At 46.7% G+C, this 55,733-nt stretch carries 68 protein-coding genes, 2 tRNA genes and 1 riboswitch (1 of these 71 running past the window's edge); of the genes, 63 read left to right on the top strand and 7 right to left on the bottom strand.

The genetic code is table 11. The features are described from left to right. The 6 genes from xylB to ACLTD4_RS10170 all read left to right on the top strand — a co-directional run. A protein-coding gene (xylB, locus tag ACLTD4_RS10195) for a xylulokinase (protein ID WP_055655462.1) crosses the window boundary here: on the top strand, positions 1-1,017 show its 3' portion. The gene continues 507 nt to the left of window position 1, outside the view; 1,017 of the gene's 1,524 nt are visible here — the last part of the coding sequence; its start codon lies beyond the left edge, outside the window; the stop codon is at positions 1,015-1,017. A gap of 21 nt (positions 1,018-1,038) precedes the next feature. Further along, entirely contained in the window at positions 1,039-1,674 is a 636-nt protein-coding gene (locus ACLTD4_RS10190) for a DUF4867 family protein (protein WP_055655460.1), read from the top strand. A gap of 47 nt (positions 1,675-1,721) precedes the next feature. Further along, a complete protein-coding gene (locus ACLTD4_RS10185; RefSeq protein ID WP_025530515.1) occupies positions 1,722-3,200 on the top strand; it encodes an L-fucose/L-arabinose isomerase family protein in 1,479 nt (492 codons plus the stop codon). Between the two features lie 337 nt (positions 3,201-3,537). Next, positions 3,538-4,446, top strand: coding sequence for an aldose 1-epimerase (locus tag ACLTD4_RS10180; protein WP_117623336.1), 909 nt, complete (start codon positions 3,538-3,540; stop codon positions 4,444-4,446). A 94-nt stretch (positions 4,447-4,540) separates the two neighbouring features. Then, positions 4,541-5,536 carry a DUF4846 domain-containing protein gene (locus ACLTD4_RS10175; protein WP_243008378.1) on the top strand — a complete coding sequence of 332 codons (996 nt, stop codon included), beginning with the start codon at positions 4,541-4,543 and terminating at the stop codon, positions 5,534-5,536. A 97-nt stretch (positions 5,537-5,633) separates the two neighbouring features. Next, positions 5,634-7,034 (top strand): immunoglobulin-like domain-containing protein, encoded by a 1,401-nt coding sequence (locus tag ACLTD4_RS10170; protein WP_055655456.1) that lies wholly within the window; start codon positions 5,634-5,636, stop codon positions 7,032-7,034. A 94-nt stretch (positions 7,035-7,128) separates the two neighbouring features. On the opposite strand, the gene ACLTD4_RS10165 is transcribed toward ACLTD4_RS10170, so the two are convergent. Beyond that, the gene (locus tag ACLTD4_RS10165) at positions 7,129-7,761 is read right to left on the bottom strand and encodes an ECF transporter S component (RefSeq protein ID WP_117623337.1); all 633 of its coding nucleotides are present in this window, start codon (positions 7,759-7,761) and stop codon (positions 7,129-7,131) included. A gap of 187 nt (positions 7,762-7,948) precedes the next feature. Then, a riboswitch (FMN riboswitch) is annotated at positions 7,949-8,069 on the bottom strand. 166 nt (positions 8,070-8,235) lie between these two features. Between ACLTD4_RS10165 and ACLTD4_RS10160 the strand changes: the two genes are divergently transcribed. The 8 genes from ACLTD4_RS10160 to ACLTD4_RS10125 all read left to right on the top strand — a co-directional run bounded on the left by ACLTD4_RS10160 (position 8,236) and on the right by ACLTD4_RS10125 (position 17,272). Continuing rightward, a complete protein-coding gene (locus tag ACLTD4_RS10160; protein ID WP_117623374.1) occupies positions 8,236-9,084 on the top strand; it encodes an RNA polymerase sigma factor in 849 nt (282 codons plus the stop codon). Positions 9,085-9,095: 11 nt separating this feature from the next. After that, positions 9,096-9,494, top strand: coding sequence for a DUF2461 family protein (locus ACLTD4_RS10155; RefSeq protein WP_117623338.1), 399 nt, complete (start codon positions 9,096-9,098; stop codon positions 9,492-9,494). A 69-nt stretch (positions 9,495-9,563) separates the two neighbouring features. Further along, positions 9,564-9,845 carry a zinc ribbon domain-containing protein gene (locus ACLTD4_RS10150; protein WP_117623339.1) on the top strand — a complete coding sequence of 94 codons (282 nt, stop codon included), beginning with the start codon at positions 9,564-9,566 and terminating at the stop codon, positions 9,843-9,845. A gap of 88 nt (positions 9,846-9,933) precedes the next feature. After that, on the top strand, positions 9,934-14,178 hold the full coding sequence (locus ACLTD4_RS10145; protein WP_117623340.1) for a DEAD/DEAH box helicase: 4,245 nt from the start codon (positions 9,934-9,936) through the stop codon (positions 14,176-14,178). A gap of 205 nt (positions 14,179-14,383) precedes the next feature. Then, positions 14,384-15,223, top strand: coding sequence for an SIR2 family NAD-dependent protein deacylase (locus tag ACLTD4_RS10140; protein ID WP_117623341.1), 840 nt, complete (start codon positions 14,384-14,386; stop codon positions 15,221-15,223). Position 15,224: 1 nt separating this feature from the next. Continuing rightward, positions 15,225-16,031 carry a protein-ADP-ribose hydrolase gene (locus tag ACLTD4_RS10135; RefSeq protein WP_081034229.1) on the top strand — a complete coding sequence of 269 codons (807 nt, stop codon included), beginning with the start codon at positions 15,225-15,227 and terminating at the stop codon, positions 16,029-16,031. An 81-nt stretch (positions 16,032-16,112) separates the two neighbouring features. Next, positions 16,113-16,694, top strand: a complete 582-nt coding sequence (locus ACLTD4_RS10130) for a hypothetical protein (RefSeq protein WP_117623342.1) — start codon at positions 16,113-16,115, stop codon at positions 16,692-16,694. 23 nt (positions 16,695-16,717) lie between these two features. Next, positions 16,718-17,272 carry a hypothetical protein gene (locus tag ACLTD4_RS10125; RefSeq protein WP_117623343.1) on the top strand — a complete coding sequence of 185 codons (555 nt, stop codon included), beginning with the start codon at positions 16,718-16,720 and terminating at the stop codon, positions 17,270-17,272. Between the two features lie 23 nt (positions 17,273-17,295). Here the strand turns inward: ACLTD4_RS10125 and ACLTD4_RS10120 are convergent, their stop codons facing one another. From ACLTD4_RS10120 to ACLTD4_RS10105, 4 genes are all read right to left on the bottom strand, one after another. After that, on the bottom strand, positions 17,296-17,526 hold the full coding sequence (locus ACLTD4_RS10120) for a hypothetical protein (protein WP_412331292.1): 231 nt from the start codon (positions 17,524-17,526) through the stop codon (positions 17,296-17,298). 114 nt (positions 17,527-17,640) lie between these two features. After that, positions 17,641-17,713, bottom strand: a tRNA-Ala gene (locus ACLTD4_RS10115). A gap of 187 nt (positions 17,714-17,900) precedes the next feature. Next, a tRNA-Pro gene (locus ACLTD4_RS10110) sits at positions 17,901-17,974 on the bottom strand. Positions 17,975-18,121: 147 nt separating this feature from the next. Further along, complete coding sequence (locus tag ACLTD4_RS10105; protein WP_117623345.1) at positions 18,122-18,772, bottom strand: DUF3298 and DUF4163 domain-containing protein; 651 nt, start codon at positions 18,770-18,772, stop codon at positions 18,122-18,124. A gap of 155 nt (positions 18,773-18,927) precedes the next feature. On the opposite strand from ACLTD4_RS10105, the gene ACLTD4_RS10100 reads away from it, so the two are divergent. The 16 genes from ACLTD4_RS10100 (at position 18,928) to ACLTD4_RS10025 (ending at position 32,013) form a co-directional block, all read left to right on the top strand. Continuing rightward, complete coding sequence (locus ACLTD4_RS10100; RefSeq protein WP_117623346.1) at positions 18,928-19,341, top strand: hypothetical protein; 414 nt, start codon at positions 18,928-18,930, stop codon at positions 19,339-19,341. 79 nt (positions 19,342-19,420) lie between these two features. Continuing rightward, on the top strand, positions 19,421-19,816 hold the full coding sequence (locus tag ACLTD4_RS10095; RefSeq protein WP_117623347.1) for a chemotaxis protein CheW: 396 nt from the start codon (positions 19,421-19,423) through the stop codon (positions 19,814-19,816). Between the two features lie 7 nt (positions 19,817-19,823). After that, complete coding sequence (locus ACLTD4_RS10090; protein ID WP_117623348.1) at positions 19,824-22,154, top strand: EAL domain-containing protein; 2,331 nt, start codon at positions 19,824-19,826, stop codon at positions 22,152-22,154. Between the two features lie 18 nt (positions 22,155-22,172). Next, positions 22,173-22,529 carry a hypothetical protein gene (locus tag ACLTD4_RS10085; RefSeq protein ID WP_055655428.1) on the top strand — a complete coding sequence of 119 codons (357 nt, stop codon included), beginning with the start codon at positions 22,173-22,175 and terminating at the stop codon, positions 22,527-22,529. Continuing rightward, a complete protein-coding gene (locus ACLTD4_RS10080) occupies positions 22,510-23,319 on the top strand; it encodes a CheR family methyltransferase (RefSeq protein WP_025530527.1) in 810 nt (269 codons plus the stop codon). The genes ACLTD4_RS10085 and ACLTD4_RS10080 overlap by 20 nt, the downstream gene beginning before the upstream one ends. 39 nt (positions 23,320-23,358) lie before the next feature. After that, positions 23,359-23,973 carry a CheB methylesterase domain-containing protein gene (locus ACLTD4_RS10075; RefSeq protein ID WP_117623349.1) on the top strand — a complete coding sequence of 205 codons (615 nt, stop codon included), beginning with the start codon at positions 23,359-23,361 and terminating at the stop codon, positions 23,971-23,973. Between the two features lie 3 nt (positions 23,974-23,976). Further along, entirely contained in the window at positions 23,977-24,339 is a 363-nt protein-coding gene (locus ACLTD4_RS10070) for a response regulator (protein ID WP_002600345.1), read from the top strand. A 9-nt stretch (positions 24,340-24,348) separates the two neighbouring features. Then, a complete protein-coding gene (locus tag ACLTD4_RS10065) occupies positions 24,349-24,966 on the top strand; it encodes a chemotaxis protein CheC (RefSeq protein WP_002600344.1) in 618 nt (205 codons plus the stop codon). After that, positions 24,963-25,445: a chemotaxis protein CheD gene (locus ACLTD4_RS10060; protein ID WP_117623350.1), complete on the top strand. Its 483-nt coding sequence runs from the start codon at positions 24,963-24,965 to the stop codon at positions 25,443-25,445. The genes ACLTD4_RS10065 and ACLTD4_RS10060 overlap by 4 nt, the downstream gene beginning before the upstream one ends. A 43-nt stretch (positions 25,446-25,488) precedes the next feature. Next, positions 25,489-27,144, top strand: coding sequence for a methyl-accepting chemotaxis protein (locus ACLTD4_RS10055; RefSeq protein WP_182453926.1), 1,656 nt, complete (start codon positions 25,489-25,491; stop codon positions 27,142-27,144). Next, a complete protein-coding gene (locus tag ACLTD4_RS10050; protein WP_002600341.1) occupies positions 27,141-27,521 on the top strand; it encodes a response regulator in 381 nt (126 codons plus the stop codon). The genes ACLTD4_RS10055 and ACLTD4_RS10050 overlap by 4 nt, the downstream gene beginning before the upstream one ends. Before the next feature lies 1 nt (position 27,522). Continuing rightward, entirely contained in the window at positions 27,523-28,146 is a 624-nt protein-coding gene (locus ACLTD4_RS10045; RefSeq protein WP_055655418.1) for a chemotaxis protein CheC, read from the top strand. Then, on the top strand, positions 28,136-28,618 hold the full coding sequence (locus ACLTD4_RS10040; protein ID WP_055655416.1) for a chemotaxis protein CheD: 483 nt from the start codon (positions 28,136-28,138) through the stop codon (positions 28,616-28,618). Before ACLTD4_RS10045 ends, ACLTD4_RS10040 begins: the two co-directional genes overlap by 11 nt. 32 nt (positions 28,619-28,650) lie before the next feature. Beyond that, complete coding sequence (locus tag ACLTD4_RS10035; protein ID WP_055655414.1) at positions 28,651-29,589, top strand: diguanylate cyclase domain-containing protein; 939 nt, start codon at positions 28,651-28,653, stop codon at positions 29,587-29,589. Positions 29,590-29,594: 5 nt separating this feature from the next. Beyond that, positions 29,595-31,541: a chemotaxis protein CheA gene (locus tag ACLTD4_RS10030; protein WP_117623352.1), complete on the top strand. Its 1,947-nt coding sequence runs from the start codon at positions 29,595-29,597 to the stop codon at positions 31,539-31,541. Beyond that, entirely contained in the window at positions 31,534-32,013 is a 480-nt protein-coding gene (locus ACLTD4_RS10025; RefSeq protein WP_117623353.1) for a chemotaxis protein CheW, read from the top strand. Before ACLTD4_RS10030 ends, ACLTD4_RS10025 begins: the two co-directional genes overlap by 8 nt. Before the next feature lie 142 nt (positions 32,014-32,155). Here ACLTD4_RS10025 and ACLTD4_RS10020 read toward each other — a convergent pair whose 3' ends face one another. Continuing rightward, on the bottom strand, positions 32,156-33,151 hold the full coding sequence (locus ACLTD4_RS10020; RefSeq protein WP_412331291.1) for an ABC transporter substrate-binding protein: 996 nt from the start codon (positions 33,149-33,151) through the stop codon (positions 32,156-32,158). Between the two features lie 156 nt (positions 33,152-33,307). On the opposite strand from ACLTD4_RS10020, the gene ACLTD4_RS10015 reads away from it, so the two are divergent. Together ACLTD4_RS10015 and ACLTD4_RS10010 are read left to right on the top strand one after the other, a co-directional pair. Further along, the gene (locus ACLTD4_RS10015; RefSeq protein WP_117623354.1) at positions 33,308-34,117 is read left to right on the top strand and encodes a Cof-type HAD-IIB family hydrolase; all 810 of its coding nucleotides are present in this window, start codon (positions 33,308-33,310) and stop codon (positions 34,115-34,117) included. A gap of 88 nt (positions 34,118-34,205) precedes the next feature. Further along, positions 34,206-34,505, top strand: a complete 300-nt coding sequence (locus ACLTD4_RS10010) for a YerC/YecD family TrpR-related protein (RefSeq protein WP_002600333.1) — start codon at positions 34,206-34,208, stop codon at positions 34,503-34,505. 127 nt (positions 34,506-34,632) lie between these two features. On the opposite strand, the gene ACLTD4_RS10005 is transcribed toward ACLTD4_RS10010, so the two are convergent. Then, entirely contained in the window at positions 34,633-35,247 is a 615-nt protein-coding gene (locus ACLTD4_RS10005; RefSeq protein ID WP_117623355.1) for a DUF1836 domain-containing protein, read from the bottom strand. A 177-nt stretch (positions 35,248-35,424) separates the two neighbouring features. Between ACLTD4_RS10005 and ACLTD4_RS10000 the strand changes: the two genes are divergently transcribed. From ACLTD4_RS10000 to ACLTD4_RS09850, 31 genes are all read left to right on the top strand, one after another. Next, on the top strand, positions 35,425-35,808 hold the full coding sequence (locus ACLTD4_RS10000) for a RidA family protein (protein ID WP_002600331.1): 384 nt from the start codon (positions 35,425-35,427) through the stop codon (positions 35,806-35,808). A gap of 277 nt (positions 35,809-36,085) precedes the next feature. Continuing rightward, a complete protein-coding gene (locus ACLTD4_RS09995; protein ID WP_117623356.1) occupies positions 36,086-37,408 on the top strand; it encodes a bifunctional folylpolyglutamate synthase/dihydrofolate synthase in 1,323 nt (440 codons plus the stop codon). Further along, positions 37,401-37,541, top strand: coding sequence for a hypothetical protein (locus tag ACLTD4_RS09990; protein ID WP_002600329.1), 141 nt, complete (start codon positions 37,401-37,403; stop codon positions 37,539-37,541). The genes ACLTD4_RS09995 and ACLTD4_RS09990 overlap by 8 nt, the downstream gene beginning before the upstream one ends. 11 nt (positions 37,542-37,552) lie before the next feature. Further along, on the top strand, positions 37,553-38,854 hold the full coding sequence (locus tag ACLTD4_RS09985) for a hypothetical protein (protein WP_412331290.1): 1,302 nt from the start codon (positions 37,553-37,555) through the stop codon (positions 38,852-38,854). Positions 38,855-39,043: 189 nt separating this feature from the next. After that, positions 39,044-39,385 (top strand): anti-sigma factor antagonist, encoded by a 342-nt coding sequence (locus tag ACLTD4_RS09980; protein WP_002600327.1) that lies wholly within the window; start codon positions 39,044-39,046, stop codon positions 39,383-39,385. 10 nt (positions 39,386-39,395) lie between these two features. Beyond that, positions 39,396-39,830 (top strand): anti-sigma F factor, encoded by a 435-nt coding sequence (spoIIAB, locus tag ACLTD4_RS09975; protein WP_117623357.1) that lies wholly within the window; start codon positions 39,396-39,398, stop codon positions 39,828-39,830. A 5-nt stretch (positions 39,831-39,835) separates the two neighbouring features. Continuing rightward, entirely contained in the window at positions 39,836-40,549 is a 714-nt protein-coding gene (gene sigF / locus ACLTD4_RS09970) for an RNA polymerase sporulation sigma factor SigF (RefSeq protein WP_025530535.1), read from the top strand. Between the two features lie 63 nt (positions 40,550-40,612). Next, the gene (locus ACLTD4_RS09965; protein ID WP_002600324.1) at positions 40,613-40,774 is read left to right on the top strand and encodes a hypothetical protein; all 162 of its coding nucleotides are present in this window, start codon (positions 40,613-40,615) and stop codon (positions 40,772-40,774) included. Further along, positions 40,771-41,397: a stage V sporulation protein AA gene (locus tag ACLTD4_RS09960; protein WP_002600323.1), complete on the top strand. Its 627-nt coding sequence runs from the start codon at positions 40,771-40,773 to the stop codon at positions 41,395-41,397. Before ACLTD4_RS09965 ends, ACLTD4_RS09960 begins: the two co-directional genes overlap by 4 nt. Continuing rightward, positions 41,387-41,812, top strand: coding sequence for a stage V sporulation protein AB (locus tag ACLTD4_RS09955; RefSeq protein WP_055655393.1), 426 nt, complete (start codon positions 41,387-41,389; stop codon positions 41,810-41,812). The genes ACLTD4_RS09960 and ACLTD4_RS09955 overlap by 11 nt, the downstream gene beginning before the upstream one ends. Positions 41,813-41,835: 23 nt before the next feature. Further along, a complete protein-coding gene (locus ACLTD4_RS09950) occupies positions 41,836-42,288 on the top strand; it encodes a SpoVA/SpoVAEb family sporulation membrane protein (RefSeq protein ID WP_002600321.1) in 453 nt (150 codons plus the stop codon). A gap of 332 nt (positions 42,289-42,620) precedes the next feature. Further along, the gene (spoVAD, locus tag ACLTD4_RS09945) at positions 42,621-43,634 is read left to right on the top strand and encodes a stage V sporulation protein AD (protein WP_055655688.1); all 1,014 of its coding nucleotides are present in this window, start codon (positions 42,621-42,623) and stop codon (positions 43,632-43,634) included. A gap of 34 nt (positions 43,635-43,668) precedes the next feature. Continuing rightward, the gene (gene spoVAE / locus ACLTD4_RS09940) at positions 43,669-44,022 is read left to right on the top strand and encodes a stage V sporulation protein AE (RefSeq protein WP_002600319.1); all 354 of its coding nucleotides are present in this window, start codon (positions 43,669-43,671) and stop codon (positions 44,020-44,022) included. A 3-nt stretch (positions 44,023-44,025) separates the two neighbouring features. Beyond that, the gene (locus tag ACLTD4_RS09935; RefSeq protein ID WP_412331289.1) at positions 44,026-44,217 is read left to right on the top strand and encodes a hypothetical protein; all 192 of its coding nucleotides are present in this window, start codon (positions 44,026-44,028) and stop codon (positions 44,215-44,217) included. After that, on the top strand, positions 44,168-44,482 hold the full coding sequence (locus ACLTD4_RS09930) for a hypothetical protein (RefSeq protein ID WP_412331169.1): 315 nt from the start codon (positions 44,168-44,170) through the stop codon (positions 44,480-44,482). Before ACLTD4_RS09935 ends, ACLTD4_RS09930 begins: the two co-directional genes overlap by 50 nt. 32 nt (positions 44,483-44,514) lie before the next feature. Further along, positions 44,515-44,697, top strand: coding sequence for a hypothetical protein (locus ACLTD4_RS09925; RefSeq protein ID WP_412331288.1), 183 nt, complete (start codon positions 44,515-44,517; stop codon positions 44,695-44,697). Positions 44,698-45,037: 340 nt separating this feature from the next. Further along, complete coding sequence (locus tag ACLTD4_RS09920; protein WP_303193497.1) at positions 45,038-45,703, top strand: hypothetical protein; 666 nt, start codon at positions 45,038-45,040, stop codon at positions 45,701-45,703. A gap of 332 nt (positions 45,704-46,035) precedes the next feature. Further along, complete coding sequence (locus ACLTD4_RS09915) at positions 46,036-46,293, top strand: hypothetical protein (protein ID WP_302819076.1); 258 nt, start codon at positions 46,036-46,038, stop codon at positions 46,291-46,293. After that, entirely contained in the window at positions 46,290-46,508 is a 219-nt protein-coding gene (locus tag ACLTD4_RS09910; protein WP_302819077.1) for a hypothetical protein, read from the top strand. Before ACLTD4_RS09915 ends, ACLTD4_RS09910 begins: the two co-directional genes overlap by 4 nt. A 274-nt stretch (positions 46,509-46,782) precedes the next feature. After that, positions 46,783-47,097 (top strand): hypothetical protein, encoded by a 315-nt coding sequence (locus ACLTD4_RS09905; RefSeq protein WP_412331169.1) that lies wholly within the window; start codon positions 46,783-46,785, stop codon positions 47,095-47,097. 32 nt (positions 47,098-47,129) lie between these two features. After that, the gene (locus tag ACLTD4_RS09900) at positions 47,130-47,312 is read left to right on the top strand and encodes a hypothetical protein (protein ID WP_412331170.1); all 183 of its coding nucleotides are present in this window, start codon (positions 47,130-47,132) and stop codon (positions 47,310-47,312) included. Between the two features lie 45 nt (positions 47,313-47,357). Beyond that, positions 47,358-47,558 carry a hypothetical protein gene (locus tag ACLTD4_RS09895; RefSeq protein ID WP_191230586.1) on the top strand — a complete coding sequence of 67 codons (201 nt, stop codon included), beginning with the start codon at positions 47,358-47,360 and terminating at the stop codon, positions 47,556-47,558. 35 nt (positions 47,559-47,593) lie between these two features. Then, positions 47,594-47,929: a hypothetical protein gene (locus ACLTD4_RS09890; protein ID WP_412331171.1), complete on the top strand. Its 336-nt coding sequence runs from the start codon at positions 47,594-47,596 to the stop codon at positions 47,927-47,929. A 188-nt stretch (positions 47,930-48,117) separates the two neighbouring features. Next, positions 48,118-48,336 (top strand): hypothetical protein, encoded by a 219-nt coding sequence (locus tag ACLTD4_RS09885; protein ID WP_191230585.1) that lies wholly within the window; start codon positions 48,118-48,120, stop codon positions 48,334-48,336. A 398-nt stretch (positions 48,337-48,734) separates the two neighbouring features. Next, a complete protein-coding gene (locus tag ACLTD4_RS09880; protein ID WP_412331287.1) occupies positions 48,735-49,124 on the top strand; it encodes a hypothetical protein in 390 nt (129 codons plus the stop codon). Between the two features lies 1 nt (position 49,125). After that, entirely contained in the window at positions 49,126-50,919 is a 1,794-nt protein-coding gene (locus ACLTD4_RS09875; RefSeq protein WP_412331286.1) for a Mu transposase C-terminal domain-containing protein, read from the top strand. After that, entirely contained in the window at positions 50,916-52,262 is a 1,347-nt protein-coding gene (locus ACLTD4_RS09870; protein ID WP_412331285.1) for an AAA family ATPase, read from the top strand. The genes ACLTD4_RS09875 and ACLTD4_RS09870 overlap by 4 nt, the downstream gene beginning before the upstream one ends. After that, positions 52,262-53,467 carry a TniQ family protein gene (locus ACLTD4_RS09865; RefSeq protein WP_412331284.1) on the top strand — a complete coding sequence of 402 codons (1,206 nt, stop codon included), beginning with the start codon at positions 52,262-52,264 and terminating at the stop codon, positions 53,465-53,467. The genes ACLTD4_RS09870 and ACLTD4_RS09865 overlap by 1 nt, the downstream gene beginning before the upstream one ends. A 71-nt stretch (positions 53,468-53,538) precedes the next feature. After that, positions 53,539-54,315 (top strand): radical SAM protein, encoded by a 777-nt coding sequence (locus ACLTD4_RS09860; protein WP_412331283.1) that lies wholly within the window; start codon positions 53,539-53,541, stop codon positions 54,313-54,315. Further along, complete coding sequence (locus ACLTD4_RS09855) at positions 54,290-54,697, top strand: ribonuclease Z (protein WP_412331282.1); 408 nt, start codon at positions 54,290-54,292, stop codon at positions 54,695-54,697. Before ACLTD4_RS09860 ends, ACLTD4_RS09855 begins: the two co-directional genes overlap by 26 nt. Beyond that, positions 54,694-55,647, top strand: a complete 954-nt coding sequence (locus ACLTD4_RS09850; RefSeq protein WP_412331281.1) for a DNA/RNA non-specific endonuclease — start codon at positions 54,694-54,696, stop codon at positions 55,645-55,647. Before ACLTD4_RS09855 ends, ACLTD4_RS09850 begins: the two co-directional genes overlap by 4 nt. The last annotated feature ends 86 nt before the right edge of the window (positions 55,648-55,733 follow it).

Here is a 55,733-nt window from a genome sequence, read left to right as displayed (position 1 = left end):
TTTGCGACTGAAGTGTCGGATGCCAGTGGGATGCAGCTTCTCGATGTGCCAAACCGCTGCTGGTCGGATGAGGTGCTGGAGAAATTGAACATTGATAAGGCTCTTCTCGGCAAAGTCTATGAGTCCTGCGAGGTTACGGGAACGATTCTGCCGGATATTGCGGACAAGACGGGACTTTCCACAGAGACAAAGGTGGTGGGCGGCGCCGGTGACAATGCGGCTGCGGCAGTCGGTACCGGAGTCGTAAAGGACGGAACGGCATTTACGACGATCGGAACCTCCGGGGTCGTGTTTGCACACAGCAGCCAGGTAACGATCGACCCAAAGGGACGCGTGCATACGTGCTGCGCGGCAGTGCCAGGAACGTGGCATGTCATGGGCGTGACGCAGGCGGCCGGACTTTCTTTAAAATGGTTTAAGGATAATTTCTGTCAGGACTATGTGGAAGAGGCTGCGAGACAGGACGTGGACGTCTATGACCTGATCAATCGTGATATTGCAAATATCCCGGCTGGCAGTGATAAGCTGATTTATCTTCCCTATTTGATGGGGGAGAGAACGCCCCATCTGGATCCGGACTGCCGCGGCGTGTTTTTTGGACTTTCTGCGATTCATACGAAGGCTCATATGCTGCGTGCTGTCATGGAAGGTGTTTCCTACTCTCTCTCTGACTGCAATGACATATTAAAGGAGATGGGCATCGATGTTGACAGTATGATGGCCTGCGGCGGAGGCGGCAAGAGCCCTGTGTGGAGACAGATGCTGGCAGATTTATATGACTGCAGTGTGAATACGGTAAGACAGACGGAAGGTCCGGCACTCGGCGTGGCGATTCTGGCCGGAGTCGGATGCGGTATCTACGAAAGCGTGGAGGAGGCCTGCGACGAACTGATTTCTGAGGCACAGAGCACCGGAGCGGATTCGAGTGTGGTTGGCAAATATAAGGCGTACCATGAACTCTATAAAGAGCTTTATGGGAATTTGAAAAACAGCTATAAGAAGCTTGCTGCTTTATAGGAGAAGAGGAGGAATACTTAAATGGGAATGCAGATCAAAGACATTTCAGACAAAGCGTTTTCTGCCTATGGAAAGGTGATTACCGGTCTTGATGTAACCGGTATATTAAAAGAGATGGAACATACACCTCTCCCGGACGATGTTATCTACGTACCATCCGTTCCGGAGCTGGAGGCGCTGCCTGAGGCTTTAGTCATTCAGAATAATGTGTACGGGGAGCTTCCGATTCAGATCGGCTACTGCAACGGTCACAATACGAAGTTAAACGCGGTAGAATACCACAGAAACTCTGAGATCAACATTGCGGTGACGGATCTCGTCCTGATCATCGGAAAACAGCAGGATATCGGGGCAGATTACACGTACGACACATCTCTGATGGAGGCCTTCCTGGTACCGGCGGGAACGGTAATCGAAGTCTACGGCACCACGCTTCACTACGCGCCCTGCCACGTAGAAGACGGAGGCTTCCGGTGTGTGGTTGTCCTTCCAAAGGGAACCAACACGGATATGGAGCCGCTGGAGATTAAGAATAAAGAGGACGAATTACTCTTTGCAAGAAACAAATGGCTGATCGGCCACGAGGAGGGCGGCCTTCCGGGAAATGCCTTTATTGGCTTAAAGGGTGAAAACCTGCACGTAGGCAATGAGCAGTGAAGCAGCAGGCAGAACAATAAATAGAAAGAATCAGGAGGAAAATACATATGAACAACATACCAGAAGTAAAAGTAGGAATTGTGGCGGTCAGCAGAGACTGTTTCCCGGAATCATTATCTGTCAACAGAAGAAAGGCTCTTGTGGAGGCGTATGCTGCCAAATATGATGCAAAGAACATCTATGAATGTCCGGTCTGCATCGTAGAGAGTGAGATTCACATGGTACAGGCGCTGGAGGATGTGAAGGCGGCAGGATGTAATGCACTGGTCGTTTATCTTGGCAACTTCGGACCGGAGATCTCCGAGACACTGCTCGCAAAACATTTCGACGGACCGAGCATGTTTATCGCGGCGGCAGAGGAGAGCGGCGACAACTTAACCCAGGGACGCGGTGACGCTTACTGCGGCATGTTAAACGCCAGCTATAACTTAAGACTGCGCAATATCAAGGCATACATTCCGGAATATCCGGTAGGAACCGCTTCAGAATGTGCGGACATGATCGAGGAATTCCTTCCGATCGCCAGAACGCTGGTTGGATTATCCAGCTTAAAGATTATAAGCTTTGGACCGCGTCCGTTAAATTTCCTGGCCTGCAATGCGCCGATTAAGCAGCTTTATAACCTGGGCGTGGAGATTGAAGAGAACTCCGAGCTGGATTTATTTGAAGCGTATAACAAGCATGCGGATGATCCGAGAATCGCCGATGTGATGAAAGATATGGAGAAAGAACTGGGCGAGGGCAACCTAAAGCCGGAGATTTTACCGAAACTGGCACAGTATGAGCTTACGCTGCTTGACTGGATCGAAGAGCACAGAGGCTACCGCAAATACGTTGCCATTGCAGGCAAATGCTGGCCGGCATTCCAGACACAGTTTGGTTTCGTTCCCTGCTATGTCAACAGCCGTCTGACTGGTATGGGTATCCCGGTATCCTGCGAAGTAGATATTTACGGCGCGCTGAGCGAGTTTATCGGAACCTGCGTGAGCCAGGATGCGGTAACACTTCTGGATATCAACAATACGGTGCCGGATGACATGTACGACGGCGATATCAAGGGCAAATACGACTATACACACAGGGATACCTTTATGGGATTCCATTGCGGCAATACATGTTCCAGAAAGCTTTCCGCATGTTCCATGAAGTATCAGATGATCATGGCAAGAGCGCTTCCTGAGGAAGTAACACAGGGTACTCTGGAGGGAGATATTCTTCCAGGCGACATCACATTCTTCCGTTTACAGAGTACGGCAGATTGTCAGCTTCGCGCCTACGTTGCACAGGGCGAGGTTCTTCCGGTTGCGACACGTTCCTTCGGTTCCATCGGAATCTTCGCAATCCCGGAGATGGGCAGATTCTACCGTCACGTTTTGATCGAGAAGAACTATCCACACCACGGAGCAGTCGCGTTCGGCCATTTCGGAAAGGCATTATTTGAAGTATTCAAATATCTGGGCGTGGAAGATATCGGATTCAACCAGCCGAAGGGGATGCTCTATCCGTCTGAAAATCCATTTGCATAAGACGGGGATCGCTGCATAAGCGTGTTATGATTTGAACGGCAGCCTGGCCTGGGCATTCTGCGTTTTCCGGCCTCAGAAAATAAGGTTATAATAAAGTGAAAAGCACATAGAGAGTAAATGATGACAGCAGGAGGATTACGCGGTGATTACCGCGTGATCTGTCCGGCTGTTTTTTGTGTAATAGAGGTGCAATGAGATTTGGTAAGGCGGGATCTGCGGATTCTGGAAAGCCAGGGATTTTCTGAGAAAAGAAATGACCAGAAAGGACGTGTGCGGTGGAAAAAAAGGACGGTTTGTGTTATACTAAAAAAAGCTGATTTGACTGGAGGAAGAGAAGATGAAAGTTGAGAAATCCGTTTGGAATGGAAAAGAAGGGTACCTTCTTCAGAATGAATCCATGGAAGTATTCGTGAATCCGGAGGATGGCATGAATATCTATCAGATGGATTGGGAAGGCCGCCAGATGATTGCCTGGGAAGAGGAACGCTATCAGAGAAAGGCGACGTACGGAGTACCGGTCCTCTATCCGACGCCTAACCGCTCGGAGGGTTTAAAGATTCAGGCCTTTGGAAGGCAGTATGATGCCAGGATGCATGGTCTGGTGAAGAATCTGCCCTTCGAGGTGAAGGCGGCGGAGGCAGATGGACAGACAGCCCTGGTGACTGGTGTTCTGTTGTGGAATGAGGCGCAGCCGGATTACCCGATGTTTCCATTCCCAAGTACATTAAGGATAACGGTCAAGGCGCTGCCTGACGAGGTGGTCTGGAGCTATGAGGTGGAAAACTGCGGAGAGAGAGAAATGTCCTATGGCATCGCGGTCCATCCGTATTTCAATAAGAGAGAACAGGAAGTGAAGATCACCGTTCCAGCCGCTTCTGTTATGGAAATGACGGAGGAGAAGATTCCTACCGGGAAGCTGATTCCGGCAGGAGAGACGGTACCGGATTTACGCACACCCGCGTTGGTGGACAGCCTTTCCCTGGATCACGTATATACGGACTGCCAGGCGGGAGCGCATGCGGAAATCTTCTATAACGACTGCAAGGTAAAACTGGAAGCCACAGAGGAATTTGGTCATATTGTCGTGTTTACTCCGAAGGCGCCGTTCTTCTGCATCGAAAACCAGTCCTGTTCGACCGATTGTTTTAACCTTTTTGCAAAAGGATTCGTCCGTGAATCCGGGCTTCAGACCGTGAAGGCAGGGGAGAAGAAGTCCGGTGCGATCCGGTTTGTATTCGAGAAATAGCGGCATGGCCCCTGACAATTTTCCGTGTAGTAATCGCGGGAGACTTATGCTACAATAAAAAAGAAGCGAAAGTCCCTGCCGGAGCGGGCAGTTCATGGTGCAGATGGAAAGGAAAAGTATGAGGGGAACCATCAGATATACGGTGATATGCGGCAGTTTAATATTGGCGGTTCTGTCGGCGGGATGCAAAACCGGGGGCCAGAGCGTTACCTATGCCGGTGAGCAGGTTCCTGCTGCGTCTGCACCGCAGAAAGAGGAGGAGATCATCTATCTGATCGGCGATGATGATGTGACGGATCAGGAGAAGTCATCGGAAAAGCGGGATTCTCTGATTAATCCGGAAGGAAAGACTCTGGAGGAACGCTTCTTTACACCGGAAGGCTATACGAGAATTCCCAAGGAAATGGGAAGCTTTCAGGGATATTTAAGGCGATATGCGATGAAACCGGATCAGAGCCCTGTCCTTCTCTACGACGGAAGTGAGAAACAAAATCAGAGCGCCCATGCGGCGGTATTTTCCATGCCAGTGTTTGATGGTGATCTGCAGCAGTGCGCCGACAGTATTATCCGCATCTACTCGGAGTATTTCTGGAAGATGGGGGACTACGATAAAATTGCGTTTCATTTAACCAATGGATTTTTAATGGATTATCCGGCCTGGAAATCAGGAAAGAGACTGGTGGTAGATGGAAATAAAACTTCCTGGGTTTCAAAATCCGGTTCCGACGATTCATATGAGACGTTTTTAAAATACTTAAGAACAGTGATGATCTACGCTGGTACACTCTCCTTAAACGAGGAGGCGGTTCCTGTAAATGTGAGCGATATCCAGGCGGGAGACATGTTTATAAAGGGCGGGAGTCCGGGACACTGCGTCATGGTGGCTGATGTGGCGCAGAACAGAGACGGCAGCCGCTGTTTTCTGCTGGCTCAGGGCTATATGCCGGCCCAGGAATTTCAGATCATAAAAAATCCCCTTCACGGGGACGATCCGTGGTACTATGCTGCGGAACTGAACTATCCTCTTGTGACGCCGGAATACGTATTTAACGAGGGGAGTCTGAAGCGCTGGTATGGATTTGGATATTAAAGAAATCGTCAGGTTATCGCAAAGAAATTCCTGTTCTCTTATGGTATGATAAAGAGAGAATGGGGAAATCAGATTGCGGCAGGCAGGGGGAATACGGATGGCAGGATATTTCCGAATGATTTTTACAATGCTGGTTCTGGCCGTTACTTTGGCTGGATGTACGAAGGAAACCGCCGAAAGGCCCACGGAACAGCCGGTGGAAGAACGGGAAGTGACGGTGGTATCCAACGGTATCAGTTACGTGCCTTTGGAGAACTGGACGAATAATTTGACAACAGAGACAGATAAAGATGGAAAGGAGCAGGAGGCGGCGTCCTGCGGCCTCTGGCTTACTCCGGAGAAGATCGTAAAGGAGACGGACGGAGAGTACCATATGCCGGAGGTTTTCTATGCGGATGACTTTAAGATAAAGGTCAAGGGGAATGGGGACAATCCCATTCATTACATCATTTACAGTATGGGGTTTGATACGGTGGACAGCGGAAAGGTGATGAACCCATCCGATATTCTCATCCCGGTAAATGGAAAAGACTATTACGTGCAGCTGGAATTTTCACAGGGAGATGAGAAGAATTACTCCCATTACCAGTACTTTTTCAAGGTGGTAAAGGGTGATCCGCTTCCACAGATCAGAGTGACTCAGGAGAGGAAGAGCAGGGAGATTCCCAGCGCATCCGGTGTGATCCTGTGGAATGAACCGGGAGATGACGGCGATACGGTCAGTACGGCGGCCTGCGGACCGGAGCCATTTACCGTGCTTGCAAAAGAGGAACGGGAGATTCCGTATCTGCCGCTGGGGCGGTGGATTACCATAGAACTGACCGGAGATAAGCAGCCGGACGAGGCGATCCTCTCCGATTATATCCTGAAAGAAGACGGGAGCCCCCGTTACGATGAAAAGTCAATCATAACAACGGAACTGGAGTATGACAACCACGAGATGAGGTTCTGTCTCACGCCCAATGTGAATGCGATGCTGAGCTCGGACATGTCTGCATATATGACAGGCGGCATACTGCGAGGGTTCAAGCTGGAGCTTGTCTGGGATGACGGAAGCCGGGCGGAATATGGCTTTCTTATTTCTACAGACGCCTCCTTTGTCGGAGAAGATCCTGCGGCTATGGAGGCGGACCGGCCGTTTAAGCCGGAAGCTGATTTGTTTCTGGATTTGAAACGGTCGGAGGAGGAGGCATTTGAAAAAAAGCTGGTTCTGGAGATAAATAACCAGTCCAGATCGCCGGTCCTGTTTGGAGATGAGATGAGGCTCATGAGAATTGACGGCATGGAGATGTCGGAAGTACCGGTGAATCCTGACGTGATCTGGAACAGCATTACCTATCAGGTGAGCTCCGGCTCCTATAAGGCGCTTACGGTGGACCTGGAACGCCTGTATGGAGAACTGGAGTCCGGCAGATATCGGATCATCAAGGGCGTGCGGCCGGTCGGCGGCAGCAGGAGAGAACTGTATGCGGATTTTATCGTGGGTCCCAGAGAATAAAGAGGTATCAGAGTGAAGAAAGCGCAGCATCCGATTATAGATGCTGCGCTTTCTTAAACAATCTTTTAGAATAGGATTCCTTTTACTGATGAAATTACGTGCGTGCCTGTGATCGCCTCTCAGATCTTCCGGCACTGTGGATAATGACGCTGATTCTCTTATATACGAGTGATGTAATCAGGGACACGGTAATTCCTTTAATAATATTGAACGGTCCGACACAGATGAGGGCGAAAGTCCATACATTGCTGATTGCCGGATTAATGGCGGCGCCTGCCTGGATAATCGTATCCAGCGGCATCAAATTCGAATAGAAAGGGATCAGGATATACACGTTTATGACAACACCGACTACAGCCATCATGACAGCGCCTGCGGCCATGCCAAGTACCGCGCTTTTCTTTGTCTTATGGAAGCGGTAGATAATGCCTGCCGGCAGAATCAGGGAACATCCGATCATCAGATTGGCAAATTCGCCTACAAATCCGGTGCTGGTTGGCTTTAAAACTAATTTAACCAGGATCTTGACAAGTTCCATTACGACGCCGGCAATCGGTCCTAGCGCAAACGTACCTACCAGAATCGGCACCTCGCTTAAATCGAGACCGTAGAAGCTGGGTGCGATAAATGGCAGCGGTATCTCGAAGATCATCAGAACACCGGCGAGCGCGCCGAACATGCCCATTAATACCACATTTTTTGTTGACAGCAGTTTGTTTTCTTTCATTGTTGTATCCTCCTGAAATTTGGTTTTGTAAGTTCATCTCTAAGAGGAATCATGCGGCTTCCTGCAGTTCTGATGATCGGCTGACAGAACAGAGAGTCCGGCTTGCGGAACTCAAAAAAACCCTGGATAATTGATCCAGGGCGTCATAATTCATATCAAACCGTGTCAGGCACTGCTGCCTGTCACACAATTTCTTCTCTCATCCAGACTATACTGTCGGTTCCGGAATTACACCAGATCAACCACTGTTACAGTGGGTCGCGGACTATACCGCCGGTGGGGAATCACACCCCGCCCCGAAGAACTTATATTTATTTGTAACTGTATAATATCACAGAAAACCAGCGCTTTCAAGAACTTTCTGTTTTATTTGAAGTTTTATGTCACAAATCTGATATTAAATTGTCTAATTGGATGCAGGAATAAGATATGCAGGAACCGTTATATGCAAAAAGCGAAAGAGAGGAAAAAGACATGAACGAAAAGGAACAAATGGAAACACAAAAGCTGGTAAGACTGGCAGCAGAGGGGGACAAAGGAGCTCTGGAGCAGCTTCTCACAGGGGTGCAGGATCTGGTTTTTAATCTCTCCCTGCGTATGTTGGGGACCATTCATGACGCGGAGGATGCGTCGCAGGAAATACTGATCCGGGTAATGACCAATCTGGCCTCCTTCCGTGGGGAGAGCGCTTTTACCACCTGGGTATTCCGCATTGCGGTCAATCATCTGAAAAACTATAGAAAGAGTATGTTTGCACAGCATCCGCTGAGCTTCGAATACTACGGCGAAGATATTGTGAGCGGAAAAGAAAAGGATATACCGGACTTAACGATGGGGGTGGACCGTAACCTGCTGGAGCAGGAATTAAAGCTCTCCTGTACGAACGTGATGCTTCAGTGCCTGGATACGGACAGCCGTTGTATTTACATACTCGGAACCATGTTTCATGTGGACAGCCGTCTGGCAGCCGAGATACTGGAGATTTCTCCGGAGGCCTACAGGCAGAGACTGTCCAGAATTAAGAAAAAGATGGCTGGTTTTCTGGATGAATACTGCGGCTTAAGCGGTAAAGGGGTCTGTTCCTGCAGTAAACGGATTTCCTATGCGATCGCGACTCACAGGGTGAATCCGGAGAAGCCGGAGTATACCAGTCTGGAGGAAAATACAGAGTTCCTTCAGGAGTGCAAGACGGCGATGGAAGAGATCGATGACCGGTCTCTGGTCTTTTCTTCCCTGCCAGCCTATCGGACGACAAGGGCAGCGCGACAGTATCTGGATGAATTTCTGAAATCGGACTGCTATTCTATGATTTCCAACGCATAGGAGGCGGTGTGATGAGAGAAAACTGTATCATGGACTTTTTAAAAGAACTTGAGCGGAACAATGACTTAAAATGGATGGCAGACCACAAGGCATTTAAGGAACAGGCGGCGGCAGAGTTTGAAGAGCTGCTTCAGATGGTGATGGAACGCCTGGCGGAAAAAGATCCGTCGGTGATTGGACTGGCACCAAAGAATCTTATATACCGTCTGAACCGGGATACGAGATTCAGGCGCGACAAATCCCCTTATCATGCAGCCCCGTTTAAGGACGCTGTGACAACGATCCGTGATTATATCTACGCCCATCCAATGATTACTTTAATGAAGCGGTCAGGGATTTCCATTACCCGGTTCGGGAAAATTGATACTAAAAATAAACGGAAATCCCGGATAATCATGACATACAGTTGACGTGTTTGTCGTGATAGGATTAAGATCCAGACAAAGGAGTCTGAGATAAAAGAACTGTGAGGAAGAAAAATGGAAGAAAAGTATTGTCAAAGCTGTGGTATGCCGATGGGAGATACGGATGAACTGTATGGAACGAACGAAGACGGAAGCAGGAGTGAAGATTACTGTAATTACTGCTATCATGATGGGGCGTTCACGATGGACTGTACCATGGAAGAGATGATTGAAGGCTGTGTCCCTATGATGGCGGGAGTGAACAGCGGCATGAGTGAGGAAGAGGCGCGGAATATGATGAAACAGTTTTTCCCAGAGTTAAAACGCTGGAAAAAGGCACCTGTTAATCCAGAGTAAAGTATGGTATGATTAGAAAAATCATTTGCATGGAATGATATAAAACAGGAACCGGCCGGTCTGACGGTGGTTTTGCATGGAGGTTACGATGGCGGACGATATTCTTAAGATTTTTTCAGAGCCCACAGCCGGCTGGTTTGCGGAGACATTCGGGAAAGCGACAAAGGTACAGGAGGAGGCGTGGCCGGCGATTGCAGCAGGAAAGCCGGTGTTGGTCAGCGCTCCTACGGGTACCGGCAAGACGCTGTCCGCATTTCTCGTTTTCATTGACCGGTTAAGTACGCTGGCCAGGGAGGAAAGGCTGGAGGAAAAGCTCTATCTGATCTACGTTTCGCCGCTGAAATCACTGGCTGGCGATATACGGGAAAACTTGAGACGGCCGCTTGATGGTATCGAAAGGGAAGAAGGGCAGCAGGAGATCACTGTAGCGATCCGAACTGGGGATACGCCCCAGAAGGACCGCCAGAGAATGGTGAAGCATCCGCCCCATATTCTGATTATCACGCCGGAATCGCTTTACCTGATGCTGACCTCACGGTCGGGCCAGGGGATCGTGAAGACAGCTGAGGCGGTGATCATCGATGAGCTTCACGCTCTGATCGATACGAAGCGGGGAGCTCATCTGATGCTTTCCATCGCAAGGCTGGACCGGCTCTGCGGCCGTAATCTCCAGCGCATCGGCCTGTCGGCCACGATAGAGCCGTTGGAGCTGTCTGCGGAATACTTATCCCCCGAGCCAGTAGTTATCTGCGCTCCGGCCATGGAGAAGAAGGTCTTAATTGAGGTGGTGGGAACGACTCCGGCCAACGGGAGAAGGAAGGATCCGGTCTGGGAAGAACTGGGGATGGCGGTTTATCAGAAGTGTCTGGACTGCAGAAGCGTGATTGCATTTTCGGAAGGACGCCGGTATGCGGAAAAGCTGGCCTATTACGTCAACCTGCTGGGCGGTGACGGGTTTGCCAGAGTTCATCACGGAAGTCTTTCGAAGGAACAGCGGGCGGAGGTAGAGCAGGACTTAAGAGAAGGACGGCTCCGGCTTCTGTGCGCCACCTCCTCCATGGAACTGGGTATCGATGTAGGCGAGATAGACCAGGTCCTGCAGATCGGCTGTCCGCGCACAGTTTCCAGTACGATGCAGCGGCTGGGCCGGGCGGGCCATAATCCGGGGTCGGTCAGCGTGATGTATATGTATCCCAGGACAGCCCCGGAGAGCGTCTACTGCGGCATGACTGCCGAGATCGCCAGACTGGGCGGAGTCGAGCATACGAAGCCGCCGAGGCTCTGTCTCGATGTGCTTGCCCAGCATCTGGTGTCCATGGCGGCAGGCGACGGGTACAGCGTGGACGATGTGATGGATATTCTGTGCAGGGCTTATTCCTTTCGCGATGTGACGAGAGAGGACGTAAAAGGCGTGCTGCGGATGCTGGCTGGTGATTACGAACACGGAAGAGAGATTCCGGTGCGTCCGCGGGTGCTCTATGACCGGATTCATGAGCGGGTGACCGGAGACGCCTACAGCCGTATGCTGGCTGTCGCGGCAGGTGGTACCATCCCGGATAAGGGGCTCTACGCGGCGAAGACGGAGGATGGAGTGAAGCTGGGAGAACTGGATGAGGAGTTCGTGTATGAATCCCAGATTGGAGATAAGTTTGTGCTTGGATCTTTTGCGTGGAAAATCGTCAGCCAGGACCGGGATACTGTGGTAGTGACGCAGGTTCCGGCGGAGGGAGCCAGGCTGCCGTTCTGGAAGGGGGAGACGAGAGGCAGGACGCTTCGCACCAGTCTGGCGTTCGGAAGGCTGTTCCGGGAGCTGGGAAAGGCGGCGGAGGCCGGGGAAGATCAAACAGGCGATAGTCAAGCATCTGAAAATGGTCAACCGGTGAGTGGCTCAGACGCATTGACAGGCACGCTTACCCGGCTTGGTCTCGACGGCGCAGCGGCCTGCAACGCGGCTTCATTTTTGAGGCGTCAGATAGTGGTAACCGGAGGTCTTCCGGATGACAGGACGATCGTTGTGGAACGGTTCAGAGATCATACGGGAAGCAATCAGGTCATGGTGCACGCGCTGTTTGGGAGACGGGTCAATGCACCGCTGTCTCTTCTTTTGCAGCATACGGCCAGACAGTTATGCGGAATTGATATCGGCTGCGTGGATGAGGAGGACGGCTTTCTTTTGTATCCTTATGGAGATGACGTTCTTCCGGAAGGGCTGCTGTTTAAGATTGAGGAGGGACAGGCCAGGAGTGTTCTGGAGGCGGCGCTTCCCCTGACGCCTCTGTTCAATATGACCTTTCGCTATAATGCGGCCCGCGCACTTATGATGGGAATGAAGCGGAATGGCCGTCAGCCGCTCTGGATGCAGCGGCTGAAGAGCACGGAGATGCTCTCCTCCCTGATTAACGAACCGGGCCATCCCCTGATCCGGGAGACGAAGCGGGAATGTCTGGAGGACCAGTGGGATATCGACGGCGTAATAAAGATCCTGGGCGATATCAGGTCTGGGCTCATTACAGTACGGGAAGTCTGTGTGGATGTGCCGTCGCCCATGTCTCTTCCGTTCCAGTGGCAGGCGGAAGCGGCGGAGATGTATGAGTATTCGCCGGTTACGCAGGAAATCCGTGAGGCTGTCTATGAGGAATTGAAGCAGACTGATATGATAAAGCCGCAGGCGGAGGAGCTGGCCAGGGTTCAGGCGCGGAAGAAGCTTCCGGAGGATGAAGACCAGCTTCATTCCCTTTTGATGATGGAAGGCGATTTAATTGCCGGAGAACTGCCTGTGCCGGTGGAGTGGCTGAAGAATCTGGCGGAGAGAGAATTGGTTTCCTACATGGAGCCTGGGATATGGATTGCAGCAGAACACCGGGAAGAGTATGAGCTGGCTCTTCTGGAGGGGAATGAGGAAGCGGCCATGCATATTGTACGGCGGATGCTCTATTACCGCGGCGGGCAGAATAGGGAAGCGGTGAGAGAGCGGTACTTTTACCCGGAAGGTATGGCGGAATGCATACTGGAAAAGCTGACGGCAGAATCACTCGTGGTGGAGGACGACGGGATCTTTTACCATGCAAAGCTCTACGACAGGGCCAGACGCGCGTCAATCAAAGGCATGCGTCTGGAGGCTGTGACTCAGCCGCCGGCGCATTATGCGGCGTTGGCGGCCCAAAAAGTCTTTGTTGCCGCGCCGGGCGAGGAACAGCTGAGGCGAGCGGTGGAACAGATCTGCGGAAGGACGTATCCGGTCAAATTCTGGGAATCCGTCTTTTTTGCACGGCGTGTAAAAAATTACACCGAAGCCATGCTCGACAGGCTTTTGGCACAGGGCGACTATTTCTGGCAGATGAAGCCTGATGGGACACTGGCTTTCTACCGGTATGAAGATATCGACTGGGAGGCGCCGATTTCCGGGCTTTCGGAGGAACTGGAGGGTGATGAGAAGCTGCTGTATCAGGAGCTGATGCGCCGGGGAGCCAGTTTCCTCAAGTTCCTTACGGAGGTACCGAAGAAGGACAGCGTCCAGGAGGTGCTTCTTAAGCTGGCAGAAAAAGGTCTTGTCTGTACGGACAGCTTTGTGCCGGTGAGACAGTGGCAGAATCGGGAAAAGGTGAAGAAGGCAACGGCGAGGCAGCGGGTGAATGCACGGGTGATGGCGCTGTCTGCAGGTCGCTGGGATATTGTGCGTCCGGTAAAGAAAAGGACCATGGAAGAGTGGCTGGACCTGTTTTTAAAGGAAACGGCGGTCCTCTGTAAAGAGACCTACCGCAAAGCATGCGATCCCTGCATGGATTCTGCCTATGTGCTGTCAACCGGCGGTACGGACGAAGCTAAGGCGGAGCCGGATACAATGGCCTGGAGAAAGGCCCTGGATGTGCTTCGGATCTGGGAATACACGGGAAAAGTGAGACGCGGATACTATGTATCCGGTATGTCGGGGGCGCAGTTTATCCGGAAAGAGGACTATGAGAGCGTGACAGCGGCTTTAAAGCAGCCGGATGATGACGTGGTCTGGCTGAATGCAGCAGATCCGGCGCAGATATGGGGAAAGGCTCTGGAACAGCCGGAGGACAGAAGCTTTATGAATCTGCCGGGGACAGCTGTCGCTTTCCGGCAGGGAAGGACGGCCGCAGTGATGGAGCGCCAGGGAAAGGTTCTCAGGTTCTTTGAGGAAGAAGGGATGGAGGCTGTGCTTTCTGATTTCGTCCGCTGTTTTCAGAGAAAGCTTTTATTTCCTGACCAGAAGCGCCTGATTTTGAAGGAATATCCGGAAAATGCCGGCGAATTATTAAAAAAGGCCGGTTTCATCCGTGAGATGCAGGACTATGTGCTCTACCGGTAATGGAGATAGCAATAGTATCTGCCGGATACTAAGAAACGAATCGGTTACTATCCCACTTTTTTGTGCGTTCTTGCTGTAAGTGCTGCAGCGGTTTATAATTCAGACAGGAAGACGAAGGAGTCCTGGAGTGTGGCGGAAATTAATTTTCAGACACACTCTCGGATGAGAGATTCCTGGTGAGAGCACAAAAAAAGGAGGGAATACCATGAGCGAATGGCAGTCCACGGTGAGGAGACTTATCGAGGAAGCGGAGGCGGTCGTCGTCGGAGCAGGCTCCGGGATGTCGGCCTCCGCCGGTTTAACGTATACAGGCAGGCGCTTCCGGGAGAAATTCAGTGATTTTATTGAGCGCTATGGTATGACAGATATGTATTCGGCCGGTTTTTACCCGTTTCCCACACAGGAGGAAAAATGGGCGTACTGGAGCCGGCATATTTATTGTAACCGCTACGATGTTCCGGCTGGAAAGCCCTATCTGGATTTGTATCAGCTGGTGAAAGACAGGAATTACTTTATCCTGACAACGAACGTGGACCATCAGTTTCAGCTGGCGGGATTTCCGGAAGAACGGATCTTTGCAACTCAGGGCGATTACGGTATGTTTCAGTGTGCAAAGGCCTGTCATAAGAAGCTGTACGAGAACGAGAAGGAAGTAAGAGCCATGGTGGCCCAGCAGAAAAATCTGAAAATACCGTCGGAGCTGGTGCCGAAATGTCCGGTCTGCGGCGGTGATATGGAGGTCAATCTGCGGCGCGACAGATACTTCGTTGAGGACGAGGCGTGGGAGCGCGCCTGTGCCGGATATACCGGTTTTATAAGACAGAATCGGAACAGGAGGCTGGTGTTTCTGGAACTGGGAGTAGGCATGAACACGCCGGGAATCATTAAATATCCGTTCTGGCAGCTGACAGACAGGGAAAAACATGGCTTTTATATCTGCATCAATCAGGGAGAGGCCTGGGGGCCGGAGGAGATCAGAGAAAAATCCTTATATGTCAACATGGACATTGCAGAAGCTCTGGAAGCAGTCAGAGAGGTGATGTGATTTGAAAAATGAGAGTTATAAGACCCGGGAAGAACGCCTCAGGTATCTGATCCGGGCTATGCAGAAGGAGATGCCTCAGTATCGCGGCATTGTGATTCCAGAGGACAGTGCGGGGCAGAAACAGCTTCTCCGCTCCCTGATGAATGTAAGGCCTCCAATGCCGGCAGATCCGGAGTTTCTGGCGGAACAGGATTTGTATCTGTCGCAGGAGATTGCCGCGCGCGGCATTCTGGATGGAGCGGATCTGGCTCCTGTAAAGGAGAACGGCCGGATCTGTCTCTGGCAGGGGGATATCACACGTCTGAAGACGGGAGCGATTGTAAATGCGGCCAACAGTGCGCTGCTGGGATGCTTTCGGCCCTGCCATTCCTGTATCGACAATATCATCCATTCCTATGCGGGCATTCAGCTCCGCCTCGCCTGTAATGAGATTATGGAGGCCCAGGGGCACGAGGAACCGGTGGGGCATGCGAAACTTACACCTGCCTTCAATCTTCCGTGTGATTCGATTCTGCATACGGTCGGTCCGGTTATTACCGGCCCGCTGCGAAGAGCAGACTGCCGGCTTCTGGCGGACTGTTACCGTTCCTGTCTGGAACTGGCTGTGGAAAATCAGATTACCTCGATTGCATTTTGCTGTATCTCGACGGGGGTATTCTGTTTCCCACAGGAGCGGGCGGCGGAGATCGCGGTGGAGACGGCTGTTGGTTTCTTAAAGCAGAATGAATCGGTCCGTCAGGTTATATTTGATGTCTATACCGATCAGGATTTGGTTATTTATCAGAAGCTGTTGGAACAGGAACGATAGCTGCTGCAGGACAGGTTCCCTTCTTAAAGGTAATGCAATCCGGAAGATAGTGGTGTATAATTCAAGGGAATGGAGGCAGTGATGAGAACTTTAGTATATGTGTTTTTGGGCTATGCGGCGCTTTACAGCGTTATCTGGCTTCACGAAGTCGGTCATGCATTTTTTTACCAGCTTTACGGATGCAAGAGATGCTTTCTGCATGTGACGGTTAAACCGTATCTGTTCTTTTCGACACCCCGTCCTGTCGATGAGGAACTTGCCGACCATCTGCCGCCCCGAAGGGATCTGGTGGTTTCTTATGGCGGAATTGGAGTAAATCTGGCGGCGGCTCTGGTGACGGGGGTGATTTTGTCACGGATGGGAAAGATACATCCGTTTCTGCATTTCTTTCTTCTGCAGTTTTTGACACTGCATCTCGCCGAGATGGTCAGCTATCTCATCATTGGCAATCTGTACCCGGTCAGTGATATGAAAAACATTTCTGACATCTGTCCGCGTTTAAGGATTGTCAACTTTTGCATCGGGCTTCTGATCTGTGTCCCTTATTTTGCGATCTTCTGGAGAATTCCGGAGGTGTTTTTTCCGGTCATCCTGTTTTATAATGCGGTGACCATCCTGTGTATGGGAATTGGGCGTGTCATATTTACGAAATTCGGCGGGTGAGTGAACCGCCGGGAGGAGCGGCTGTGAAAGGTGTGATTCTGAGAAAGGGAGAGAGAGCCTACTCGTATTTTTCCGGGGTATTCTCTGCGATTTTCCCGGCTGTCGTGGAACGGAACTGGCTGATAACAGGGTATGAAAATTATCCGGAGGCGCTGGAGCCGTATGGCGGGAACTTAGGCAGGGAAGCGTTCTTCTGGGTGCCGGGGGAGCGGCTGGAGGAGATTGTCCGGCAGCAGGATTATCCGTGGTACTGGGGCGTCCTGTCGGGATTTAAGAGAGAGGTGCCGCTGCACCAGGTGATAAGCTATGGACTGCCGTATGCGGACGGATACACCGGTTTCTGGAAAAATCCGATTTCCATTCAGCATCCGATGGCTGATATTGAGATCGTGGCGTGGGACAGTGCGCTTACACTGTTGATCAGCAGGGATGAGGCCATTGCCCAGGCGTTCCGGAATGCGTATCCACGAAGTGAAGACCTGGAGACGTACAATCTCGGGGAACCGGAATCGGAGGAGTGGCGGAAAATATGGGAGGAAGCGGAGCTGTATTACGGGGATGGCGCGAAGGGGGAGTGAATGATTGACCAAGGACGGCCTTACTACGGCCTGGGCCAGGCGAACCAGTCCGGAACATCTTCGATATGCAGCGTGTTACAGGGAGGCCAGTGGTGCGGGCAATCCTCGTTACGGCAGGAAAATACATAGACGTTTGCGGCCTGATCGTATTCGCAGCAGGCGTCATCGCCGCAGTCCAGGCAGGAACCGTATTCCTGTTCAAAGCTGCATTCATTCAGTATTTGAGCAATGGTTTTCTTTCTGTGATGCGGCATTGGCGTTACCTCCATATATCGGTGAAGAGCAGGATAAAATGGAATAAATACTGTATTTAAACAAAAAAATATGCTGAAAACCTTGTACGATCAAGACTTTCAGCATATGACTCATGGAGATAGTGGGATTCGAACCCATGACCTCTTGAATGCCATTCAAGCGCTCTCCCAGCTGAGCTATACCCCCATGTCCGCTATTATAGCAAAAAGATAAAAAATTTGCAATCACTAATTTACACTTTTTTTCTGATTTTTCCGATTTTTGAAATTTTAGCCTGCAATGGAGCCGGATGAAACTAAAATGGAATAGAAAAAAATAGTAGAAAATAAAAAAATGCAGGATTTCTATGAAAGATATCCTGCACTTTTTATCATCGAGGCGACAAGATTCGAACTTGCGACCTCTGCGTCCCGAACGCAGCGCTCTACCAAACTGAGCCACGCCTCGATATGATACGCTTAGAAGCGAACGAATCATATAATAACACTTTTTGGCAGAATTTGCAAGTGGAAAATGAAAGAAAAATAAATAAAGTGGAACCAGTTGAAAGAAAGCTACCTGGAAAAAGTTCCGTTTTGCCTGTTATTACGGGCGTTACCGGCTTTTTTTAAATGGAATCAAAAATTCGGGGATTCCGGTTGAGTAGGGGGCGATGTCGTATTGCTGGAAATAGATGACAATCCCCTTGGGGGTTGCAAAGAAGCTCTCCGGTTTGAAGGTGGACCGAATCAGAGCCGGGTAATCGTCAAAATAAGTGGAAGGCGAGTCCTTCTCCCGCGCCTTTACCTGCTGGTCCAAAATCCGGAAGATCCCTTCCCGGTAAGCTGGATTGTGGGGATAGAAATCGGCCAGCGTCAAGTATCTTCCACTGCTGAAATCCCAGGTATCCGAGGTCCGGATTGTGCTTCCGTGTGCGCCTCCCGTATAGGTATACTGATCGGTGTAGAGGCTTGTCATGCATCCGGAATTCCAGGTGACGGTATAAGCGCTTATGAACTCATATCCGAAAAACGGATAGTTGTCTTTCTTTGCGTATTCTGCCTGAACGGAGGCCTGGGAAGCCAGGACCGTGCGGCAGTACTCCTCCGTCTTTCGGGCGGCGGTGGAATAAAACGCATTGATACTTAAGGCGGCTGCCTCGGAGCAGGTTGTGGTGAAGTAAGGATAACGGATCGTATAAGTGAGTACGGCAGTCCCTTTGCTGTATACGGTATCCGACAGTACTCTTTGGGTAATGGTCTGCATATTGGCTCCATAAAACAGGATTTCTATATTAATATGGCCGCCAAAATGGAAATATGCAGTATCATTGGGACATCATGGAATTATTTACCAGATGACCTACTTTTTATTCCTTTTTATGGCATTTTGTTGTATGATAGAAAAAAAGGAGGGTGGACATGTTTACGTCGGCAAAGGATATTTTGAAAATCATATGGAACGGATTAAGAGAGATAAAGAAAAATTGTTCTGATTACTACGAAAAGGATGCCAGAAAGATTTATGAGGAAACCTTAAACGGAGTAAAGGCAGAACTGTCCGGTCCGGAGCCGGAGGAAAAGCGGAAAGAACGTCTGGTCAAGAACCGATGGGAGAAGATGCGTGTGGAACGGAAGATCGTGGTGGTCAGTATTTTGGCGATTCTGGTTTCCCTGGTCTTTGTGACATCCTATGGCAGATGGATGGATTTCGGGTCATTTTTGCTGGTGATGGCGGCAGTGGCCGTTGTTTCGGTCTGGTGGATTTCACACCTGTTCCGGAAGCGTTTCAAACTCAGTCTGGAAGGTTGGATGCTGGAAGCAAAAGAGGTGTAATAACCTTGCTTTTTCATGCATTATGCGTTAATATAGTAAATAGTATACACAAATGTGAAAGATGCGAAGGAGGTGCCTTATGATGGAAACATTTTTATGTTTTGAGTCAGAGGGCGCTTTTTTTTTGATTCCGCTGAAGCTGGTACGCCATATTGTTCAGGGGAATGCGGGACAGGAGAAGACGATTACATTTAACGGATGTGAGGCTGAGGTTTATTCGGTTGGAGCTTCGTGGGGGGACAACAGGGAACGGGAGTATGCGGTCCTACTGGAGGTGGAAGACGGTCTTCCGGCTCTTTTGGCTGACCGTGTGGCCGGCGTATTTGAAGTCCCGGCTGACAGAATATTTGAGCTTCCTGAGGATATGACCGGAGAGAAGAATGATTTTTTGACGCAGGCGGTGTATCTTGATTCCTCCGGATGCTGGGCCTTCGTGATGGATATAGAACGGTTTCTTAATAAAGAGAGGAATTGAACGGGTCATGGTTTCAAACAGAGAAAAACGGCTGGATCGTCTGACCAATACGTGGACAGAAGCGGCGGCTGAAATGATGATTAATGAATACTTGAAGGAAGCGGAGAACTGGGGAGGCGACGGCCTTTTTCTTCTGGAGACGGCAAACGGCGGGACGAAACTTCCGGAGGCCTCTCTGAAGCAGGCAGCCTTCCTTTTGCAGTGTACCCTGAGGCGGACGGATCTTGTGGCGAGAGTGGGTGAAAACTGCTTTCTCGTCTTTCTTCTGGGATGCCGCAGCCGGGAAGATGCGGTCTCTTCCATGAACAGTGTCCGTATCAGCCTGGAGCGGGAAACGAATCTGCACATGACAGCAGGAGGTGCGCTGACAGACGGACGGGGACAGACTTACGGCTCTCTGTTAAAGAGGGCAAAGGCGGAGCTGGCGCGTGCGAAGCAGGAGGAGAAGTTCCTCTGTTTTACAGAGGTGTACGGAAAAATGGAGACGGGGGACGCAGAAAAAGATCTGACGTATTCGATCCGCCCCATACCTGAATACATAGAGGACAGCGGAAAAGCCGACATGGATTTTATCCGCAAAATTATGGATCATTTTCTGCCCGGAAAACAGGAATGCCCCATCGAAATGGGATTGAAACGGATCTGTGCCTATTATGGATGCGGTGAGGCCTATATTCTGGAGCGCAAATCCGGAGGGAAGGACTATGAGATTACCTCTTCCTGGATGGAAGAGGAGCCGATGGTCCGCAACGATAATTTAAAGACGATACCGGGCCTCATTGCAGAACGGTATCTGGAGCTTTTTCGGAACCGGAAGGTGCTGGCCTGCAACCGGATCTGCGAACTGGAGATTCTGGATCCGGTCATCGCGGAACGCCAGAAGCTGAGAAAAACGAGATCCCTGATGCAGTTCCCGATCATGGAAAATGGGGACTATATCGGATATATCAGTGTGAATGATAATAAAAAAGAAAGGCTCTGGACGCTGGAGGAAAGCATGACCTTCGCTCTGGTAGGGCGCGTTATGGCCGCCTGTATTCTGGAACGCCGTTTTCAGCGTTTTACGCAGATTCTGATGGATCACGACCGGCTGACAGAGGCGTGGAATTACAACCGCTTTTTAAGCGAGGGAAGAAAGCGGCTGAAGAACGCGCCGCTGTTGCAGGCGATTGTCACCATGGATATCAAGAATTTCAAGGTGATTAACGCGAATTACAGTTATGAGACAGGAAACGATATTCTGGTGGGTATCAGTTCTCTGCTCAGTAATTTTACGGGCGGCGGGGAGTGCTTTGCCAGAATTGAAGCCGATAAATTTGCGCTGCTCCTGGAATACCAGACCGTTAATGGCCTGCAGCACCGTCTGGACCAGCTGCTGCGGCGGGTGGAACAGATTCCGCGGGAGGAGAAGAAGGACTTCTCGATCAGCTGTATCATGGGCGTCTGCCTGGTGGAACCGGGAGACACGGAGATGTCTATCCTGGTAGACCACGCCAATATGGCCAGAAAGGCGTTAAAGGATTACCATAAGAGTATCTACAGCTTCTACAACAGGGAGGCGGAGCGCAAATTCGCAAAGGAACGGGAGCTTGCATTCCGCATGAAACGCGCGGCAGAGAATGAGGAGTTTGTCGTCTATTACCAGCCCAAGGTGGATCTGCCCCGTAAGCGCTGTATCGGGTTCGAAGCGCTTGTGCGCTGGAAGATGATGGAGGGCCAGATGATTCCGCCCGACGAATTTATCCCGCTGTTTGAAAAAAACGGATTTATTACAGAGCTTGATTTATATGTGTTTGAGCGGGTTTGCAGACTGATTAAGAGCTGGAAGGACAGCGGCAGAGCGCCGTATCCCATCGCGGTGAATATATCCAGGATCCATTTGACAAAGACTGACTTTTTGGAGGAACTGGAACAGATCGCCGGCAAATACGGTGTGGAGAGCCGGTATCTGGAGCTGGAAATTACAGAGAGTGCATTTTTAAACAATCCGGGAGAAATCCTGGAGGTGGCGCGGCGGATCAAAGAGAGAGGCTTTGTCCTGTCCATGGACGATTTCGGAACGGGCTACTCGTCACTGAGCCTCCTGAAGGATCTGCCCGTCGATATTATCAAGCTGGATAAAGAATTCTTCCAGAAGCGCTTAAACGACAGGGAGAAGATCATCATCGCCAACGTGATTCATCTGGCTCATGAGCTGGATATTCAGGTGATTTCAGAAGGAATCGAGACTGCTGAGCATGAGGCGTTTCTGACGGAGATCGGATGCAATCTGGCTCAGGGTTACCGATACGGGAGACCTGCGCCCATCGGGGAATTTACGGATCTGATGGCTGACTGAAGGAAAGGAGGGGCACACATGGAACAGGAAGAGTTTGGCAGAGAGATGCTGCGCCTGTATTATGGCGGCGAGTGCGAAGTGACATCCATGGAACGGGTGGAACTGATTCTTCCGTGCCCTGAAATCATAAGGGTGCCGGGGGCGCCGGAGAATCTTGCAGGTATGATCTATAAAGAGGGCGGACTGATTCCCGTGTTCCGGCCAGGATACGACCAAAGGGCGGTAAACGACCAGATCACAGGCAAGAACCAGAATCTGGTGCCGAAGGAAGCTCCGGCGTGTGTCGTACTGATAAGAAAAGAAGACGGTAGCTTAAAGGGAATGGCGGCTGATGAGGTTGCCGGAGGGGGCGCGATTGATACGATTTACGAATGAGGAGTTCACACAGCTGATTACCTATATGTCCGGACAGTACGGAATTGATCTGTCAAAGAAGAAAATTCTGGCGGAATGCAGAATGAACGGGGAACTGGAAAAACGCGGAAACATCTCCATGGGAGAGTACATGAGACAGATGGAGATGGACAGGACTAAACAGCTGGAGAGCATCCTGCTAAACCGCCTGACCACGAACTATACATATTTTATGAGGGAGCCGAAGCATTTCGACTTCCTGCGGGAAAAGATACTTCCCAATATTAAGCCGGAATGGGGGCGCATATCGTATCAGATCTGGTGCGCTGGCTGCTCCAGCGGCGAAGAGTGCTACACGCTGGCCATGCTTTTGCAGGACTATAAGGATCAGGGCGGGTGGCTCCCATCCTTCTCCATTGTGGGAACGGATATTTCGGAGCAGGCGCTGGCCGTGGCCCAGAAGGGGAGATACCCGGTCCGGGAGCTGGAGAATATTCCGGCATTGTGGCAGCAGAAATATTTGTCCATGGACGAGGCGGGAACTTCGTTTGACATCGGCCGTGCTATAAGAGAGAAAGTCCGGTTTCAGCGGATGAATCTGTTAAAACCAAGCGTAGGGCTGGGACAGTATGATCTGGTGCTGTGCCGCAATGTCATGATTTATTTTAATGAGGAGTCAAGAAAGAAATTGATTGAGAAGCTGTATCGGGCTTTAAAGCCCGGCGGTTATCTGTTTGTGGGGCATACGGAATTATTGCCCAGAAACCATGAACTGTTTGAGTACGTGTGTCCGGCTGTCTACAGGAAATAGAGGCCGCTGCGCGCCAGATGACGGAGGGGGAAAGAGTCAGTGGAGGGTCAGACGGAAAAGAAAAGCAGATATTTAGCGGTGATCGGGGCTTCGGCAGGCGGCCCGAAAGCCGTACTCACAGTCCTTAAGGAGCTGCCATCGACCACCTGCGGGATCCTGGTGATCCAGCATTTAAGCCATGGCTTTTCCGGTAAATTTGCGGAGTATTTAAATCCCCAGTGCAAGATGCGTGTGAAAGAGGCGCAGTCGGGGGAACCGGTCTGCGACGGCACGGTCTATATTGCCCCGGACGGATATCAGATGTCGCTGGGAAAACTGGAGGACGGCTTCATGATTCGCTGTGTTCCGGGGAAACGGTACGGAGGATTCTGCCCTTCCATCAGTTACACCATGAATTCCGTTGCGGAGACGGTGAAGGAGAAAGCCATGGGGATTATTCTTACAGGTATGGGGGAGGACGGCGCCAAAGGGCTGCTGGCCATGCGTCAGGCGGGAGGCCGCACCGTTGCACAGGATAAAGAGACGAGTGAGATTTACTCCATGCCGGAATCGGCCTTTCGAAACGGCGGAGCGGAAAGACAGATGGGACTTGGCCTGATCAGCGGAGAGATAACCAGGTTCTGCATGAATATGAATAATAAAACCGGGAGGTAGGCCATGGAAAAGCCATTGATAATGATAGCAGATGATGCGATGTTTATGAGAAGAGTGATTAAGCGTGCGCTGACCCAGGGAGGGTACGACAACTTTGTGGAAGCGGGCGACGGCGTGGAAGCGGTGGAGAAATATAAGGAGGTACAGCCGGATCTGATGCTTCTGGACATTACGATGCCCGGAAGATCAGGACTGGAAGTGCTGAATGATATTCTGGCGTTTAAAAGGAATGCAAAGGTCATCATGTGTTCGGCGGTGGGACAGGAGCAGGTGATTGCGGAGGCGATCCGCTGCGGCGCCTCCGACTTCATTATCAAGCCATTTAAGGACGAGGAGATCTTGAAAATCGTAAAAGCGTGTTTGTAGGAGGGAGAAATGAAGGACGAAAGGGAGCTGCCGGGCGGACCGGCGGCAGAAACATTGCTGGAAATGGGGAATATCGGAACCGGAAGCAGCATGGCTTCTTTATCCCATATTATCGGAGAAAAGGTGTGTTACGCCCCTCCTGTCATGAAGACGGTTGATTATGACGGGCTGGCGGAATGGATCGGCTATGCGGAAGAAAACGTGGCGGCCGTTCTGATTCCATTTACCGGCGATATTAACGGTATGCTTCTTCAGATATACAAAGAAGAGATGACGGACGTAATTCTCAGGAAACTGCTGAACACGGAGCAGGTGTCCGGGGAGATGGATGGACAGATGCTGGATCTGCTCAAGGAGACGGCCAATATTATGGCTTCTTCCTATCTGACCGGGCTCTCGGCCTGTGTCGGACTGAGGATCACGCTGTCTGACTCAGCCGTTTCCATGGATATGACAGGAGCTATAATCACGGCGCTGATCGGGACTGCGGCCGGAACATTTCCCGGCGGAATCTGCATTGGCAATAACTTTTCAACCGCAGAGGCGGAACAGAAAAGCTGTATGCTCATGGTCCTTCGTGAAGACTCTATCTCAGAGATTATGAAAGCGGTGGAGGTGAGCGGATGAGTGAGATCGTGATAAAACCTGATCAGATGGCGGTAGCGGAAGGGGAAACGGTTCTCATCACCATGGCGCTGGGATCGAGCCTGGCTGTCTGTATGTATGATGAAGAGGGCGGTATCGGAGGACTGGTACATACTCTGCTTCCGGATAAACGGAGGGAAGGCAATGGAAAAAATGGTCTGCGGTATGTGGACACGGCGACCCGGGCGCTGTTTGAGGCCATGAAGGAAGCGGGCGCGGTACCGGAACGAATCCGAGTAAAGCTGGTCGGAGGGGCGAAGATTTTCTGCTTTGCCGGACAGGCGGGGCAACCGGAAATTGGCAGGGAGAATGTCAGCTGTGCGAGAAAGACGCTGCAGGAACTGGACCTGGCCATTGTCTCGGAGGACACAGGGGAAAATTATGGACGGAGCGTTCACTTTATAGCCGGCAGCGGAAGGCTTGAGATTGAAACGGTAAACCGTTCCAGATACTGGATCTAGAATGACAGGCGGAAGGAAAGAACTGATGAGGAAAATGAAGAATATGAAAATAGGAAAGAAGCTCATGTTTTCTTATGGTATCATTATCATTTTTTATATCATAACCGTGATCGTCTCTCTGTTTGGAGTATACAATGTATCAAAATCACTGGATGTCTTCTACAATAAGGCGTTCACTGCGTCCTATACGGCGGGAAACTTAAGGGCATCCGTTCAGAGTATCGGCCGTACGATCCTGAATACTGCCACAGAAGGGACGAATGTGGACCGGCAGGAGCAGTTGGATGAGATCGATGAGATCCTGCGCGATATGGATACGAATTTAATCATGCTGAAAGAACAGATGCCGGATAACGATCTGGTGAACCAGCTGCGGGAGTCTTTAAAAGATCAGAAGCAGTCCAGGGAAGCCGTTATGGAGGAGTTGAAAAACGGTAACGACAAGGAAGCGATTTCTTTATACGGCAGCGACTTCGAGCCGAAAGCGGAGAAGACGAGGGAATGCCTGGAAGCGATTACCGCTTATTCCAAGGTTAATGCGGATAAATACCTTGACAGGGGCCATGAGGTAAGGCAGCAGATGACAGCAGTAATCCTGGTGTTATCGTTTCTTATCCTGATGATAACCGTGGCTCTGTGTCTCTATATCACAAAGGGAATTACAGAACCTGTCAGTGAGGTCCGGGAGGCTGCAAAGAACCTGGCGGAAGGGAATCTTAAGGTTCAGCTGAAATACCAGTCAGAGGATGAACTGGGAGAGCTGGCGGACAGCTTCCGCGAGACCATAAGCGCATTGAACGATTATGTGTCCGCAGTGGAGGAGGGGCTTTTGGCAGTTGGAAACGGAAAGCTGAACTACCATCCGGAAACTGCGTTTAAAGGCGATTTCGTCGCACTGGGTGATGCGATGGAGCAGATCACAGGACTTTTAAACCGTGCGATTATGCAGATTGCCTGTACGGCAGATCAGGTAGCCGGAGGCTCCGAGCAGGTTGCAAACGGCGCCCAGATCCTTTCCCAGGGAGCCACGGAGCAGGCAGGCTCCATGGAGGAGCTGGCGGCCAATATCAACGAGATATCGGACAGCGTTAAGAGTAACGCCAATGATGCTGTAATGACCAGCAAAAAGGTGGACGAGGTAAGCGGACTGGTCACCAGAAGCAGTGACGAGATGAAGGCTATGGTTCAGGCGATTCTTGAAATCCGGGAGAACTCCAGCGCAATCGGAGGTATCGTAAAGGAGATAGAGGATATCGCGTTCCAGACAAATATACTGGCGCTGAACGCCTCAGTAGAGGCGGCGAGAGCCGGAGAAGCGGGCCGGGGATTTTCTGTAGTAGCGTCCGAGGTGCGTCACCTTGCGGCGAAGACGAGGGAAGCCTCCGGGATGATGGCCCGGCTGGCGGCGCAGACCACGGAAAAAGTGGACGGCGGCACCGAGGCCGCAGATAAGACGGCCAGAGCGCTGGACCTGGTGGTGAAGGGGACGGAAGTGATCGGTACCATGGTGGATCGGATCTCCGGGGCCTCTGTGCGCCAGGCCGATTCCATTATCCAGATCAGACAGAGCATGGAGATGGTGTCTGAGATTGTACAGGGAAATTCCGCAACGGCGGAGGAGAGCGCCGCTTCCAGTGAAGAACTGTCGGCGCAGGCACAGGTATTGAAAAAATTAGTGGAGGAATTTGAGCTGTCATGAGTGAGAAGAAAGTGCTGATTGTAGATGATGCCGTGTTTATGCGTTCCATGCAGAAACGTATTATAGCCGGATCCGGGGATTACGAGGTATATGAGGCAGCCGACGGAGAAGAGGCGGTTGCGCTGTACAAAAAAATAAGGCCGGGTCTGGTGCTTCTGGATATTTCCATGCCTGGCATTAACGGAATTGAAGCATTAAAACAGATGAAAGAGACCGACGAGAACGCCTTCGTGATTATGTGTTCCGCAATCGGCCAGGATTCCATGATGAAGGAAGCCGTGGACTGCGGAGCCAGGGACTTTATTGTCAAGCCGTTTAAGGCGGAGCAGATCGTCCAGGCCCTTAACCGGGCATTTCCATCGTCTGCGGAGGTATGAGATGAATAAATATTCGGATATCAGTGAGAGTGCGAGAGATGTTTTAATGGAAATCGGTAATATCGGAACGGGAAACGCGGTCACCGCGCTCTCCAGCATGATTAACCACAGGATTGAGATCGAGCGTCCTAATGTGAAAATCATGAAATTCGAGGAAGTACCCGCCATGCTGGGCGGTCCGGAGGAGATCAAGCTGGGAGTGCTCCTGGAGCTCTCAGGCGATTTGAACGGCATGTTTATGTTCCTGATCAGCACGAAGTTCGCCCAGACCATGCTTGACAAGCTGCTGGGAACAGAGGTCGAGGATGTCAGGAACCTGGATGATATGAGTCTTTCCGCGGTCTGCGAGATCGGCAATATCATGTGCTGTTCCTATATAAACGCGATGACGGCTATGATGGATTTGAGGGTTCACGTTTCCGTCCCGGACATCTGTATTGATATGACCGGAGCCATATTAAGTGTTCCGATGATTCACTTTGCGAGACTGAGTGATGAACTGCTTCTGATCGAGGATAAATACCATTTTGACGATCAGGAAGTGGTCAGCCACATTCTGTTCCTTCCGGAGATTCACTCTCTGGAGCGGATTTTCAAGGCTTTGGGTGAGGAATATGAAGGATAATCCTGTAGTGGTGGGAATCGCGCAGGGAAAAGTAGTTTCCCGGCCGGAAAAACTCATTACTTATGCGCTTGGTTCCTGTGTGGGAGTCTGTTTATACGATGGGAAACACCGTATTGCGGGAATGGCCCATATTATGCTTCCTGATGCAGGACTGAGCCTGTCTCAGGAAAATCCCTACAAATTCGCGGATAAGGGCTGTGAGCAGCTCATAAAAGAGATGGAGCGCCAGGGGGCGGATCGCCGTTTTATCACGGCAAAGCTGGCGGGAGGCGCTGGGATGTTCTCCAAATACGAAGCTCTTGGAAGCATAGGGGAACGCAATGTAAAGGCGGTAAAAGCTGTTTTAGGGGCGCTGAAGGTGAGTGTGACGGCGGAGGATACCGGTAAGAACTACGGCAGGACGATCACATTCGATTCGGCGGATGGAAGCCTGACAGTCAAGTCAATGAGTGCAGGCATTACGGTTATATAGAGTAGAACATGGCGGTTGGAAGGAGAAAAAGCATGACAGGCAGACAGAAGATACTGGCGGTCGATGACAGCCTGCTGATATGCCAGCAGATAGAAAAGGTTTTAAAAAATGAGGAATATACGGTTTATAAATCCCATTCAGCGAAGGAGACTCTGGAGTTACTGGAGGAAGTGGATCCTGATTTGATTCTCCTCGATGTCATTTTGCCTGATATGGAGGGGTATGAACTGTTTGAAAAGATAAAAGCAAAGGATAAGAATCACGCTCCAGTGATCTTTATCACCTCCAAAGACAGTGAACAGGATGTAATCCGGGGATTTGAACTGGGCGCCTGTGATTATATTAAAAAACCGTTCCGGCCGGAAGAACTGAAATCCAGGGTGAAGGCGCATCTTGAGGACAAGCGGGAAAGAGACGAGCTGAAGATCTTAAATGAGACGCTGAAGGCCAACATGCAGATATTAAACCGCGTAGCCTACCGGGACGAGCTGACCGGTCTTTATAACCGGCGGTTTGTGGTGGAGAAACTGGCCCAGGATTTGATGGAACCGAATCGCCAGGATGCACTGGTCATGATCGACGTGGACGATTTCAAACACGTAAACGACTGCTACGGGCACGACGCCGGAGACATGGTTCTCGTCTGTATTTCCAATATTATGGAGAGCGTCTGCCGCCGCCATAAGGTGATACGCTGGGGCGGAGAGGAATTCCTGATTATTCTGATGGCAGTCACAAAACAGGAGTGCTATGAAGTCTGTGAGGAGATCAGAAAAGAGATTCAGGCATTTCCTTTTCTTCAGGGCAATACCACGTTTTACTGCACCGTGACGCTGGGGATCAGCCTTTACGATAAGGAACAGAGCTTTAAGATGAACATGACGCACGCGGATATGGCGCTTTACCGCGGAAAGAAAACGGGAAAAAACCGTACTGTCTGGTATGGTTATGAGGAAGAGTCGGGAGTGTGAGGGGTATGGGCTTTTTTGATGAGGACACGGGTGAGATGCTGGAGATCTATTTATTGGAGACCAACCAGCTTCTGGACCAGTCGGATGCCATTCTGCTCTCGGCGGAGCAGGAGATGGTATTCTCCAAAGAGAGTATCAACGGCATCTTTCGTGTGATGCACACCATAAAGAGTTCTTCCGCTATGATGGGGCTGACAGGATTGTCCACTCTGACCCACCGCCTGGAAGACTTGTTTGTGGTGTTTCGGGAAGACCCTTCCAGGCTTTCCGGTTATGAACAGGAGACATTTGATTTAATCTTCGAAGCCACTGATTTCATCCGGGAAGAACTGAAACGAATGAAATTCGAAAGCTTCGAGCCGGAGCCGGTGGAACGGTTCTGGGATAAAATAGAGGTTCTCGTACAGAAGGTAAAAGAAAAAAAGAAGACTGCCGTCCATCTGAAATTCGAAAAGGACTGCCGGATGGAGAACGTCCGGGCCTACATGGCGGTACGCCAGATCCGGGATTTATGTGCGGATTTAAAGACATATCCCGAAAATGTGGAGACTGATTCTTCTACAACGGAATATATTCATGATAATGGTTTTTATATCAGCTTTACGTCGGAAGACCCGGGCGCTGTCTTACAGACGCTTAAGAGCGCGCTGTTTGTGGAGTCCTGTACGGAGCTGGCGGAGATGCCGAAGCTGTCCGGGACGGCGGAGGGACAGGCGATGGAAGGTCAGTCTGCAAAAGAACCGGAGACCGAAGCCGAGACACCTGTGCAGAGCGGCTCTGATTTCATCAATGTCCGGGTGGAAAGGCTGGATGAGCTTCAGAATCTGACGGGAGAACTGATTATAGCGGCGTCTTCCTGGCTGGAAGCCTCAAAAGGGAGTGTGGAGGACGGCAGGAACCATCAGGTTGGCCGTTTTTTAAAGGAGCTGGAGGAGCTGGTCATATCGATTCGGATGGTGCCATTCTCCAATGTGGTGCCCCAGTTAGGCAGGATTGTCCGCGACATCTGCAAGAAGGAAAAGAAAGAGGTGTCCTTCCACGTCCAGGGGCAGAATGTGGAGGTGGATAAGAAGATCGCGGATGGCATTCTGGATCCGCTTCTCCATCTGATCCGCAACGCCATTGACCATGGAATCGAGCAGCCGGAGGAGCGGGAGAAGGCGGGAAAGCCGCGGGCGGGCTCGGTAACACTGCTGTTTGCCAATGTTGGCGGAGAGATCGTGGTCAGTGTCAGCGACGACGGATGCGGCATCGATTTGGAACAGGTCCGCAAAAAGGGCAGAGAAAAGAATCTGTTTGTGCGGCCGGAATCGGAGTATTCCGAGTCGGAGATATTAGAGTTCTGCCTTTTGCCCGGTTTTTCGACGCGGGAGGCGGCTAACGAGTACTCGGGAAGAGGCGTGGGACTCGATGTGGTACGTCAGATGGTGGAGGCGTTCGGCGGCCACCTTCATCTGGAGAGTACCAGAGGGGAAGGCAGCAAATTCATTATGCATCTGCCTCTGACGCTTACGATCATTGAGAGCATCCGTTTTCAGACCGGAGACCGGTTCTTCGCGGTTCCGGCACACCAGGTGGTTCAGTTTGTCACCTACCAGCCGCAGGGGCCGGGAATGGTGATGCAGGAAGGAAGAGAGTTCTGGATCAGGGAGGGGCGGTATATTCCTGTCATTTCCCTGCGGAAGTTCTACCATATTCCGGGAACACCCAGGATCGGTTCCGAAATCATGGCGTATATCAAGGGCAGTACGAGAGAACTCTGCATTGTGGCTGACCGGGTGGCAGATCAGGGCAGTCTTGTGGAGAAATCGCTTCCGGCCATTTTAGGAAAGCATTTTAAGAAGTATACGGGAATCTCCGGGTGCAGCCTGCTGGGGGACGGAACCATCTGCCTCCAGCTGGATATCGAAGACCTGGCGCGGAATACGGGAGGTGGAAAGACCCATGAATGACTTTGACTTGGATCAGGCGAGAGAGAAGGAAGGCGGAGAGAAACTGGAGTTTCTGTGCGTTCGCATGACGGATGCAGTCTACGGATTCGAACTTCCCCATATCCGGGAGATTATATGGGACAGCAGGATCACCCCGGTCCCCTGTGTGCCGGACTACTATGAAGGTCTGTGTAACTGGAAAGGGACGATTATTACCGCCGCTTCTTTAAGCCGGATGACAGGAACAAAAGAGAGCGGGTACGGAGACCAGCCGGTAGTCATAATAACGGAAACGGGTGCCCTGCAGTGCGGCTTTCTGGTGAGGGAGGAACCGGAGATTTTAAGGGTACCGGCAGACGCGCGGCTGACCGGAGACACGCCGGACCGGATTGGTGAGATCCTGAAGATCAAAGCGGCGTACGCCTGGGAGAATGAAGTGATCTATGTGATTGATGCAGAGGAGACTCTGAAATGCATGGTGATATTTGACTGATACGGCGATGTATGAAAAAAGAGATATGCGAGAAGATAAATAAGGTTGTGAAAAGATAATTAAGGATGTGGAAAGAACAGATCCCGGTTTCGGCGGTGAAGAGCGGAAACGGGATCTGTTTGTTATGTGTGGGCATTCGGAATTACTTTGCCGCTTCCTGTGAGAATTCGGTTGTTACCAGCTTGTCGTAAGGAACGCGCTCATTCAGTTCGCCGGCTTCCTCCAGGATGTTTTCCAGAAGTTCGAAACTGTCTTTTTCGAAGACGGTGTCGCCTTTCCAGGTGTCCTGGTCTTTATAGCGGCCAACGATGGTGGCGATGGTATCCTCATCGGTTTCTTTAAACTGAGGCTGGATCACTTTGGCGATTTCTTCGGCGGAATGGGTGTTTACGTATTCCAGGCCTTTCTGAATCGCATTGGTGAATTTCTGGATGGTTTCGGGATTCTTCTCTAAATAGCTCTTCTTGACGCTGTAAGCGGTATAGGGAACGTATCCGGAATCGACGCCGAGGGAGGCGATGACGTGGCCGTTGCCTTCTTTTTCCAGACCGGTAGCAAACGGTTCAAACTCAACCGTGTAATCGGCGTCGTTGCTAGTGAAGGCGGCGGCGGTTAAACCGAAGTTGATGCTCTGGTCGATGGTCAGATCTGCGGCGGGCTCGATCCCGTTCTTCTTCAAAATATATTCATATACCAGTTCCGGCATGCCGCCGGCTCTTCCGCCCAACACCTTCTTGCCCTTCAAATCGGCCCAGGTGAAGTTATCCTGGGCTTCCCTGCCGACCAGAAAGTTACCGGCCCGCTGGGTCAGCTGGGCGAAGTTTACGGCGTAATCGTCAGAACCCTGCTGATAGACGTAGATGCTGGCCTCAGATCCCATAAAACCGATATCGGCGTCTCCTGAGATCAGGGCGGTCATGACCTTGTCGGCGCCGGCGCCGTTGACCAGCGTCAGGTCGAGCCCTTCATCCTCAAAATACCCCAGTTCAATGGCGGCATACTGGGGAGCATAGAAGATAGAATGAGCGACTTCATTCAGAACCACTGGCTTAAGCTGTTTCCTTGTGGTCGTTTTACAGCCGGTCACGCAGACGGCAAGCATGGATACGGCGAGAACGATGCTCACGATTTTTTTCATAGAATTCTCCTTTTTTGTTGTTTCTCATAGTGACATTGTATGAAATGTGACAGGCAGCAGTTCCCGGATTATGAGTCGAATTTCTAAATTTTGCATTTTACCCCGAAGTATGATATACTTTTCACGGAGAATTTTACGAAAGCAGGAGAAGGAATTATGGCATATCGAATGATCGTGCTGGATCTGGATGGCACACTGACAAACCGGGATAAAGTGATCACACCGAGGACGAAGGAAGCGCTGATGAAGCTGAAAAGCCAGGGGGGAACCATCGTGCTGGCCTCCGGACGGCCTACCTATGGTGTGATGCCGCTGGCGAAGGAGCTGGGACTCACAGAGGAGGGCGGTTATATCCTGTCCTTCAACGGAGGGCGGATTATCGAATGCAAAACGGGTGAGACCGTGTTTGCAAAGGAGCTTCCTGTAACATCGAATAAAAGGATCATTGCGCTGGCCAGGGAGCACGGCGTGAACATCCTTACATACGAAGGGGACTGCATCATTACGCCGGACCCCGGAGATATCTATGTAAAAAAGGAGTCCGACATCAATAAACTGGAGGTCCGGCGGGTGGAAAACTTCGAGCAGTACGTGGATTTCCCGGTGGTAAAGTTTCTGCTTCTCGACGACGGGGATTACCTGGCTCTCGTGGAACCGAAGGTGAAGGCCGCAATGGGGCGTGATTACAGTGTGTACCGTTCGGAACCCCACTTTCTGGAGGTTCTGCCCAAGGGAATCGATAAAGCGGCGTCTTTAGAGCGGCTGCTTACGCGCCTTAACATGACGAAGGACGAGATGATCGCCTGCGGTGACGGATACAACGATTTGTCCATGATTCAGTATGCCGGTCTGGGCGTGGCCATGGAGAACGCGGTCCTGCCCGTGAAAAATGCGGCGGATTACGTGACGCTTTCCAACAACGATGACGGCGTTGCTCATGTCATCGAAAAATTTATGCTGTCATAAGTGTCCGGGGGTGGACTTTATGACTTTAATATGTTAAAATACTCCATAGATGAAGTAACAGCAAAAATAAAGGGGACTGATTGAAACCATGAATAAAAAAATTAAGACAGATGCGGTTGACCATCTGTTTCAGGCAATACTGACACTGAAGACACCGGAAGAGTGCTATACGTTCTTCGAGGATGTGTGTACGGTCAATGAACTGCTCAGCTTATCCCAGCGGTATGAGGTAGCCAAGATGCTTCGCGAGGGCCGCACGTATCTGGAGATTGCGGAAAAGACCGGGGCTTCCACAGCCACGATCAGCCGTGTGAACCGTTCCCTGAATTATGGAAACGACGGATATGATATGGTATTTAAGCGTCTGGAGGATACAGAGGCGAACTAGTACTAGTGCAGCCCGGAGAGGCCGCAGCTTCAGACAAAATGGAGAGATAAATGCAGCGCGCCCTTTCATGGGAACAGATTCCGCAGGGGACTGTTCCCATGAAAGGGCGCGTTTTATCTTCGCTTACTTACTTTTTCTTTTTGGACGGGTTCGCTTCCCGAAGCTCGTCGATCATCTGTTCCACCATCTGCTTCTTTAAATAGACGTCAAAGGATAACTCGCAGATTAAGGCGAAGAGCCGTAAGTATTCCCTGTCTTCCTCAGCCAGGTTCTCGTCCGTAAATGTATCGCCCGCGCGTTCATACTTTGCTTTCACGTCTTCCCGCAAATGTTTCATCTCCTCCGATTCCAGGGAGAAGATCTCTTTGTAGATGTCCTCCAGTAAAAGGCCGTCCTTCAATGCGAAATGTCCTGCGGTGATCGGCCGGAACAATTCCTCGATGTCGTTGATGGAAAGAATATTCTTAAAATAATAGATAAAAATCAGAAGCAGGATATGCTCTCTGGAATACTTCTTTTTGTTGGGCGCAGGCAGCAGGTTGTTCTTGGCATAGTTGTTGATCATGGTTTTCGTCAGCACCTTATCCTCGGGGTAGCGCTTCGTGTTCTTCAGATGTTCATCCATAAAGGTAGTAACCTGGTCCATGTAAAGATCAATGCCCGGAATCTCTTCAGGCCTGATATAACTTAAGGTATCCAGACGTTTTAGGATATCCTGTATTCTTTCGTCATTCGTCTTCATAGTTTCACCTCATATCCTATTATATAGTATTCAATACTAGATGACAAGAGGTAAATATACGAAAAGAAAAACAGTTAAACTAAATATTTTTAAGATAACCTAAAAAACTTTCTTGACTTTTGCGGAATGTGTGATAATCTAGATATATAACGTGAAGAACGAAAGGAGATACATAGAATGAAAAAAGTATTGGCTACAGAAAAAGCACCGGCAGCGATTGGACCATATTCCCAGGCAGTGAGAGGCGGAGATTACGTATACGTATCCGGCCAGCTTCCGATCGATCCGGCAACAGGAGCATTTGCAGGCGAGGATATCGCCTCCCAGACGAAGCAGTCCTTAACTAATATCAAGGCGATCTTAGAGAGCGAAGGCTTATCTATGGCAAATGTGGTAAAGACAACTGTTTTATTACAGAACATCGGCGACTTCGGCGCTATGAACGAAGTTTATGCAACCTTTTTTGAGGGTGCATGCCCGGCCAGAGCTGCATTTGAAGTAGCTGCTCTTCCAAAGGCAGCGCTTGTTGAGATCGAAGCGATCGCATACTGCGGAGAATAAATTGACAGATGATAACAGGGGTGTCCGGACTGTGGTTCCGGAATACCCCTGTTTTTCATTTTACAGGAGCGTTTGTCCCGGCGCTCTGTCCGCGTTTCCGTGAAAGAACCAGAGTAAAAATGTAGAAATCCGTCTGTATTTGCGAAAGAAAGAGGTTGCATAATGGCCGAGTTATATTATAATAAATAAGAAAGCCCGAATTGGCGTGCGGGAAAAGGCGCGCAGTAAGGCAGCATAAGGATTAAGATTACATAAAGAACGAAAGCCGGGGCGTAAGATGAGTTTGGAAAAAACTGCGGAAGAATATCTGGCCGATATCCCCATGTGGGCCAGAAAAAAGAATTCCCTGGAAGATATCAGGGCTTTTCTGGAGCGGATGGACAACCCCGACGAGAAGAGAAAGATCATTCATGTGGCCGGGACCAATGGAAAGGGGTCGGTCTGTGCATATATAACCTCCATGCTGATGGCAGGGGGATACCACACGGGAGCATTTATCTCGCCTCATCTGACGGAGGTGCGGGAGAGGTTTTTATTCGACGGTAAGCCGGTCAAATATGGGCCGTTTGAGAGCAGCTTTCGTGAAATCAGGGATTTATCGGAACGTATGACGGAAGAGGGATACTGCCATCCATCCTATTTTGAATTCCTGTTTTACATGGGTATGAAGCTGTTTGACCAGATGGATAATGATTTCACGATTCTGGAGACGGGACTCGGCGGAAGGCTGGACACGACGAATGTGATCCGTCATCCGCTGGCAGTAGCCATCACTTCCATAAGTCTGGATCATACGGAATATTTGGGCGATACCGTGGAAAAGATCGCTTATCAGAAGGCCGGTATCATAAAGCCGGGCGTTCCCGTCATATATGAGAGAGGCGATCAGAGGACAGCCGCTGTGATCGAGGAAGAGGCCGCTGCCAGTCACAGCCCGGTATATCCGGTGGACAGGCAGGACTATGTGATAGAGGCATGGGAAGAACAGGGTATCCGGGCGGGGCTTAAGCGGCTTGACGGCAGCGTTCTCCGCGTGCTGATTCCTTCCCAGGCGGAATATCAGGTGATGAACGCTCTGACTGCGCTCAGGACGGTGGAAGTGCTGATGCGGCAGAGGGAAGACATACGCTTATCAGAAGAGGAGCTTAAGGCCGGACTGGAGTCCATGAGATGGCCGGCGCGCATGGAAGAGGCGGCGCCCGGGCTTTACCTGGATGGAGCGCACAATCCGGGCGGAATCGAAGAATTTATAAAGACAGCCGCGCGTCTCTGCGAGAAGAGCGGGAAGCGGGCCTGTCTTCTGTTTTCCTCGGTATCGGACAAGGCCCACGATACCATGATCCGTGAGATCGCGGCGGGTCTTCCGCTGGATTCGGTTGCTGTAGCCCATATCCATTCGGATCGGGGAATGGCAAAGGAAGTGCTGGAGGCGGAATTTTTAGCCGTTTCCGATTGCAGAATATATGGTTTTGATACGGCAGAAGAGGCACTGGAGAAACTGCTCACATGGCAGGATAGGGAACATCTGCTGTTCTGTGTGGGATCCCTGTATCTGATGGGAGAGATAAAGACAATTCTTGGAGGTATAAAAGATGATTGATTTTGAAACCGAGATAAACGATTACAGACCGAGTCTGGAAGTAGATGCCATAGAGGATGCGATCGTGAGAAGCGATCTGACGGATATGAATGATTTGATGATGGAACTGATCAAGGAAGTCGGTAAGGAATAGGCAGGTAAGATATGGATTATGTAAGAAAAACCCGTGTCATTGCCAACAGCTATTATAACATGGGATTAGAGCGGGCGCGGCTGCGGGATTTGTCCGGCGCGGCCGAATGTTTAAAGAAGAGCCTACATTTTAATAAGTATCAGACGGATGCCAGGAACCTTCTGGGCCTCATTTACTATGAGGTTGGGGAGGTCGGGGATGCGCTTGTTCAGTGGGTCATCAGCATGAACCTGCAGCCGCAGGAGAACCGGATTACTATCAGTGAAATCCAGAGAAAAAGGGGAGTCTCTCGGCGCCACATGATCCGGCGGTTTAACCAGGCCCTCGTCTACGCCCAGAACGGCAGCGAGGACTTGGCGATCCTTCAGCTCGTCAAGGTGGTGGAGGCGAAGCCGAACTACGTGAAGGCCCAGCTGCTGCTGGCTATTCTCTGTATTGCGAGAGAGGATTACCAGAAGGCGGGAAAATCAGTCTACAAGGTATTGCAGATAGACAGGAATCACCCGAAGGCGCTCTGGTATAAGTCGATCGTCAAGGCAAATACAGGCAGCCGCACCGAGCGTGAGCCTGAAAAGAGGAAGCTGAAAAATGTCCTGTCCCACCGGCAGATGGAGGATGACGACGTCATCATTCCGCCCAGCTACAGAGAGAATACGAAGGATATGGCGGTCGTCAATATCCTCGCGGGCCTGCTTCTGGGGGCGGCCGTCGTCTTTTTCCTGGTTATGCCGGCGAATACGAGGGCGATCAATGAAAAACACAACCAGGAGATGCTTAAGTACAGCGAGAGCTTAAGCCAGGCGAATCAGAAGGCAGACAGCTTAAGTGAGCAGATCGCCGGCCTGGAGGCAGATAAGAAAACGGCGGAAGATTCCCTGTCCACATTTACCAATGACTCGGACAGCGTGCTGGCTCAATACCAGAACGTGATCGGAATTCTGCAGGCGTATAAGAAGGATGATTTCACCGCGGCGGTAAAGCTTTACGCCGATTTGAAGACGGAACTCATCGCGTCACCGGATGTGCTGGCCATCGTCGGAGAGATTAAGGCCGATATGGAGGAACGGGGATATCAGGTGCTGGAAAGCCTTGGAGACGAGGCTTCGGGCGCGGGAGACAGCCAGACGGCTCTCGATTACTATTTAAAGAGCCTGGCTGTAAAGCCGGATTACTGGGCTGCCAAGTATAAGGCGGCCGTCATTTACAAGGGAATGAATCAGAAGGAACAGGCGAATGAGATGTTTACGGACATCATAAATAACAGCAAAGATGAAACATTGATAGCGCAGGCCAGGACGGAACGGGGATTCTAATCCTGTTTGCGTAAAAAGGAAGACACGACAGAAGAGAAAGAGAGCTCTTTTGCCGTGTCTTTTTTTGTGAAACAGGAAAGTGCTCCGGCGCGAGAGTCCGGCTCGCCGGACTCTAAATTCTTATAAAAAAAGAGCTCTGTGATAGAACAAAGAGTCCGGAAAGCGGGATTCTTTTTGGAAAGGAGAACTATGAACAAGCCACTATTTACCTATGAGGCGGACGGCCACGTGCTGATTGTCCACCTGCCGGAGGAGTTGGATCACCACAACTGCACCGGCTTAAAATATGAAACCGATCTGATCCTTTCGGAAAATTATATTAACCGCATTGTGTTTGATTTCTCGGGAACCGGATTTATGGATTCTTCAGGGATTGGAGTGTTATTAAACCGATACAAGCAGATGGCCCGGAGCGGAGGAAAGGTGACGATCTACGGAGCGGGAGCCCAGGTGCTCAGAATACTGAAAATGGGCGGCATTTTAAAATTAATGAAATTATATGACTCAAAGGAAGATGCAGTCACAGGTTGAGGAGGAAGACATGTTAGAAGAAAACAGACCAGAAGTTTTGAGAATGGAAATTGAGAGCCTGTCCCGGAACGAAGAGTTTGCAAGGGTTGTGGTGGCCGTATTTATGGCTCGGATGAATCCTACGCTGGAGGAGTTGGACGACGTAAAGACCGCAGTGTCGGAAGCTGTGACGAATGCGGTGATACATGGTTATCAGGGAAACGGCGGGATCATCTATCTTGAGGTGGAGATACTGAAACAGGAGCTGACCGTGACTGTGAGGGATACGGGAATCGGGATTCCCAATATTTCGCAGGCGATGGAACCGATGTTTACCACCGATCCAGAGGGAGAACGATCCGGCATGGGATTCTCTTTTATGGAAGCGTTTATGGACGAGGTGCGTGTGGAGTCAGAACCGGACAAGGGTACCGTTGTGACCATGAAAAAGAAGATTAACGGGTGAGTCCTATGGATGAGACCATGAGATTAATAGAAATGGCTCACGAAGGAGATAAAGAAGCACGCGACCGTCTCGTCACCGAGAATATGGGACTGATCTGGAGCATTGTGCGAAGATTTACAGGACGGGGATATGATCCGGAGGATTTATTTCAGATAGGAAGCATCGGCCTCATGAAGGCTATCGACAAGTTCGACATGTCTTTCGAGGTTAAATTCTCCACCTATGCGGTCCCCATGATAACAGGAGAGATCAAGCGCTTTTTAAGAGACGACGGCATGATAAAGGTCAGCCGCTCCATCAAGGAGATGGGCACCCGTGTAAAATGTGTCAGAGAGGCCTTAAACTTTACCCTTGGACGGGAACCGACCATCGAGGAGATCGCCGGAGAGATCGGGGCCAGCAAGGAGGAAGTGGCGGCGTCCATAGAGGCCGGAGCGGAGGTGGAATCGCTCTACCGGACAGTCAATAAAAATGATGAAAACAGCATTCTTCTCATCGACAAGATCGAGGAGGAAAACTCTGCCCAGGAGGAGCTGTTAAACCGTATGGTGCTGCGGGAGCTGCTGACAGAGCTTTCCGATAAGGACCGGGAAATCATTGTCAGGAGGTATTATTATAATGAAACCCAGAGCCAGATTGCAACGCGTCTCGGTATCTCACAGGTCCAGGTTTCCCGTCTTGAAAAAAAGATTTTAAAGCAGATGCGCGAAAAAATATAGAATAAAATACTTCATACGGCTCATACTACTCTTGAAAAGTGAAAGAAAAGGATGTGAGCACGTATGGAATCCATGAAACATAAGCTGGGAATTGCACTCCTTGTCGTATGCCTGATCGCTGTGGCCGCCATTGTATGGTACTTAATCGCCGCGGTGCCGGACGGCGGCGAAATGGATGGAACGCTGGTAGAACTCATCCGGAAAGCGGGGCAGATGAGAATATGAGCAAGACTGTCTATCTAAACATCAGCCAGATTACTGAGGTCCATCATAAGGAGATTCAGTTAAAGGATGTGGCGACGGTCTACAGCGATGATTCCGCCGTAACAAACAAGTGCAGCGCCCTGCGCATTAAAACGATTCATTTGGACAGAGATAAACGTTACGTGGAGAGCACGCTGGATGTGATTAAAAAGATCACGGAGATGGATCCGACGATCACCGTCAACAATGTTGGTGAAGTGGATTTTATCATCGATTACCACCGGCCGAAGTCCCCGAATTGGGCCTGGGAATGGATCAAGACCATATTTGTCTGTATTATCTGTTTTTGCGGCGCGTCCTTTGCCATCATGACCTTTAATAACGATGTCAGTGTGACGGATGTCTTCAGCGAGATTTACCGGATCATCATGGGAAAGGAATCCACCGGATTCACAATCCTGGAGGTGAGCTATTCCGTAGGACTGGCGCTGGGAATCGTAGGATTCTTCAATCATTTTGCGAAGTTCAAAATCAATACGGATCCGACGCCGCTGGAGGTGGAAATGCGCCTTTACGAGGACAATGTCAGCAAGACCCTGATTCAGAATGACGGCAGAAAGGAGCAGGACATTGATGTTTCTTAAGCAGTTATTTCTTGTGTTTCTGGGGCTTAGCGCCGGCGGCGTCATAGCAGCCGGCGTTTTCGCATTTCTGGCAATCATCGGCGTTTTCCCGCGGCTGATTGGAAAGACCCATACAAATAAACACATTTTTCTGTATGAGACGGTCATTATCATAGGCGGTATACTGGGAAACGTATCCGATATCTATGAAATCCCGATCCACATGGGCGGGAATGTGTTCCTGGGGATCTACGGGCTGGCGGTCGGAATCTTTGTCGGCTGTCTCGTCATGTCTCTGGCGGAGACTTTAAAGGCCCTGCCGGTTATCAGCAGGAGAATTCATCTGGCCGTGGGACTTCAGTACGTGATCCTGGCCATCGGTCTTGGCAAGCTCATTGGTTCACTCGTATATTTCACGGGCAATTTCGGACAGTAAAAAACAGGAATCGGAGGTAAAATATGGAGATTAACAAACAGGCATACGATGCCTATGTAAAAGAGGTCACACCAGTCCACAACAAATGGCTGAGTATCGTGAAGGCTTTCCTTGTGGGAGGCGCTATCTGCACCATTGGACAGTTGGTGAGCACCTGGTTCATGAACAGCGGGATGGACAAGGATACCGCAGCCTCCTGGACGCTCCTGGTCTTAATTGCGGGAAGCGTTATTTTAACAGGGCTTAACATTTACCCAAAGATCGTGAAATTCGGCGGCGCAGGAGCCCTCGTTCCGATCACGGGCTTTGCCAACTCAGTGGTGGCGCCTGCCGTGGAATTCAAGGCGGAAGGCCAGGTATTCGGTATCGGCTGCAAGATATTTACCATTGCAGGACCTGTTATCTTGTACGGAATCCTGAGCAGCTGGGTTCTCGGCATCCTCTATTGGATCGGCCGGTGGGTGGGCATATTTTAGTCTTGTAAGCGTTAGCGGCTTCGTTATCAGCAGTCTCTGTCCCGGCGGTCCCGCCGGGGCATTTTCTTTTTGGGGCGTGTGAAGTGAGGGGATTGATTTGCGGCGTAAGGGCTGCGGCAGTCGGCTTGTTATGACTGGTTTATGGTGAATGATTTGCGGCGGATGAATAGAAAAAAAGGAAAATGGAGAAAGTAGCAGGGAAGAGAGAAACAGCGTACTGCCGCGCTGAGGAAATATGGCCGTTTAAGCGGCTGCGCTCCGGTGCAGGAGTCCGGCAGGCAGTATTCTTTTTTGAAAAATACGGTTTACAGAGAAATGGAGTGAATGACAGAATGCAGATAGGAAAAGCGAGTATCAAATTTGAGGAACCTCCGGTCATAGAAAGCATGGCCTCCATCGTAGGAAAGAAGGAGGGAGAAGGTCCTCTGGGAAAGCTGTTCGATGTGGTGGAGCAGGACGACATGTTTGGTGCGGACACCTGGGAGCAGGCGGAGAGCGCGCTGCAGAAACAGACGGCAGATCTGGCCATTGAAAAGGGAGATATTCGGAAAAAGGATATCCGGTATCTGTTTGCCGGAGATTTGCTGGGACAGTTGATTGCCACCTCCTTCGGAACGGTGGATTTGGAAATTCCACTGTTCGGACTTTACGGAGCGTGTTCCACCATGGGCGAGGCCCTGAACCTGGGCGCAATGACCGTAGCCGCCGGATACGCGGACAAAATCATCGCAATGGCCTCCAGCCACTTTGCAACCGCGGAAAAGCAGTTCCGTTTTCCTCTGGCCTACGGGAACCAGCGGCCATTTTCAGCTACATGGACGGTGACAGGCTGCGGAGCCGTTGTGGTATCGAAGCATAAAAGTGAGGGAATAGCGGCCATTACAGGCATCACAACAGGCCGTATGGTGGACATGGGAAGCAAGGATTCCATGAATATGGGAGCCGCGATGGCGCCGGCGGCGTTCCATACCATTGAACAGAACTTTGAAGATTTTGGCGTGGATGAATCGTACTATGACAAGATCATCACAGGGGATTTAGGAGAAATCGGACGCACCATTCTCCTCGATTTTATGAAGAATAAGGACCACTTGCTGGAGGAAATCCATACGGACTGCGGAATCGAGATTTACGATCAGGAGACCCAGGACACCCATGCGGGCGGAAGCGGATGCGGCTGTTCGGCGGCCACACTGTGTTCCTACATTCTTCCAAAGATTAAAGATGGAACATGGAAGCGGGTGCTGTTTGTGCCGACGGGAGCGCTGCTTTCCACGGTCAGCTTTAACGAGGGACAGCCGATTCCGGGTATTGCACATGCAGTTATGCTGGAGCATATCGGGTAAGACTGGTGCTGCCTTCGGCAGAAAGGAGATAACGATGGAATTTGTAAAAGCATTTCTTGTAGGCGGTGTAATCTGCGCCCTGGTTCAGATACTGATGGACAACACAAAGCTGATGCCGGGCCGGATCATGGTGCTGCTGGTGGTGAGCGGAACAATTCTTGGCGCTCTGGGCCTCTATCAGCCGTTTGCGGACTGGGCAGGCGCCGGAGCCACAGTACCACTGCTTGGCTTCGGAAACACGCTCTGGAAGGGCGTGTGGAAGAGCATGGGAGAGGACGGACTTCTGGGAATCTTTGAAGGCGGCTTCACCGCCAGTGCGGTGGGGATCTCTGGAGCGCTGATCTTTGGGTATCTGGGGTCGGTGATTTTTAAGCCGAAGATGAAATAGGCAATGAACTTTGAAGATGTGAATGTCCGGGATAAAACAGCCCAAATGTGCGGTATAAAATGGACAAAAAGAAGTAGAGAGAAGACTGTAGGATTAAGTTCCTATGGTCTTTTTGTTTTTGAAATCCAAAGCAAAGGAAATGAATATGAAACAGGAATTGAAAATAGGAAATTGGATAGGAATAGGGATGAGTGAGGTATGGTTTTCTGTTTTTGATAGTGAAAAATGCTGTTTCCATTCAAAAACAGAAATTGTTCACGATATTGGAGATGCTCTTTCGGACTGCAGAAAAACACCAAAGATTAAAAAAATAGAAAAGGGTGTATATCTATATACTCCTAAATCTTGCGATACAGGACATTTTGATAAGAGTTTCTTTATTATCAAAGTAACTGAGGAAAATTATGAAAAATATAAAAAGATGATTGAAGAAGAAACGGAAGAAGATATAAACGACTAGGTTAACATAGTTGGAAAGCAAGGAGGATAAAGATGAATCGAATCATCGAAATCTTAATGAAACGTGATGGAAATACAGAAAAGGAAGCAAAAGCACGTTTGGAAGAAGTGAAAGATATGTTGGTAGAATGTAATTATGATGCAGATGAAACTGAAAAAATCATGATGGAACAGTTAGGCTTGGAAATGGATTATATCGAAGACATCCTATTTTAACTATTAAAACTTATGTTAGGTTTGTACATTGACAACTGAATAAAATAGAAGAGTAAGGAATCTCTCATACTAAAAATAAAAAGGTAATGATTATGTTGATTAAAATTTTATTTTGGATATCTGTTGTCCCATTGGTTTATGCACTTATTTGTATATTTCTTGAATTAGGTTGGTATTACGGAATTCTGGAAGCAGAAGCACCTTCTGAATTTCCATGGAGAAATATAATTTTGTTTATAGCAACCTCAATAATAAGCTTAATATTTTATTTATTATTATAATGTGAATTGCAATCATTATTTACTTATGTTATTCTCTAAATAAAAAAGGATTAGGGAAAATGATAAGTATTCCAGTAAGAATTTATGTGTATTATAAAGCGATACAATGGAAAATGGATAAACCAAAGGGTATTGGGAAAAGACTTAACAATTATAGAAAATCAATAAATTCCAACGGATATATTATAGTATTTTCGTGTTTTCAAAGTGCATTAAATGGAATACTAAATGCAGGTTCCATCATTCCAAAAATCATTACTATCAGTCCCAGATGGGCAGTTCAATTAATATTATTTGACAGTTCAGAAACACGAAATGCTTTTTTGATCACAATAGGGCATGAATTAACCCATAAAGATGGAGATTTTTCTATGTTATCAAAAGAAGGACCTGATAGGATATTTATCAGTTGGGTAAATGAAGTTCATGCAGATTTTGGTGCGGCAGAAAAAATGGTAAATGGATGCAAACAAAAACTGTTGGATTCAATAAATTATAAATCGGAAATTAACGAATCTATTATAAACAGTTCAAAATTAAACAAAAATGAAAAAAACAGAAAACTTGGTAGCCACCCATCATGGTCTCAGCGAAAAAAATATGTTGAGAGAGGGACTTTTGATGATGAGTTAATTAAGGAAATAGCAAAAACTACGGGCTGTTATAATACAGAGTTAATTAAAAAAGTACGAGAATATTATAAATCACCAATAATATTACAGTGAAAAACATCTTCTATTTTATTCAGTTGTCAAAAAGACAAATGAAATAGAGTAGGAGGTGTTTTTTGTTTAAGAAAACAGATACAAGTATTACAGTAACCTCTATAATAATAGGCACCAAACGCACCTGAATGGCCATATTCAGTTCAAAACCAGATAAGGGTAGAAGCAATCGAAAATGTAAATATAACTGGATGCAGAGTAAATAAGAAACGTTTTAAATGAATAGAATTAAAAAAACCAGCAGAGTGGCACCTCTACTGGTTCAAGTGTCCGGATTGTCTACATTATTATAGTTTGCCTTTTTTCAAGGGCTGTATTATAGGAACAGCTTTATGATTGATAGAATTACAATACCAAGGAAACAAACGATAGCACAGGCCCGGGAAATAGTTATAATGGGCACTGTCCTTGCTTTGAGGTCAGCATCTTCATTTTTCATAGCCTTAGCTAATCTAAAGAAACCAAAGCAAACTACGAGTAAACTTAATACAAGACCAATAATCATTATTCTTAACATATGTATTGTCCTCTCTGATTCATTTGATACCAATATTATGCTAGAAATAAAAAAATGGAAAGAAAAAAAATGAGAATAACAGATCGTAACCTTGGTTATGAAGCAGAATACAAGAATGGAAACTACATAATCAAGCGGAACACTATAATAGAAAAATTCACTGATATAGAGCCAATTCCCAAAACGGCGAAAGTTTATAAGAAGGGAAAAGAAGAAAAGCCCAAAAACGAATTCTGGGCTTCTAAACCACATGATGGAATTTGCTTATTGACAGATTGGCCGTATTAACTAAGCCTTTTCTGTTACTAAATATGGAAGAAAGACTGAATACTATTGTTCTTCATGATAAGATTCGTGTTCACAAGACCCTATTTAAATAGGATTGTTTTTGTTCGGATAAACATACCATTTTGTCTCGGACATTCACAGAAGATGTGAATGTCCGAGATAAAACAGCCCAAATGTGCGGTATAAAATGGACAAAAAGAAGCAGAGAGAAGACTGTAGGATTAAGTTCCTATGGTCTTTTTGTTTTTGAAAATCCAAAGCAAAGGAAATGAATATGAAACAGGAATTGAAAATAGGAAATTGGATAGGAATAGGGATGAGTGAGGTATGGTTTTCTGTTTTTGATAGTGAAAAATGCTGTTTCCATTCAAAAACAGAAATTGTTCACGATATTGGAGATGCTCTTTCGGACTGCAGAAAAACACCAAAGATTAAAAAAATAGAAAAGGGTGTATATCTATATACTCCTAAATCTTGCGATACAGGACATTTTGATAAGAGTTTCTTTATTATCAAAGTAACTGAGGAAAATTATGAAAAATATAAAAAGATGATTGAAGAAGAAACGGAAGAAGATATAAACGACTAGGTTAACATAGTTGGAAAGCAAGGAGGATAATGATGAATCGAATCATCGAAATCCTAATGAAACGTGATGGGAATACAGAAAAAGAAGCAGAGTCACGTCTGGATGAAGTAAAAAACATGCTGGAAGAATGTAATTATGATGCTGATGAAGCTGAAAACATTGTATTGGAACAGCTGGGATTGGAAATGGACTATCTTGAAGATATTTTATTCTAAAGCCTTTGCTTTATAGATGACAGACTTAAAATAGGAGACAAAACAATGGCAAGATTTAGTGGAAACATATTTGGCGCAGAAAATATGGAGAATGAAAATGAAATAAAAAAATGTAGTGTTTATCTACAGGAATGTTTGACACCAGAAGAATTACAACAGTTACGGGATGACTATAATAGCCAAAAACAACCTGAAATATGGTGGAAATATGTCTTTGAACATGTCAATGTTTCCTATAATAAATAATCTTGGAATACATAAGAACGAATAAAGGAGAAATTATGATTAGATGGAAATATAAGCTTGAAGACGAAGGACAGAAGCTAAGAAGCCTGATTGATAAGGAAAATACGATTGAAACAATTGTGTCTGTATACAACCAAATGGAAGTCTGTTTAAAATTACTGTTAAATAAAATGGTCCAACAGGATATAGATAAATGGAAATATGATATTGATGCATTAATAGAAGATATCCAGATGTCATGCCCGGATATAGAAGATCCTGGTCTGATTTACAATGATGAGGAAGCTATCTTAAATAGTCATTTAAAAGAATTCTATGATTTATGTGATGCTATCCGCGTATGGATTGGACTGGATGTAGCAACAATGTAATCTATATCATAACAACATAGTCACAGACGCACCAGAATGGCTGTATTCAGCTTGGAAGATTAAGAGGGTAGAGATTATAAAAAAGAAACTAAAACTGGCTACAGAGTCAAATGAAGAAGATTATGATGCCATAGAAATAGGAAGTTGCCGTGATTTAGTATAGACGAATAATAAAGGTGGATATAGAAATGAGGATTACGAATCGTATTCTTGGATATGAAGCTGAATACAACAATGGAAACTACATAATCAAGCGTAATACTATCCTAGCACAATTTACTGATATAGAGCCAATTCCCAAAACGGCGAAAGTTTATAAGAAGGGAAAAGAAGAAAAGCCCAAAAACGAATTCTGGGCTTCTAAACCACATGATGGAATTTGCTTATTGACAGATTGGCCGTATTAACTAAGCCTTTTCTGTTACTAAATATGGAAGAAAGACTGAATACTATTGTTCTTCATGATAAGATTCGTGTTCACAAGACCCTATTTAAATAGGATTGTTTTTGTTCGGATAAACATACCATTTTGTCTCGGACATTCACATAGACTTTTTAAATAAATAGAATTAATTCGAGAATTTAAGCAAAAAAAATTTGATTTAATTCGAGTTTTAGAGCATAAAACGCCTGAAAAGGCCTAAAATTCGAATTAAATACCCTAATCATGTTAAAAATCTCGAATTAAATAAGCATTTAATTCAAAAAAAAATGCACTGATTTTGTTGAAAAACTCAAATTAAATATTTTGGCACCTTATTTAATTTGAAAAAATAGACATTTAATAAAAAGGAGAAGTTTAAAAATGGAAAAATCAAATGTAAAAGGGAGAACTATAAAATTCTTAAGTAAAAAGAACAATTGTATTATTTCTGTTCATTCAAGAATATCAAAAAGATTTGCAGAGCATTTAGAAACATTAGACCATGTGGCGGGTTATGAAACACTAAAGCTCTGGGATCAATCACTGTATGATAATATTAATCCGATTTATATAAGAAAAGATTATTTAAGTACATTATGGGTGACTGATTTCGTTATACGTTATGTTGATGATTCAATTGGTGTACGCGAAATAGTTGATTCTCAAAACTTATACAAATTATCAACAATAGAGCGTATGGAACTTTCAAGAAGATATTGGAAAATAATGGGCATAACTAACTGGAAAATAGCCATACCTGAGGAGAATTAACATGTTTTATATAATAGCAGATGAATTATTTCATACAGTTTTAAAAGATGCCGATGGCGAATGGATTATTTCATATGATAATTCAGCATCACCGACCTACGTTTCAGATGACCTTCTAAAAAAATATCAAAAAGTAAAAGCTCCAGATAAATACATAGAAAATAAAGATAGGGAATTGTCTGAGGCTGAAAAACAAAGAAAGAACATGATTCAGCCTCTATTAGATGACATACAGTGTATAAAGTGTAAAAAAAAGCGGATAAGGCTGGCAAAAAATATTGCGGTTCAATACGGAACAACGGAAAGGAGGATTCTGCGGCTATATTATCAATATTTGTCTACTGGTATGTTAATAAAGCCCAAACCACCTAAAAGTGAATCAAAAAACGAAGGAACATATAAGAATTTTGAATGGGCTATCAGGAATTTCTATTATTCAGCAAAGAAAATATCATTACAGACTACATATGATATGCTGCTGCTGGCCAAATATACAGATGCAGATGGACATTTATTGACAGATATTCCTTCATGGCACAGTTTTAGACACTTTTATTATGATAACTATTTCCATAGAAAATCTAAAAAAGATATCTCAAGAAATGGACTCTCTTCATATAAAAGGGATAACCGTCCGGTTTTTGGAAGTGCCATGAATTGGAAAGATAAGATTGGTTATTATCAAATGGATGCAACAGAAGCCGATATATATTTAGTTTCAAGATTCAGCAGAAAATTAATTATAGGAAGACCTAATATTTACCTAGCTGTTGACACAGTTAGCCAATTGATTGCAGGAATCTATGTGGGACTGGAGTCGGATCAGAAAGCAGTAATGCTATGTCTTGCTAATGCTGCTGAAGATAAGGTTGAATATTGCAAACGATATGGAATTGAAATAAATGAAGAACAGTGGCCATCAAGGGATTTACCAGGTGGAATCATTATTGATCAAGGTTCTGAATTTGTTTTTGGAGTATCGGAAGAACTATGTAGAATCCATGGCATGGAGATTGAAATATTACCACCTTATCGTCCTGATGAAAAAAGTCTTGTTGAAAAAACATTTGATATTATACAAGAAAGATTTAAACCTACTTTAAGAGGAAAGGGTGTTATAGAGAAGGATGCACAAGAAAGATGGGCAATAGATTATAGGACACAAGCAACTTTAAACTTAGATGAGTTTACAAAAATAGTAATAGAAACAGTCATATATATAAACAGTAAACGAATTTTAGAATCATATGTTCCAACATTTGATATGTTAGAATTTGGTATAGTTCCAATTCCATGCAACATTTGGAATTGGTATGCAAACTGCAATCTATCGGCTTTGATTCCTATTGATGATATAGAAATTTATTATATGAGCTTGGAACGTAAAAAAGCTTCAGTTAGCAGAAAAGGCATATTGTTTAATGGACTTCTATATAAAAATGAAAATATATCAAAACTCATGGCTGGAATCAGAAATACGAAAAATATCACAATTGCATATGATACAAATAATATAAAATCGGTATATTTATTAAATGATGGAAAGTATATTAAGTTTTCAATATCAGAAGATTATTCTCATTTATCAACAATGAATTCGGATGAATACGAATTATTCAAAAAGCGATTAAAAGAAGTAAAAAAGAATTCAAGGGTTGAACAGACAAAATCACGGGTGGATTTGATTAAGAATATAAATGAAATAGTGTCTAATACTACATTCGAAGAAAAAGGAAGGCCAGATGGAAAAACAATCAACGATAACAGAAAATCGGAAAGGAACAAATTATCATGAAATACCAAAATGAAAAAGTTGTAGGTGCAATCTATACCAATGGTGTGTCAACTATTAAGAACCCATACATTGAAGCATTACCAGAAATATTGAGCTATGATGATTTTATGAAGGAGATAGCTTCTTTTCCAAGCATTCCAATGGATATATATATAAAATCTCCAGAAGAGCGAAGAAGTTTCCTTTCTGAAATTAACAATATATTTTATCCAATGGATTATATGTATTATATCTATGATTTATTATATCGGGCAATTAAGGATAATTACTCTTCAAAAAATACAATAGAAACAATACAGCAAATCAATCATTTATATAAAAGCATGATACAAGATAATGTGTCTAAACTGGAGTATTCCACACAGTCCTTTAGTGGATCCATATTAGGAACGCCCGGGATAGGAAAATCATCAACTGTTAGAAGAAGCCTAAGTCTGATGCCGCAAGTTATAATACACAGTAAATATAACGGAGAAGCAATGTATGTAAAACAGATTGTATATCTATGCGTGGAGTGTCCGAGTGATTGTTCTGTTAAAACCCTTGCTATGAGCATCATGTCAGAAATAGATAAAACAATTGGATCGAACTATTTTGATGAAATAGCTCATAATCCAAGATCAAGGTCTGCCAGTACATTAGCTATAAAGGTAAAGATAGCCTGTCTTAATCACAAAATAGGAATAATCGTGATAGACGAAATACAAAATGCAGTTGTAACAGCAAGTAAAAATAATCAACTAAAACCTCTCATAAGATTTTTGGTCGAACTAACAAACGAAGCATGTGTAAGCATCTGTTTCGTTGGAACCCTATTAGCAGAAGAAATATTTTGCTCACAAGAACATTTAAAAAGAAGAACACGTGGATTCCGTCTGCTTCCATTGAAGCCAGATAAAACATATATGAAATTTCTAGAATCAATATGGAAATATCAATGGACATTAAAAAAGGCTGAAATGAAAGAAAATATCATGAATTTAATTTATGATTACTCTGGTGGGATTCCGTCCTATATATTATTGATTTTTTTAGAATCTCAATCTCAGGCTATTATGTCAGGAAAAGAAAAAATAGATATCACCACAATTAAGAAAACTATTGGAATGTTACAAATTAACGTAAATAAGCCATATTCCGGAGGAACATCAATTTCAGACTTTTGTGTTGGCAGTGACATGGATGATTCAGAAGACGAAGATTTACATTTAAAATCCCAAAAAAGAGGAAGACCCATTACCGCAAGGGAATCAGAAGATTTAATATCCATGTTTAAAAGGGCAGCTGATTCAAAAACTCTGATTACGAATTTAGAACTAGAAAATTTAGTTGAAAAATATTAATGGAGGAAGTAGATATGCTAAGTTTTTTTCCAACACCATATCCAGATGAACTATGGTATAGTATTTTATGCAGGTATCATGTACGAAGTGGAAATCCGTCATCACATAAAACGACGAAAGAATTAAATATAAAAGAAAAGAGTCTGGCAAGTTTACTTCCAACAAGCTCAATATCTATTATTATAAACCAATTACCAAACGGATTTCTTGATATTAAAGATATTATACTAAATAATACCATGTTTAAATACGCATATAGGTTTTATTCACTTGAACTAAAACAAGAGTTTTTGAAAAATTTTGAACTTGGAAAAGCAATTGCTCCACAAAGGCTTTGTAGGCAAGAACAAATAAGGCCAGTATTAAAGAGCTGCCCATTATGTAGGTCAGAAGATTTAGAAAAATATGGCGAACAATATTGGCACCTAAGTCATCAACTTCCATTAGCATATTACTGTAAGAAACATGGATGTCGTTTGACAAAATATGAGATAGGAGATAAAAGAAAACGAAATTATTATTATATTCTTCCAGATGTCTGTGATGAAGTAATAGATTATAATATTCTATCATATGAGCGGTTTTTAACAGATACCTCATTACAATATTTACATCTACCATTAGAAGTAAGTCCTGACTTTTCATATAATAACCTTTATAATGGATTAATTAATGAAGGTTATAGTATTTTCAGAGATGGACTATATTATGTGAATGTCAATAAAATTGCTCATGCTTTATGTGACTTATTTGGAAACGAAATGATTGAGAAATACTTCGTATCTACAAATATAAACCATGCACTTTTTTTTCAGTTCAGGCGTTGGAATATAAAATCACCAGAAAGATACGCAATGATTGCAGCTTTAATTAATCAATCACCAGAAATCACATTTTCTTCAGTTGAATTAGAACTGAACATATATAAAAAAATGAAAGAGATTAAAAATACATATAAATCCCAATCAAAGATCTATATAGCGAAACAATTAGGAATAAAAGTAGAACATTTAGATGCCATAGCCTGTCAGCTTGGAATAGAAAAATTTTGGGAATGTGAAACTCAAAAAAAGAATACGAAGATGGTTATTTCAACAACACATGAGGAAAAAAAGAAAATAAGTAAGTATTATAAATCCCATGGGTATAGAAATTGTAATGATTTTGTTCTATATTGTATAAGGAAGGAAATGGAAAATATGTAAGATTACTATGATAAACTTATGAATTTGGAAATAAAAGCATATTATAATAAAAGAATAGAAGGGAGAAAAGAGTGATAATTAATACATTGATTCTAGAGACCACTAGAAAGTGCAATCTGGTATGCAAGCATTGCCTACGTGGTCCAAGTGAAGAAAAAGAAGCCGATATGCATCTATTTCCAAATATCTTTTATAAAATAACTGAAGTAAATGAATTGATATTTACTGGAGGAGAACCAGGACTAAATATAACATATATGGATGGAGTCCTTGAATATTGTAAGTTAAATCGTATCAAAGTTAATAGTATTTATCTTGCAACAAATGGAACTGTGAACCAGGATGAATTAGTCCGTGCGATGAATGACTGGCTTATATATTGTATGATGGTAACAGAGTCGCAAGATATCCATGAATATTTGAAGAAACACCATTTTAGACTGGCTTGTTCTGTAGATGAATTCCATAGGAGGTTGAATACGGATGTATATAATAAATTTAGACAATTATCTTTTTATGATGACTCAAAAGAGATATCATATTTAGAAGATAATTACTATTTAATTGAGTCTGGAAATGTTTTACTATATGGATTGGATACATCTGGTGAGTATCTATGCGGCATAAGTGGTGAAGAACTATTTGATTTCGGTATAGATAATGATATAATAAAGCAGGTATATATATCCTGTAATGGATATATATACAGTTGTTGTAATTATGATTACGAAACATTAGATAATAATATATCACCTGATAACAGTCTAAGTATACAATCATTACTGGATATATGTTGCGCATATAAGAAAGGAGCCAATTTATATGATTGTTATAATATGTGTGGATGACAAAAATGGAATGATGTTTAACCATAGGCGTCAGAGTAAGGATAAAGAATTACGAAAGGTCATACTAAAAAAATCAAAAGGTAAAAAAATATGGATGAATAACTATTCCATGAAACAATTTGAGGAAGAAGACTGTGGAAATATTACTGTAGATGAAAAATTTCTTCAAAAAGCAGAAAGTGAAGATTACTGTTTCGTGGAAGATATTGATATTGAACCATATATTGATTATATTGATGAGTTGATTTTAATCCGATGGAATAGAATTTATCCAGCTGATTTTTATTTTAAGATTGATATGGGTGAGTGGAATTTAGTAAATAAAGAAGAATTTATAGGAAGTTCGCATGAAAGAATTACATGGGAGGATTACGTCAGATGAAAAAATTAAAACATTTGTTTTTACCGGTTATATTAACACTACTATTAATAACCGGATGCTCGCAGGAGAACAACGCAGCAATCTCAAACTCGGTTATTAGTGAATCTGTTACTACAACCACAAAAGAATCAGTTTCAGATTTAAACCTACTACAAAATAAAAGCAATATAGATATCCCGGAACATAATGGGTCAGCATATGTATCAATCAATAGCAATATTCCATTTTTCACTGGTGAAGAGGATACGTCTCAGTCATTTGAATTATATAGTGATTTAGATAATCTTGGAAGATGCGGTGTTGCATATGCTAATATTGGTACAGACTTAATGCCAACAGAAAAAAGAGGCAATATTGGGCAGGTCAAACCAACGGGTTGGCATACTGTAAAATATGATAATGTAGACGGTAAATATCTGTATAATAGATGCCACTTAATTGGATATCAGTTAACTGCAGAAAATGCAAATGAGAAAAATTTGATTACTGGTACGAGATATATGAATGTTGATGGAATGTTACCATTTGAGAACATGGTAGCTGACTATATCAAAGAAACGGATAACCATGTGCTTTATCGTGTAACGCCTATATATGAAGGGAATAATTTGGTTGCATCCGGCGTATTGATGGAAGCAAAATCGGTAGAAGATGATGGTGAGGGAATTCTGTATAATGTTTTTGTATATAACGTGCAGCCCGGAATCACGATTGATTACGCTACGGGTAATAGTTCATTGGCTGAAAATAGTATGAATCAAACTGAAACAGGCATACAGACTGATGAATCGGATATGACCTATATACTTAATACCAATTCAATTAAATTCCATAAAGAAGATTGTTCAAGTGTTGCAAAAATTAAAGATTCTAATAAGGAAATATTTACAGGAAAACGGGAGGAATTGATAACACAAGGATATGAGCCTTGTGGTATATGCAAACCATAATATGCCTAGGGAAAAGCTTATCTTAATGATAAGCTCAGACTGTAGACAAAATGGTTCCTGGTGCGATGCACCCGGAACCATTTTGA

This window comes from Hungatella sp. (assembly GCF_046966825.1).
This window is presented reverse-complemented; position numbering and strand designations above follow the sequence as displayed.

Bases quoted from the DNA above. Each gene is read 5' to 3' on its own strand.
- ACLTD4_RS10190 (WP_055655460.1), top strand. From the start codon at position 1,039: ATGGGAATGCAGATCAAAGACATTTCAGACAAAGCGTTTTCTGCCTAT.
- ACLTD4_RS09880 (WP_412331287.1), top strand. From the start codon at position 48,735: ATGGAAAAATCAAATGTAAAAGGGAGAACTATAAAATTCTTAAGTAAA.
- ACLTD4_RS09980 (WP_002600327.1), top strand. From the start codon at position 39,044: ATGAACAAGCCACTATTTACCTATGAGGCGGACGGCCACGTGCTGATT.
- ACLTD4_RS09855 (WP_412331282.1), top strand. From the start codon at position 54,290: ATGATTGTTATAATATGTGTGGATGACAAAAATGGAATGATGTTTAAC.
- ACLTD4_RS09885 (WP_191230585.1), top strand. From the start codon at position 48,118: ATGAGGATTACGAATCGTATTCTTGGATATGAAGCTGAATACAACAAT.
- ACLTD4_RS09965 (WP_002600324.1), top strand. From the start codon at position 40,613: ATGGAATCCATGAAACATAAGCTGGGAATTGCACTCCTTGTCGTATGC.
- ACLTD4_RS09870 (WP_412331285.1), top strand. From the start codon at position 50,916: ATGAAATACCAAAATGAAAAAGTTGTAGGTGCAATCTATACCAATGGT.
- ACLTD4_RS10015 (WP_117623354.1), top strand. From the start codon at position 33,308: ATGGCATATCGAATGATCGTGCTGGATCTGGATGGCACACTGACAAAC.
- ACLTD4_RS10100 (WP_117623346.1), top strand. From the start codon at position 18,928: ATGTTTACGTCGGCAAAGGATATTTTGAAAATCATATGGAACGGATTA.
- ACLTD4_RS09875 (WP_412331286.1), top strand. From the start codon at position 49,126: ATGTTTTATATAATAGCAGATGAATTATTTCATACAGTTTTAAAAGAT.
- ACLTD4_RS10070 (WP_002600345.1), top strand. From the start codon at position 23,977: ATGGAAAAGCCATTGATAATGATAGCAGATGATGCGATGTTTATGAGA.
- ACLTD4_RS10140 (WP_117623341.1), top strand. From the start codon at position 14,384: ATGAGCGAATGGCAGTCCACGGTGAGGAGACTTATCGAGGAAGCGGAG.
- ACLTD4_RS10095 (WP_117623347.1), top strand. From the start codon at position 19,421: ATGATGGAAACATTTTTATGTTTTGAGTCAGAGGGCGCTTTTTTTTTG.
- ACLTD4_RS09910 (WP_302819077.1), top strand. From the start codon at position 46,290: ATGAGAATAACAGATCGTAACCTTGGTTATGAAGCAGAATACAAGAAT.
- ACLTD4_RS10005 (WP_117623355.1), bottom strand. From the start codon at position 35,247: ATGAAGACGAATGACGAAAGAATACAGGATATCCTAAAACGTCTGGAT.
- ACLTD4_RS09955 (WP_055655393.1), top strand. From the start codon at position 41,387: ATGTTTCTTAAGCAGTTATTTCTTGTGTTTCTGGGGCTTAGCGCCGGC.
- ACLTD4_RS10040 (WP_055655416.1), top strand. From the start codon at position 28,136: ATGAAGGATAATCCTGTAGTGGTGGGAATCGCGCAGGGAAAAGTAGTT.
- ACLTD4_RS09990 (WP_002600329.1), top strand. From the start codon at position 37,401: ATGATTGATTTTGAAACCGAGATAAACGATTACAGACCGAGTCTGGAA.
- ACLTD4_RS10030 (WP_117623352.1), top strand. From the start codon at position 29,595: ATGGGCTTTTTTGATGAGGACACGGGTGAGATGCTGGAGATCTATTTA.
- ACLTD4_RS10085 (WP_055655428.1), top strand. From the start codon at position 22,173: ATGGAACAGGAAGAGTTTGGCAGAGAGATGCTGCGCCTGTATTATGGC.
- ACLTD4_RS09865 (WP_412331284.1), top strand. From the start codon at position 52,262: ATGGAGGAAGTAGATATGCTAAGTTTTTTTCCAACACCATATCCAGAT.
- ACLTD4_RS10065 (WP_002600344.1), top strand. From the start codon at position 24,349: ATGAAGGACGAAAGGGAGCTGCCGGGCGGACCGGCGGCAGAAACATTG.
- spoVAD (WP_055655688.1), top strand. From the start codon at position 42,621: ATGCAGATAGGAAAAGCGAGTATCAAATTTGAGGAACCTCCGGTCATA.
- ACLTD4_RS10165 (WP_117623337.1), bottom strand. From the start codon at position 7,761: ATGAAAGAAAACAAACTGCTGTCAACAAAAAATGTGGTATTAATGGGC.
- ACLTD4_RS09890 (WP_412331171.1), top strand. From the start codon at position 47,594: ATGATTAGATGGAAATATAAGCTTGAAGACGAAGGACAGAAGCTAAGA.
- ACLTD4_RS10175 (WP_243008378.1), top strand. From the start codon at position 4,541: ATGGTGCAGATGGAAAGGAAAAGTATGAGGGGAACCATCAGATATACG.
- ACLTD4_RS09935 (WP_412331289.1), top strand. From the start codon at position 44,026: ATGAACTTTGAAGATGTGAATGTCCGGGATAAAACAGCCCAAATGTGC.
- ACLTD4_RS09850 (WP_412331281.1), top strand. From the start codon at position 54,694: ATGAAAAAATTAAAACATTTGTTTTTACCGGTTATATTAACACTACTA.
- ACLTD4_RS09920 (WP_303193497.1), top strand. From the start codon at position 45,038: ATGATAAGTATTCCAGTAAGAATTTATGTGTATTATAAAGCGATACAA.
- ACLTD4_RS10050 (WP_002600341.1), top strand. From the start codon at position 27,141: ATGAGTGAGAAGAAAGTGCTGATTGTAGATGATGCCGTGTTTATGCGT.
- ACLTD4_RS09995 (WP_117623356.1), top strand. From the start codon at position 36,086: ATGAGTTTGGAAAAAACTGCGGAAGAATATCTGGCCGATATCCCCATG.
- spoVAE (WP_002600319.1), top strand. From the start codon at position 43,669: ATGGAATTTGTAAAAGCATTTCTTGTAGGCGGTGTAATCTGCGCCCTG.
- ACLTD4_RS10060 (WP_117623350.1), top strand. From the start codon at position 24,963: ATGAGTGAGATCGTGATAAAACCTGATCAGATGGCGGTAGCGGAAGGG.
- ACLTD4_RS10145 (WP_117623340.1), top strand. From the start codon at position 9,934: ATGGCGGACGATATTCTTAAGATTTTTTCAGAGCCCACAGCCGGCTGG.
- ACLTD4_RS10130 (WP_117623342.1), top strand. From the start codon at position 16,113: ATGAGAACTTTAGTATATGTGTTTTTGGGCTATGCGGCGCTTTACAGC.
- ACLTD4_RS10025 (WP_117623353.1), top strand. From the start codon at position 31,534: ATGAATGACTTTGACTTGGATCAGGCGAGAGAGAAGGAAGGCGGAGAG.
- ACLTD4_RS09915 (WP_302819076.1), top strand. From the start codon at position 46,036: ATGATTGATAGAATTACAATACCAAGGAAACAAACGATAGCACAGGCC.
- ACLTD4_RS10160 (WP_117623374.1), top strand. From the start codon at position 8,236: ATGAACGAAAAGGAACAAATGGAAACACAAAAGCTGGTAAGACTGGCA.
- ACLTD4_RS09985 (WP_412331290.1), top strand. From the start codon at position 37,553: ATGGATTATGTAAGAAAAACCCGTGTCATTGCCAACAGCTATTATAAC.
- ACLTD4_RS09950 (WP_002600321.1), top strand. From the start codon at position 41,836: ATGGAGATTAACAAACAGGCATACGATGCCTATGTAAAAGAGGTCACA.
- ACLTD4_RS09905 (WP_412331169.1), top strand. From the start codon at position 46,783: ATGAAACAGGAATTGAAAATAGGAAATTGGATAGGAATAGGGATGAGT.
- ACLTD4_RS09925 (WP_412331288.1), top strand. From the start codon at position 44,515: ATGAATCGAATCATCGAAATCTTAATGAAACGTGATGGAAATACAGAA.
- ACLTD4_RS10180 (WP_117623336.1), top strand. From the start codon at position 3,538: ATGAAAGTTGAGAAATCCGTTTGGAATGGAAAAGAAGGGTACCTTCTT.
- spoIIAB (WP_117623357.1), top strand. From the start codon at position 39,396: ATGTTAGAAGAAAACAGACCAGAAGTTTTGAGAATGGAAATTGAGAGC.
- ACLTD4_RS10120 (WP_412331292.1), bottom strand. From the start codon at position 17,526: ATGCCGCATCACAGAAAGAAAACCATTGCTCAAATACTGAATGAATGC.
- ACLTD4_RS10155 (WP_117623338.1), top strand. From the start codon at position 9,096: ATGAGAGAAAACTGTATCATGGACTTTTTAAAAGAACTTGAGCGGAAC.
- ACLTD4_RS10150 (WP_117623339.1), top strand. From the start codon at position 9,564: ATGGAAGAAAAGTATTGTCAAAGCTGTGGTATGCCGATGGGAGATACG.
- ACLTD4_RS10010 (WP_002600333.1), top strand. From the start codon at position 34,206: ATGAATAAAAAAATTAAGACAGATGCGGTTGACCATCTGTTTCAGGCA.
- ACLTD4_RS10020 (WP_412331291.1), bottom strand. From the start codon at position 33,151: ATGAAAAAAATCGTGAGCATCGTTCTCGCCGTATCCATGCTTGCCGTC.
- ACLTD4_RS10185 (WP_025530515.1), top strand. From the start codon at position 1,722: ATGAACAACATACCAGAAGTAAAAGTAGGAATTGTGGCGGTCAGCAGA.
- ACLTD4_RS09930 (WP_412331169.1), top strand. From the start codon at position 44,168: ATGAAACAGGAATTGAAAATAGGAAATTGGATAGGAATAGGGATGAGT.
- ACLTD4_RS09900 (WP_412331170.1), top strand. From the start codon at position 47,130: ATGAATCGAATCATCGAAATCCTAATGAAACGTGATGGGAATACAGAA.
- ACLTD4_RS10055 (WP_182453926.1), top strand. From the start codon at position 25,489: ATGAAAATAGGAAAGAAGCTCATGTTTTCTTATGGTATCATTATCATT.
- ACLTD4_RS10035 (WP_055655414.1), top strand. From the start codon at position 28,651: ATGACAGGCAGACAGAAGATACTGGCGGTCGATGACAGCCTGCTGATA.
- ACLTD4_RS09960 (WP_002600323.1), top strand. From the start codon at position 40,771: ATGAGCAAGACTGTCTATCTAAACATCAGCCAGATTACTGAGGTCCAT.
- sigF (WP_025530535.1), top strand. From the start codon at position 39,836: ATGGATGAGACCATGAGATTAATAGAAATGGCTCACGAAGGAGATAAA.
- ACLTD4_RS10045 (WP_055655418.1), top strand. From the start codon at position 27,523: ATGAATAAATATTCGGATATCAGTGAGAGTGCGAGAGATGTTTTAATG.
- ACLTD4_RS10000 (WP_002600331.1), top strand. From the start codon at position 35,425: ATGAAAAAAGTATTGGCTACAGAAAAAGCACCGGCAGCGATTGGACCA.
- ACLTD4_RS10170 (WP_055655456.1), top strand. From the start codon at position 5,634: ATGGCAGGATATTTCCGAATGATTTTTACAATGCTGGTTCTGGCCGTT.
- ACLTD4_RS10090 (WP_117623348.1), top strand. From the start codon at position 19,824: ATGGTTTCAAACAGAGAAAAACGGCTGGATCGTCTGACCAATACGTGG.
- ACLTD4_RS09895 (WP_191230586.1), top strand. From the start codon at position 47,358: ATGGCAAGATTTAGTGGAAACATATTTGGCGCAGAAAATATGGAGAAT.
- ACLTD4_RS10105 (WP_117623345.1), bottom strand. From the start codon at position 18,772: ATGCAGACCATTACCCAAAGAGTACTGTCGGATACCGTATACAGCAAA.